This window comes from Agrobacterium larrymoorei, assembly GCF_005145045.1.
GTDB lineage: Bacteria > Pseudomonadota > Alphaproteobacteria > Rhizobiales > Rhizobiaceae > Agrobacterium > Agrobacterium larrymoorei.
This window is the reverse complement of sequence record NZ_CP039691.1, coordinates 1,536,638-1,594,167: the sequence shown is the minus strand read 5'-3', so window position 1 is coordinate 1,594,167 and position 57,530 is coordinate 1,536,638. Positions and strand designations below refer to the sequence as shown.

The window sequence follows — 57,530 nt, the reverse complement described above, 5'->3', positions numbered from 1 at the left end:
GAAAACCTGCCCGCAGACACATTGAAGGACATCGGATGGCCAACGACAGACAACAAGCGCATGCGCACTGTTCGCAAATAAGCGCTGAACTTTCAGAACAATAGTGGCTCGCGAGATATTCTCTGCGAGCCATTTTTTTGCGCTGCGGAACAAACGGGGCAGCATGCCAGTTTCAGGGGGTCACTTCCAGCACGAGGAAACCTATGGCCCAGTTTGGCTCCAGCATCCAGCCCGGCGACTTCAAGCGTTTGGGCGCCAATTTCGATGGCGAAGGCGTCAATTTCGCAATCTTCAGCGCCCATGCCGAAAGGGTTGAACTTTGCCTTTTCGATGAGACCGGCAAGACCGAAATCGAGCGCATCACCCTTCCCGAATTCACCAATGAAATCTGGCACGGCTATATTCCCGGCCTGAAGCCAGGCGCGCTATACGGCTACAGGGTCCACGGCCCATACGATCCGGAGAAGGGTCATCGCTTCAATCCAAACAAGCTTCTTGTCGATCCTTACGCTCGCGAAATCGTCGGTGACATCGAGTGGGGGCAGGAGCAGTTCGGTTACACGCTGGACGCCGAGGAAAAGGACCTGTCCTTCAATGATAGCGACAGCGCTTCCAAGATGCCGAAATGCCGGGTGATCGACCCGAAGGATTATGACTGGAGCGGAGATGCGCGCCCGAATATTCCGTGGTCCAAAACGATCTTCTACGAGACCCACGTCAAAGGTTTCACCAAGCTGCATCCTGCGCTGCCGGAAGAACTGAAGGGCACCTATGATGGCTTGGGCAACAAGGATGTCGTCGGCTACATCAAGAGCCTCGGCATTACCTCCATCGAACTGCTGCCGACACATTATTTCCCGGATGACTCGCACCTGCTGGACAAGGGCCTGAAGAATTTCTGGGGCTACAACTCGCTCGGCTTCTTTGCTCCCGCTTCACGCTATTACGGCCCCCGTGCCATGGCCGGCTTCCGCGACATGGTGCGCAGCTTCCACGACGCAGGCATCGAGGTCATTCTGGACGTGGTCTATAACCACACGGCGGAAGGCAACGAGCTTGGGCCGACCCTATCCTTCAAGGGTATCGACAACTTCTCCTATTACCGCACCCTGCCCGACCAGCCGCGTTATTACATCAACGACACCGGCACGGGTAACACGGTCAACACGTCGCATCCGCGCGTTCTCCAGATGGTGACGGATTCTCTTCGTTACTGGGCAGAGGACATGCATATCGATGGCTTCCGCTTCGATCTGGGCACGATTCTGGGCCGCGAGCCGGAAGGCTTCGACCAGCGCAGCGGCTTCTTCGATGCCGTCGGTCAGGATCCTGTGCTGTCTCGTCTGAAACTCGTCGGCGAGCCATGGGATATCGGCCCCGGCGGTTATCAGGTCGGCGGCTTCCCGCCCGGCTGGGCAGAATGGAACGACAAGTATCGTGACACGGTTCGCGAATACTGGAAGGACGAAGACGGAACTGCGGGCGATTTCGCCGCGCGCGTTCTCGGCTCCGGCGATGTCTATGATCTGCGTGGCCGCAAGACCTGGGCCAGCGTCAACTTCATCACCGCCCATGATGGCTTCACGCTGAACGACCTCGTTTCCTATAACGACAAGCACAACGAGGCCAACGGCGAAGACAACAAGGACGGCCACAGCGACAACCGCAGCTTCAACTACGGCGCCGAAGGCCCGACGGAAGATGAAGGTATCAACGCCGTTCGCGATCGTCAGAAGCGCAACTTCCTCGCTACGCTGCTGCTTTCCCACGGCACGCCGATGATCCTTGCCGGTGACGAATTTGGCCGCAGCCAGATGGGCAATAATAACGGCTATTGCCAGGACAGCGACCTAAGCTGGGTACACTGGGAAGGCCTGCCGGAGAGCGCCGAAACGCTGCGCGACTTCACCCGCCGCCTGATCGAGATTCGACAGAACCACTCGATCCTGCGTCGGGATAGCTGGCACGATGGAACGCACGTCACCTGGCTGAACCCGGGCGGCGGCGAACAGAAGCCGGAACATTGGAACGATCCCGGCAGCACGTCGCTCGGTTTGCGCCTGACCCGTGAGGGCGACGGCGCTGGTGAGGAATGGAAGGACGTCCTCATCCTGTTCAACCCGCATGAGGGTGACGTGGAGTTCAAGTTGCCGGAAGTCGAAAATGGCTGGACAACCGAGCTGACCACAGCCGACCCGACCGTCAGCGGCAACCAGATCGCCAACTCCCAGAACTACACCATGGAAGGCCGAAGCCTGATATTGCTCCGCGCCGCCTGATTGGTGAGAAGTTGATCGCATAATGAAAGCCGGAGCTGGTCTCCGGCTTTTTCTTTTGATTACGTCGCAGATGCCCCGGCAAACCGAAATCCACGGCGCTTTTTGGTAAGCTTGGCCTTCGCACAAATCGATGCACGCAGCGCGAAGAATATGTCCTCGAAGTGATAGGGTTTGCTGAAGAAACGGGAGTCCGAGGGCAAATTCAGTGTATCCGACGCGTGCCCCCCGGAGGTGACGACAAGTGCGATGTGGTGTTGGGATTTGTCCAGCATCTCGACAAGGTCGAGACCTGACAATCCGCCCGGCATATCGATGTCGGTTACCACGGCTGAGATGCCATCGTTCTTGCCGATGATACCCACCGCTTCAAGCACGTTGGACGCTTCGAGAACGTGGTACCCCTCTTCTTCCAGGGCATCCACCAAGGTCAATCGGATGATTGGTTCGTCTTCGACAACCAGCACAGTCACGCCAGCTTCATGCATACGCAATACTCCGCTCTAAAGCTTCGGTAAGAAAAGCAAACTTTGCTTATCCGATGCTGTGACACTGGATGGTGCGGCGGTGGCTTCGACGGTCCGCCGTTCCATCTTTTCAACAGAACGCGCAATTCGGCGACATTGCTGACAGGCTGCTCCGAAAAATTGAAAACAATATTAATAAAATGCAAAATATCCGATTTTGAAGGTAACGAAGCGCGTCGTTGATTTCTGTCAAGAGGCGTTCACGGATACTTTTTTTGACGGCGCAATCGCGGTGTCGTAATTTGTGAGCGAAGCGTCGCAAATGGAATATACAGACGCTTATTTCCCAGCAAGGAATTGCGTTTTCGCAATGGAGCATGGTCATCATGAGCAAAACTCCTCCCAAGAAGCGCTCAATCGTATTTTTTATGGTTCCGCAGTTCACCATGCTGCCTTTCACGGCGGCTGTGGAAACCTTGCGTATCGCCAACCGAATGCTGGGATATGATGCCTATGAATGGCGCCTGGCCTCCGCTGACGGAATGAAGGTAGCGTCTTCAGCGGGAATTGCTCTGGAGGCCAACACATCGCTTGCAGAGGAGCGCAAATTCGTCAGCGGCGAAAACCGCCCGAACATGGTTCTGGTCTGTTCCGGCATCGATATCGAGCAATATGGCAACAAGTCGGTGAACGCCTGGCTGCGTGAAGCCAATAATCGCGGCATTGCCGTGGGCAGCCTCTGTACGGGCGCACATGTGCTTGCCCAGGCAGGACTGCTGAATGGCAAGCGCTGTGCGATACACTGGGAAAACCTGCCGGGCTTTTCGGAAGCCTTTCCGCAGGTGGAAGTTTACGCGGACCTCTACGAGGTGGATGGCAATATCTACACCTGCGCCGGTGGAACCGCTTCGCTGGACATGATGCTGAACCTCATCGGTCAGGATTTCGGTGAGAACCTCGTCAACCGCGTTTGCGAACAGCAATTGACGGACCGCGTGCGCAACCCGCATGACCGCCAGCGCCTGCCGCTTCGCGCTCGCCTTGGCGTGCAGAACGACAAGGTTCTGTCCATTATCGAATTGATGGAGAGCAATCTTTCAGAGCCGCTGTCGCTGCTGGATATTGCCGAGGGCGCCGACCTTTCGCGCCGTCAGGTGGAGCGGTTGTTCCGTCAGGAAATGGGGCGCTCGCCTGCGCGTTACTATCTGGAAATCCGGCTTGATCGCGCACGTCACCTGCTGGTGCAATCGGCCATGCCCGTGGTGGAAGTTGCCGTGGCATGCGGTTTCGTTTCCGCCTCGCATTTTTCCAAGTGTTATCGCGAGATTTACAATCGCACCCCGCAACAGGAGCGCGCGGAACGCAAACTCGTCATCAGCGCCTCACGCATGTTGGCGGCAAGCCAGGGCAAGGCGGCACACTAATTATCAACTGAAATCGAATGGTCTGACCGCCGATGCCAAATCTTCTGCGGTGAGCCCTGCCCCGAGTGTCCGAGCAGTTTCCCCATGCAGCCAAACAGCCGCTGCGGCAGCCTCGAAAGCCGGGATCTGCTGCGCAAGAAAACCGCCGCAAATTCCGGCCAGTACATCGCCGGAGCCAGCGGTCGCCAATGTGGACGGAGCATTGGTATTGACGTAGGCGCGTCCATCCGGCGCGGCGATTACCGTATCGGCACCCTTGTAGATTATGACGGCGTGGGCCAAAGCCGCAGCGGCCTGCGCCTTTTCTATCTTGCTGAGACTGTTGTCCGAGTGAATATCGGGAAACAGCCGGGCGAACTCACCTTCATGCGGGGTGAGAATGCGAAACGCATCCGCCTTCGCAAAAAGCGAGAAAAGGTCTTCTGGATTTTGTTTGAAGGCACTGATGCCATCCGCATCGAGAACAAGCGACTTATCCGAAATAAGCGACACGAATTCACGCGCTTTCTCCATATCACCGAACCCCGGCCCCAGCACATAAGTCTCGTGCCGTTTGTCTTCGCGCCAGTCTGTCAGCGCATTCCGGTCATCGACAGGTGACACCATGATTGCCGTCAACGTTGCGGCCAGAACGGAAACGGCCTCCCGCGGTGCGGCGATGGAAACGATTCCTGCGCCAGTCCGCAAGCCCGCCATAGCCGTCATGCGCGCAGCGCCCGTGGCATGCGAAGGTCCGGAAAAAACGGTGAGATGCCCACGCTTGAACTTGTGTGTATCTTCATCCCGCCGACTGAAGAATTCTTTCCATAGATCAGGATGATTTTCGCGAATTGCCCCCGCGTGAGCCGCTACGATGCGCTTCGGGATACCGATGTCGAAAATCTCAAGCTCTCCGCACAGCGAGCGTCCGGGCATCAACAGATGTCCCGGCTTTTTCGCGGCGAAAGTCACGGTGCGCTCTGCCCTAAATGCGGCACCCAGCACGACGCCTCTGCGTGCACATACGCCGGACGGTAGATCGACAGCGATGACAGGAATGTCTGCCGCAGCAACTGCCTCGATGACGTCCGCCAGTGCCTCCGGCACATCGCGAGCAAGGCCAGCCCCGAAAACCGCGTCGATTACGATATCGCCTTTCTGCGGTCGGTAATGAGTTAGAGGCTGAACCTTCCGTGCCCAGCCCTCATAGGCCCACCTTGCCGCGCCGCGCAACTTCGTTACATCACCCAGAACGTAAACGGAGACCTCACCGCCCGCCTCTGAAAGCGCCCGCGCCGCCACGAAACCATCTCCGCCATTATTGCCGGTTCCGCACAAAACGATGAAGCGAAGTGCATCAGGAAAATACCTGAGAGCGCTGGCAGCCACCGCCTGCCCCGCCTGCTCCATCAACGACGTTATGGCGATACCGCTCTCTGCCGTTGCGGCATCGATTTCGGCCATGGCTTCTGGATTGATGAGATAATGCGAATTGGGCGTGCTCATATTTGCAATTTCATCGCAAAACCGGAAGAAATGCAATCGGCGCTTTTTTGAGCATATTCAGAAGATCAAATAATATGCAAAAGCACAATTATTGATCATTAAGCTCGCCGGATTTAGCTATTGCTAATCTTCTGTATTCGCTGAAGATTTTGATTAATTTTGCCACATTTTGGCAGTGCAGCATGAATTTTCATCGCGCAAACCCACGGTTTTTCGCCAATTTGTCCTCTCATCCATCAATTTCTGCAGATTTTTTATCGTAACCGGCTTCCGATCTGGCACGATACGTGCATTCTTGTGGGAGAGCGGAACAGACCGCTTTAACGGGAGAAGCGGAGAGATATTTTCTCATGAAAAAGATCGAAGCGATCATTAAGCCTTTCAAGCTCGACGAAGTGAAGGAAGCCCTTCAGGAAGTCGGACTTCAGGGAATAACGGTTACGGAAGCCAAGGGCTTTGGTCGTCAAAAAGGCCATACTGAACTCTATCGCGGGGCGGAATATGTCGTCGACTTTTTGCCGAAGGTGAAGGTCGAGGTCGTTCTCGCGGACGAAAATGCGGATGCAGTGATCGAGGCAATCCGCAACGCTGCCCAGACTGGCCGCATTGGCGACGGAAAGATTTTCGTTTCCAACGTGGAAGAGGTTATTCGTATCCGTACGGGTGAGACAGGCGTAGACGCCATCTAAAACGACCTGAGCCAATTTTCAGGCTCAGGCATCACCGCGTTGATCATTACACTCAAGGAACATTCATATGACGACTGCAAACGATATCCTTAAGCAGATCAAGGACAACGACGTAAAGTTCGTTGACCTGCGTTTCACCGATCCCAAAGGCAAGCTTCAGCACGTAACCATGGACGTGGTTTGCGTTGACGAAGACATGTTCGCCGATGGCGTCATGTTCGACGGCTCCTCGATTGGCGGCTGGAAGGCCATCAACGAGTCCGACATGGTGCTGATGCCCGATCCGGCAACCGTGCACATGGACCCGTTCTTCGCGCAGTCCACCATGGTCATCTTCTGCGACATTCTCGACCCGGTTTCCGGCGAAGCCTATAACCGTGACCCGCGCGGCACGGCCAAGAAGGCCGAAGCCTACCTCAAGGCTTCCGGTATCGGCGACACGATCTTCGTTGGTCCTGAGCCTGAATTCTTCGTCTTCGACGACGTCAAGTACAAGGCCGACCCGTATAACACGGGCTTCAAGCTCGATTCGTCCGAATTGCCATCCAACGACGACACCGATTACGAGACCGGCAACCTCGGTCACCGCCCACGCGTCAAGGGCGGCTACTTCCCCGTGCCGCCAGTCGACAGCCTTCAGGACATGCGCTCCGAAATGCTGACCGTTCTCGGCGAAATGGGCGTTGTCGTTGAAAAGCACCACCACGAAGTCGCCTCCGCTCAGCACGAGCTGGGTGTAAAGTTCGACACGATGGTATCCAGCGCCGACAAGATGCAGATCTACAAGTACGTCGTGCATCAGGTCGCAAACGCCTACGGCAAGACGGCAACTTTCATGCCGAAGCCGATCTATGGCGACAACGGCTCGGGCATGCACGTTCACCAGTCCATCTGGAAGGGCGGCAAGCCAACCTTCGCTGGCGATGAATATGCCGGTCTGTCCGAAACCTGCCTCTACTACATTGGCGGCATCATCAAGCACGCCAAGGCCATCAACGCTTTCACCAACCCGACGACCAACTCCTACAAGCGTCTGGTTCCAGGCTACGAAGCACCGGTTCTGCTGGCCTACTCCGCGCGTAACCGCTCGGCGTCCTGCCGTATTCCTTTCGGCTCCAACCCGAAGGCAAAGCGCGTCGAAGTTCGCTTCCCGGACCCCACCCAGAACCCGTATCTCGGTTTCGCAGCCATGCTGATGGCTGGTCTGGACGGCATCAAGAACAAGATCCATCCCGGCAAGCCGATGGACAAGGATCTCTACGATCTGCCGCCGAAGGAACTGAAGAAGATCCCAACGGTCTGCGGTTCGCTGCGTGAAGCGCTGGAAAGCCTCGACAAGGATCGCAAGTTCCTGACCGCTGGCGGCGTGTTCGATGACGACCAGATCGATGCCTTCATCGAATTGAAGATGCAGGAAGTCATGCGCTTCGAAATGACGCCACATCCTGTCGAATTCGACATGTATTACTCGGCATAAGACTTACGAAAGGCGCTCTTCGGGGCGCCTTTTTTCTTTGTCTCTCCGAAAAGATGGCGCCCGGTGATCGGCGCTTGAATGCCGAATAAGAAACTTTTCAAGGTCATCCGGCGTTACACTTGGCAGTCGCGATCAGGTCTTGATGAATACAGCCGCGGAAATGCTGCATCTTGATATTTCCGCATGATACCCCAAATTGTATGGGGAAAGGATGACATGCCATGAAACAACGAAACGCAAAATTCACGATCGGCGAAGTTGTTCGTCACCGGGTGTTTCCGTTCCGCGGTGTGATATTCGACGTAGACCCAGAATACGCGAATACCGAGGAATGGTGGAACGCGATTCCCGCTGAGATACGCCCTGACCGCGACCAGCCCTTTTATCATCTTCTGGCAGAAAACGAGGAGACCGAATATGTCGCCTATGTTTCTGAGCAGAACCTCATTCATGATGAAAGCGAGCAGCCGCTGCGCAACCCAAACATCACGCGCATTTTCGACACCGCTCCCAACGGTGAGTTTCGCCCGAAATCGGCCATGACGCATTAAGCCGCCCACGGAAAACCGAAACCGCGCATAAAAAAACCGGCCCTTGCAGGCCGGTTTTTTCGTCTCTCAATCGAGACCGATTAGTTGGCAGGCTTAGCCTTTGCAGCGTCCTGAGCAGCTTCGAGCTTCTTACGCGCTTCTTCAGCCTTCTTCTGCATGCCTTCCTGCAGCGAACGCTGGCTTTCAGCAAGCTGAGACTGGCTGATCGGCTGGCCGTCATAAGCGCCGGTGAAGCCCGTAAGAGCAATCTTGATCGGGTTTGGAGCGCGACGGAAGTTGATGGATGTGAAGACGACCTCGGTGCCCTTCTTCATGCTTGCGATCATGGCGTCCGTCAGCGGCACTTCAGCTGTGCACTTGTCGGGAAGGCAGACTGCGTAGTCCAGCTTCTGGCCCTTACCACCATCGATCTGCATGACGACGCCCGGAGGAAGAAGGCGAGCGGTCGGTACCGAAACCTGAAGCAGCTTGCGGTTGACCTTGCCTTCGACAGTGATCAGGCCGACAGCCGTGATCATCTGGCCGTTCTGGGCGAGTACGACGTTCTGCACCACGCAAACATCATTGTCTTCCTGCTTGCTGCAGGTCTTGAACCAGCCAAGTGGCGGTGCGCCTGCCGGAGCGGCAGCCTGCTGAGCCTGAGAAACAGCCGGTACAGACACGGCGCCCAGGGAAAGAACGAGGGCAGACAGGCCTGCGCGGGTGAATGTGTTTGCGATTTGCTTCATAAGAGTTCCGTCTCCTGAATTTTTTATGCCAAGCAGAACGACGCGCCCTGCTCAACATCACCGGTATCCGTCTGCCCGTTCCACTGTCGTTTAAATGAGGCAAATGCGTGACCCGACTGTTTCGGCAATCCTGTTACATCCCGTTCACCGGGATATCCAGCACTTCTTTTAGATTTTCCCTGCACCGATCAAGATTTCCTTCGTCGGATGCCTGCCTTATTCGCGTGTGATACATTCCCGCAGGAATCAAAACAAGTAAGGGCAGTTGAGCGCCGGAGGCCAGGAGCCTCACTCAATAGCCTGAATGCGACAGGATAGTGACATGCGAAGCCTTTTGGCGTTCATTCCAGCCCTCCTCATTTCTGGCATGGCGCTGGCGGAACCTCTGCACGGGATATCCATGCACGGCAAACCTGCCCTGCCCGCAGACTTCAAAAACCTGCCTTATGTGAACCCCGATGTGAAGAAGGGCGGTCGCGTCTCCTACGGCGTCGTCGGCACTTTCGATAGCCTCAACCCCTTCATTTTAAAAGGAATGCGCACCACCGCGCGCGGTGTCTGGGACCCGGAATTCGGTAATCTGCTTTACGAACCGCTGATGCAGCGCTCCCATGACGAGCCCTTCTCCCTTTATGGCCTTCTTGCGGAAAGCGCCGAATGGGACGATGAGCGCAGCTTCATCCAGTTCAATCTCAACCCGAAAGCGCATTGGCAGGATGGCAAGCCGGTCACGCCGGAAGATGTGATTTTCACCTTCAATCTTTTGAAGGAAAAAGGCCGCCCGCCTTTCGACAGCCGTCTAAACGGCGTGGCGAAAATGGAGAAAGTCGGCGAGCGTAGCGTGCGCTTCACCTTCAACGATAAAGCGAATCGCGAGACGCCGCTGATCCTCGCCTCCTCCACCCCCATTCTGCCTGCCCATGCCATCGACCCCAAGACATTCGATCAGGGCGGTGTCGGTCCTGTCGTGGGTTCGGGGCCATACCGAATCAAATCGCTGAGGCTAGGCGAGCAGATCGTCTGGGAACGTGACCCCAATTACTGGGGCAAGGATGTGCCGGTCAAAATCGGCTTCGATAATTACGACCAGATCAGCGTGACTTACTTCCTTCAGGTCACGACCATGTTCGAGGCCTTCAAGAAGGGAGATATCGACATCTACCCCGAAGGTGACGCGATCAACGGGACGTCCGATACCTCCCACTGGGGCCAGGCCTACAACTTCCCGGCCGTCCAGCGCGGCGATATCGCCCGCGACATTTTCGAATCACGTTTGCCGACCGGCATGTTCGGCTTGATCTTCAACACCCGCAGGCCGATTTTTGCGGATGAAAAGGTCCGTGAGGGCTTGTCCTACGCCATGGATTTCGAGTGGATGAACCGCAACATTCTGGGCGGTGCATTCAAGCGAAGCCAGAGCTTCTGGCAGAACTCGACGCTCGGCGCTTATGGCAACGCGGCAAACCAAAAGGAACTGGCTCTGCTCGGCGATGCGGCCAAGCGCCTGCCGCCGGACATTCTTGCAGGCACCTATGAGATGCCGAAAAGCGATGGCTCCGGCGCCGATCGCACAGTCTTGAAGCTGGCGGTCGATACGCTGAAGGAAGCGGGCTACACCATCAAAAAGGGCGAGATGTCCGATGCCAAAGGCAGGCCGCTTGCCTTCGAACTCATGACGCAAAACCCCGCGCAGGAGCGCATTGCGCTGGCCTACCAGCGCTCGCTGCGCCTGATCGGCGTCGATATGGCGATTCGCTCCGTGGATGACGGCCAGTATCAGTCGCGCTCCAACGGCTTCGACTACGATATGATCATCCGCTCCTACCCATCATCGCTCTCGCCGGGGGCGGAGCAGATCAACCGCTGGGGCTCCGTTTCCAAAGATGCCAATGGCAGCTTCAACTATGCCGGTGTTGCCGACACGGATATCGACCGGATGATCGAGGCGCTGTTGCAGGCGCGGGAGACTGAGGATTTCGAGGTTGCAGTGCGCGCCTATGACCGTCTTTTGACGGCGGGCCATTATGTCATTCCGCTCTACTCCATCGGCGCTCAGTGGGTCGCACGCTGGAAATATATTGCGCGGCCAGACACGACGCCGCTTACCGGCAATCAGAAACAAACATGGTGGGATACGCGCGCGCAGTAAAAACCTGCAGGCGGTTCCTTTTTGGTAACGCCTTGTGCCCTCACGGCTCACGCCCTAGATGGGGTGAACTGTGTAAAATCGAAAAGGAAAGCACCATGCAACGCATTGTCATCGACGTCGTCTCGGACATGGTCTGCCCGTGGTGCTATCTCGGCAAGGCGCGTCTGGATCTGGCTTTGGCCGAAGTGCAGGATGAAATCAGCGTCGACATCAACTGGCGCCCTTACCAGCTAAATCCGGATTACCCGCCGGAAGGCGTGGACCAGAAAGCCGAATTGGAAAAGAAGCTCGGCGGCAAGGAACGCGTGGATCAAATCCACGGCACGCTGACTGAACTCGGCAAGGAAGTCGGCATCGATTATAATTTCGATGCCATCAAGGTTGGTCCCAACACGCTGGATGCACACCGGCTTTCGCTCTGGGCTCACTCCGAAGGCCGTGAGCTTCAGGACAAAATTGTAACCGCTTTGTTCAAGGCCAACTTCGAGGAAGGTCGCAACATCGGCGACCATGCGGTGCTGATCGATATTGCCGGCGAGAACGGCATGGACCGTGAACTGGTGCGCCGTCTGCTGAGCTCGGATGCCGATAAGGACACGATCAAGGCGGAAATTGATGCGGCGCAGCAAATGGGCGTATCCGGGGTCCCCTTCTTCATTCTGGATCAGAAATACGCCGTCAGCGGTGCGCAAACGCAGGACGTTCTAATTAATGCACTGCGGGATATTGCCAAAATGAAAGCGGAAGAGCATAGGGCATTGAACTGACCTATGGTTTCGGTCGGTCCCGTTCGGGACCGGCTTTTGCTGTCGGTTACCGGTCCCATTCATTCCATCTGGTGTTCCCGTGTCAGACAGCACGTTGAAGGGCATTCTGCTCGCCTTCGCCGCATTCGCCGCCTATGCCTGGAGCGACGCAAGCGTCAAACTCATCGAAGGACAGCTTTCGCCGATCCAGTCCGCCTTCTTCGGTGCGGTCTTCGGGCTCTTTGCCCTGCCTTTCATTCGCAAGCGTAACGACAAGTGGACGGACATCGTCAAAACCACGAACCGACCGCTCTGGCTGTTGCGCTTCGTGTCTTCCGGCATAGGCGCAGTCACCAGCGTTACCGCCTTTACGCATCTCGCAATGGCCGAAGCCTTTGCGCTTATCTTCCTGCTGCCCTCCTTTGTGACCATCATGTCCGTCGTGTTCCTGAAGGAACAGGTGGGCATCAAGCGCTGGTCTGCGGTCATTATTGGATTTGCGGGCGTGCTGGTCATTCTTCGCCCCGGCTTTCGCGAACTATCGATTGGCCATGTCGCCGCAATTATCGCTGGCCTCTGCGGCGCGCTCTCCATCGTGATCTTCCGCGCCATGGGCCCGAAGGAAAAGAACATTTCGCTCTATGGCGCAGGCGTCCTCGGCTGTCTTGCCATTTGCGGCGTGCTGATGGTTCCCTCCTTCGTGCCGCCGACCGGCGAGCAATGGCTGCTGCTGGCGGGCTACGGCCTCCTCGGCGCTCTCGCCAACGTCCTCATCATGTATTCCGCCCAATATGCGCCAGCGGCGGTTATCGGGCCAACCCAATATAGCCAGATGCTCTGGGCGATTCTCTTCGGCTATCTTATTTTCGGGGATGCTATCGATAGCTGGATGCTGGTGGGCATAGCGCTGATCATCGGTTCCGGCCTGCTGACGCTGATCCGGGAAAAGCAGAGAAAAGTACCGCTGCCAACGTCAGTTGCTGCCGCCGACCAGAATGTCGCGGTTGCGATTACCCCCGAAGACCAATAGAAAAGCGCTCCCACCTTGGAATGGGAACGCTTGCATTCTCATAAGCTTTTCGACGTTCTGATTACCTGTAGCAAACCTCTACCTGATATCGTTCTCCCCAGCCATTATGACGCCATTCATAGTGGCAGCGGCGGTAGACCGGTTCGTAATAAGCGGGCGGAGGTCCGTAATAGACGGGTGGGCCATATGCCGGTGCGGCGTAGGCGGGACCGCCCATGGCGCCAGCAATGAGCGCGCCACCGAGAAGTCCGCCAGCGATACCAGCGGCAACTCCGCCTCCATGATGATAGTTGCGTGCTTCTGCCTGGCTGGTGGTGGCAATTGTGGTGCCCGCAATTGTCAAAGCAACCAGACCAGCGGTGACAAACCTGTTCATGGTAGTCAACATAGTCTTGCTCCTTGGTTTAGCGGCGGAAGAACGTATCCTTCCGCTGCATGAAGACTATGCTTTAAACGTCTACCGCATCATGTCCGTTTCATTAATTCGCGGTAAGAATCGGGCGGGCGAAACCCTTATGATTTGGCGAGTTCCGCCAGTTGCGTCATTACCATCGCTGCACCCGCGAGACGCTTCTCCGGCGTCGGCAGATCGCGTGTCAGGAACACGCTATGGTCAGGCCTGATCTTCGCCATCGAGCCCTGCTTGCCGATGTAACCGACAAGAGCTGCCGGGTTCGGGAACTGCTTGTTGCGGAACTGCACGACGACGCCCTTCGGCCCTGCATCCAGCTTCTCGACATTGGCGGTGCGGCACAGCGACTTGACGTAAACGATCTTGAGCAGGTGCTGCACTTCTTTCGGAAGCGGACCGAAGCGGTCGATCATCTCTGCTCCGAAGCCATCGATTTCGCCAAGATCGGTCAACTCGCCAAGGCGGCGATAGAGGCCCATGCGCAGATGCAGATCCGGGACATAATTTTCCGGGATCATGACAGAGGTGCCGACAGAAATCTGTGGTGACCAGCCGGTATCGATCACCTCGTCCTCACCCTTCACCTCGGCCACGGCCTCTTCCAGCATCTGCTGGTAAAGCTCGAATCCAACTTCCTTGATATGGCCGGACTGTTCTTCGCCCAGCAGGTTGCCCGCACCACGAATATCCAGATCGTGGCTGGCAAGCTGGAAGCCAGCGCCAAGCGTGTCGAGCGATTGAAGTACCTTCAGACGGCGCTCCGCCATCGTCGTCAGCACCTTGTTGACCGGCAACGTGAAGAGCGCGAAGGCGCGAACCTTGGAGCGGCCCACACGGCCACGCAGCTGGTAAAGCTGTGCGAGGCCGAACATATCGGCGCGGTGCACGATCAATGTGTTTGCGGTCGGCACATCGAGGCCGGATTCGACGATGGTGGTGGAAAGAAGCACATCATATTTGCCGTCATAGAAGGCGTTCATGATGTCTTCCAGCTCACCCGCCGCCATCTGGCCGTGGGCAACAGCCACCTTCAACTCCGGCACATCCGATTGCAGGAAGGCGTGGATATCCGCCAGATCCGCAAGACGCGGGCAGACATAGAAGCTCTGGCCGCCGCGATAATGTTCACGCATCAGGGTCTCGCGAATGACCAGCGCATCGAAAGGCGAGATGAAGGTGCGCACCGCCATGCGGTCCACCGGCGGCGTGGTGATCAGCGAAAGTTCGCGAACGCCCGTCATGGCAAGCTGAAGCGTGCGCGGAATAGGTGTCGCAGACAGTGTCAGAACGTGGATATCGCTCTTCAGCTCCTTCAGCCGCTCCTTATGCTTCACGCCGAAATGCTGCTCTTCATCGATGATGAGCAGGCCGAGATTGGCGAAGCTGATGCCCTGCCCCAGCAGCGCATGCGTGCCGACGACGATATCCGTCTTGCCATCCGCAACCTCTTTCTTGACGAGGTTCAGTTCCTTCGTGCCAACGAGGCGCGAAGCCTGCTGCACGCGAATGGGCAGACCACGGAAGCGTTCAGAGAAAGTGCGGAAATGCTGGCGCGCGAGCAGCGTCGTCGGCACGACAACTGCCACCTGCACACCGTTCATGGCCGCGAGGAAGGCGGCGCGTAGCGCCACTTCCGTCTTGCCGAAGCCGACATCACCGCAGATCAGGCGATCCATTGGACGGCCCGCGCCCAAATCCTCACGGATGGATTCGATGGCGTTCAGCTGATCTTCGGTCTCATCATAAGGGAAACGGGCGGCGAATTCGTCATAGAGCCCATCGGGCGCGGCCAGCACCGGCGCCTTGCGAACGAGGCGCGCGGCGGCAATGCGAATGAGATCGCCCGCCATATCCAGCAGGCGCTTCTTGAGCTTCGCCTTGCGCATCTGCCATGCGCCACCACCGAGCTTGTCCAACTGCGCTTCCGCAGCGTCCGAGCCGTAACGCGAAAGAAGATCGATGTTTTCGACTGGCAGGAACAGCTTGGCATCATCGGCATAATGCAGCTCAAGGCAATCACGCGGCGCGCCTGCTGCCTCGATGGTGCGAAGACCGACGAAACGGCCGATACCGTGTTCGGCATGAACAACGAGCGAGTTCTCATCCAGCCCGGCGACTTCGGAAATGAAATCGGCACCACGCTTGCGGCGCTTGGAGCGGCGCACCATGCGGTCGCCGAGAATATCCTGCTCGCCGATGACGGCCAGATTGCCCCCGTCGAAAGGCGTCTCGAAACCAGCTTCGAGGCTTAGAACAGCAGCAGCAGCCTCACCCTTGCCGAGCTTCTCTACTTCTTTCAGCGAAGCAACCGGCTTGATCTTTTCAAGACCGTGTTCGTTCAGCACCTGCAACAGGCGGTCCAGCGATCCCTCGGACCAGCCGGTAATCAGCACCTTCCAGCCCTTGGAGCGGCGCTCCGCAATGTGCTTTACGGCAAGATCGAAGACGTTGATGCGCTCTTCGCTTTCACTTTCCGTCTGCGACTTGGCCCAACGCGGGCCGACATGCGCATCCAGCGTGGCGACTGGCTTTTCTTTCGAGTCCTGCTCGTTGAACGGCGTCAGCCGCACCGCATTGATGGCATTCAGCGCCTCATCGAAGCTCTTGCCGCCGAGATATATCTGGCTTGGCGAAACCGGCTTGTACGGCGCACCCTGCGTGGCACCCTTGGTCTGGCCGGAAGCGCGGCGCGCCTCGAAATAATCATGCACCAGCTTGGAGCGCTCGACAGCGGCCTCGCGCGCGGTGTGATCGGTAACGATGCGGAAGCCCTTGAGGTAATCGAAGGCGGTTTCGAGATGCTCGTAGAAGAGCGGCAGCCAATGCTCCATGCCCGCATAACGGCGGCCTTCGGAAACGGCCTGATACAGCGCATCGTCACGCGTTGCCGCGCCGAAAAGCGACAGGTAATTCTTGCGGAAACGGCTGATCGTATCCGGCGTCAGCGTCACTTCACTCATCGGGTTGAGGTCGAGCGAGCGAGCCTGCCCGATGGTGCGTTGGCTGGCGGGATCGAAAGTGCGGATGCTTTCCAGCGTATCGCCGAAGAAATCCAGACGCACAGGCTCTTCCGTGCCGGGAACGAACACGTCCAGAATGCCGCCGCGCACGGCGAATTCACCCACTTCGCGGACGGTCGCCACGCGGTCGAAACCGTTGCGCTCCAGCCTGGCGGCAATCTCTTCCATCTTGATCTGGTTGCCGGGCTTGGCCGAGAAGGCCAGACTTTCGATGCCATCGCGCGGCGCCATCTTTTGCAGCATGGCGTTGACGGTGACGAGAACGATGGCCGGATGCGGCTTTTTCTGATGATGGATCAGTCCCGACAGCGCGGCCAATCTGCGCGCGGACGTGTCCGCACTCGGTGACACACGATCATAGGGAAGGCAGTCCCATGCCGGCAACGTCAGTACCGGGATTTCAGGCGCGACGAAGCCGAGTATCTGCTCCAGATCGGAAACGCGATGCCCATCCGACATGACATAGGCAACGGAGGTTCCTGCCCGCGCCATATCCGCCAGAAGCAGAGCTTCCATTCCAGACGGCACGTTTCCAATGGTCAGCGGCGTATCGGCCGATGCCACCAGCTTCACATCTATCCCGGCAATCATTTATCAGGCTTTCGTTGTCTCTGAAGTGACCGGATCGAAGTCCGGACGATAAGAAATGATCTTCGTAAAGAGGGGCGTCTGAAACTTTTCGGGAATGGGCGAGGCACCTGTCACCATCTTCACGAGGTCGTTGTCTTCCTCGGCCATAATGACTTCCAGCTCATCGAGTTCCGCTTCCGAAAGATCACCGATATTGTCCTCGGCAAACTGACCGAGCACCAGATCCATCTCGCGAATGCCTCGGTGCCAGCAGCGATAAAGAATCCGCCTGCGTCTCGGTTCAAGGTCGGCACTCGTGCGCACCAATCCAGTCATCGCAATTTCCTTCCGCCCGGGTTCAAGCAAAACGCGCCACTGTCATCCCCCTCTCATCCCTCATTCCTGTGCTCGTCACAGGAATCCAGTGACCTGACGTCTGTCAGGTCAAAAGACTTGTTTCAGCCCAATGACTTGGGCTGACTGGATCCCTGTAACAAGCGCAGGGATGAGGCAAAGAAGAGCGCGACAGCAAAAGCAGGCGTCGAAGTCTCGGCGTCTGCTTCCATCTCGGTTCATCTGTTGCCCCTCGTATAGAACAGGACATGAACGCTTGGGAACCGGTTTTTACGCGACACCTGCAAAAACTGCGGGTGATAAACGATCTTTCTGAAGGTCACGGTCTTGCATTGCGCGGCACCTTCCCCGATTTTGCTGCCCATGCGCCCCGCCCTTCTCGATCCGCTATTTGCCACCGTCTCCACGCTCACCGGCGTCGGGCCGAAGCTTGCCGATCTGTTGGCGAAACTGTTGGGTCGGGAGAACGCAGAAGATACCCGCGTCATCGACCTTATCTTTCACGCGCCGTCCAACATCATCGACCGGCGTAACAGGCCGGGAATTGCCTATGCCCAACAGGGGGCAATTGTCACCATTCAGGGACGCGTGGACCGGCACCAGCCAGCGCCGCCCGGCAATCGCTCCGCACCCTACCGCGTGTTTCTGCACGATGAGACGGGTGAGCTGGCGCTCACTTTCTTCCGCGCGCGCGGCGACTGGCTTTCCAAGGCGCTGCCTATCGATGAAGAGGTGATGGTCAGCGGCAAGGTGGACTGGTTCAACGGTCGCGCCTCGATGGTTCACCCGGATTTCATGGTGAAGGTGTCCGAGGCGGAAAACCTGCCTCTGGTCGAAGCCGTCTACCCAATGACGGCGGGCTTGTCGCCGAAGGTCTTGAAACGATCGATCGATACCGCACTCCAGCGCCTGCCGACTTTCCCGGAATGGATCGATGAAACGCTGGCCAGCCGCCAGAGCTTTCCGCATGTAGCAGAGGCGTTTCGCGAATTGCACGATCCACGCGATGCCGCCGATATCGATCCGCAAGCCCCTGCCCGCCGCAGGCTGGCTTATGATGAGTTTCTGGCCGGTCAACTTTCGCTGGCGCTGGTACGTCAGCGACTGCGCAAGGTGGCGGGCCAGCCGATCCGCGCCAAGGGAGACTTTGCCGCGCGCATCCTCGCCAACCTTCCCTTTTCACTGACGGGCAGCCAGAGTGCGGCAGTGAAGGACATTCTCACCGATATGGCTGACGAAGACCGTATGCTGCGGCTTCTGCAAGGCGATGTCGGCGCGGGCAAGACGCTTGTTGCGCTGATGGCCATGGCAACCGCCGTCGAGGCAGGCGGACAGGCCGTGTTGATGGCGCCAACGGAAATTCTGGCACGCCAACATTTCACGACGATCTCGAAATATGCCGCAGCTGCGGGGATTTCCTGTGAGGTACTGACAGGCCGCACCAAAGGCAAGGAACGCCGCGAAATCGAGGAACGGATCGCCTCCGGCGAGGCGCAGATCATCATCGGCACCCATGCTCTGTTTCAGGATAGCGTTTCATATCAGAACCTCGTTCTGGCTGTGGTGGATGAGCAGCACCGCTTCGGCGTGCACCAACGCCTGCGCCTCACCGCCAAGGGCATCACGCCGCATATGCTGGTGATGACGGCAACACCCATCCCGCGCACGCTGGTTTTGGCCGCATTCGGTGACATGGATGTCTCCAAGCTCACCGAAAAGCCTGCAGGCCGAAAGCCGATCCAGACCGTGACCATTCCAAACGAGCGGATCGGTGACATTGTAGACCGCCTGCGCAGTGCGCTGGCGGAAGGCAAGAAGGCCTATTGGATTTGCCCGCTGGTGGAGGAATCGGAGGAGTCCGACCTCATGTCTGCCGAGGAACGGCATGCGGTTCTGTCTCAATCGCTACGCGCCAATATCGGCCTCATCCATGGCCGGATGAGCGGGCCAGAAAAAGATGCCGCCATGCTGGCCTTCAAGAGTGGCGAAACACGGCTGCTGGTCGCGACGACCGTTGTCGAAGTAGGTGTCGACGTGCCGGATGCGACGATCATGGTCATCGAACATGCCGAACGCTTCGGCCTTGCCCAGCTTCACCAGCTGCGTGGTCGCGTCGGTCGCGGTGATGAGGCATCCACCTGTATTCTGCTTTACAAGGGTCCGCTCAGCGAAAACGGCAAGGCCCGCCTTTCCATCCTGCGTGATAGCGAAGACGGTTTTCTCATTGCGGAAGAAGACCTGAAGCTGCGTGGCGAGGGAGAGCTTCTTGGCACACGCCAATCCGGCACGCCGGGCTTCCGCATCGCAAGTCTCGAGGCTCACGCCGACCTTCTGGAAATCGCCCGCAAGGATGCGGCCTATATCATTGAACGCGACGCCGAACTCGTAAGCGAGCGCGGCCAAAATCTAAGAACCCTGCTTTATCTTCACCGCAGGGACGAAGCGATCCGCTTCCTGCATGCAGGCTGATGTTATGACCACCATACCAAACCCGCCCCCCGCCTTTCAAAAAGGCTACGCCCTGTGTTCGCCAGAGAACATCCTGCAGCCCAAGACTTTTGCGAAAAGTGAAAAGAAGGCGATAGCGAAAGGTTTTAAAAAGCCGGGCCGCAAGAAAGCCTGGGCTGAGGCGGTGGAGCAAGGCTGGAGCGTGAAGCTCGTCTATATGCGCCTGTTCGTGCCGGTGTTTCATTCCACATCCTCATCTTCCGTCGAAATCGAGGAAGACGAGGACTGATTATACGAGCTTGCGCTCGCCCGCTGCGAATTTTGCTTTCAGCAGACACTCATCATATTCCGACTGCGCGGTGGAATCGAAAACAATGCCGCCGCCGACATTGAATGTGGCACTGCCATCCGCAAACAGCGTGATGGTGCGAATGGCGACGGAAAAGCGCATGTCACCCTTCGGTGAAATGTAGCCGATGGCACCGCAATAGGCGCCACGGGGCCCGACTTCCAGATCGTGCAGAATTTCCATCGCCCGCATTTTCGGCGCTCCAGTCACCGAACCGCAGGGGAAAATCGCACTGAAAATATCGGCGATACTCATGTTCGGCAGCAATTTCGCCCGCACATGGCTAACCATCTGGTGCACTGTCGGATAGGTCTCGATCTCGAAAAGTTTCGGCACATCCAGAGAGCCGACTTCCGTTATGCGGGAAATATCGTTGCGCAGCAAATCCACGATCATGCGATTTTCGGCCAGCGTCTTTTCGTCCTGCCGCATCTCCGCGATGATTGCCCTGTCCTCATCCTCTGTCGCGCCACGCTTGACCGTGCCCTTCATCGGATGCGTTTCGATCCATCCGTCCTGATTGACCGAGAAGAAAAGCTCCGGGGAACGAGACAGGACGACAGGTCCACCGAGATCGACCAAAGCACCGTATTTTACCGGCTGACGCTCGATCAGAGACCAGAAGGCAGTCAGCGGATCACCATGCCACCGCCCCGTGATAGGCATGGTAAGGTTAGCCTGGTAACAATCTCCCTGACGCAGATGCTGATGCAGTTTGTTGAACTGCGACTCATATTCTTCGAAAGACCAGACAGGTTTCAGCTCGCTCAGAAAATCATCAGGATCCATGGATTTCAATGGTGTAGCTTCTGCAACCTCATCATGGGAGGGAGCCGCAAACACACCGAAGCAGAGGAGCGGAACCTTGCGATTGCCCTCCGCCAAGGGCGCAAGCTTAGGCTCGAAAAGGTGTCCCGCCTCGTAAGACATGTAGCCGGCTAAATACTTGCCAGCATCCCTGGCCTTCTGCATGCGAGCAAGAGCGGGCAGAAACTCATCAGCCTCATTGGCGACGATAATGTCTTGCGGCTCCGCAAACAGTGTCACGGTGCCGGTCGTATCGTCTCGGAAAAGAACGTAAGGCGCGTTCAGCACATCCAGCTACCCGATGATGAATCTCACACCGGATCGATATCGCCTTTCGCCCACATTTCAATGGTCTCCGCGTAGAAATCCGGAAAACGACCTTCTTCGATCGATTTGCGAATCCCCTGCATCAGCTCCTGATAATAGGCCAGATTGTGCCAGGACAACAACATGCCGCCCAGCGCTTCGTTGGAGCGGGCGAGATGGTGCAGGTAAGCGCGAGAGTAATCGCGCGAAGCCGGGCAGTTGGACTGCTCGTCCAGCGGGCGCATGTCTTCCGCATGGCGGGCGTTGCGAATGTTCACACGACCACGGCGGGTGAAGGCCAGACCGTGACGACCGGAACGGGTCGGCATAACGCAGTCGAACATGTCGATACCACGCGCGACGGATTTCAGAATATCGTCCGGTGTACCTACGCCCATCAGGTAGCGGGGCTTTTCTGTTGGCAGCACCGGCAGCGTCGTGTCCAGCATCGACAGCATCACATCCTGCGGCTCACCCACGGCAAGACCGCCCACGGCATAGCCCTTGAGATCGAGCTGCTTCAGCCCCTCGGCAGAGCGAATGCGCAGATCCGGCTGGTCACCGCCCTGCACGATGCCGAACATGGCCTTGCCCGGCTGCTCGCCAAAGGCAACGCGGCAGCGTTCGGCCCAACGCAGCGACATTTCCATAGCGCGCTCGATTTCCTTGCGCTCGGCAGGCAGCGCCACGCATTCATCGAGCTGCATCTGAATATCCGAATCGAGCATTCCCTGAATTTCGATGGAGCGCTCCGGCGACATATGGTGCAGCGAACCGTCGACGTGGCTCTTGAAGGTCACGCCCTTCTCGTCCAGCTTGCGCAGGCCAGAAAGCGACATCACTTGGAAACCGCCGCTATCGGTGAGGATCGGGTGCGGCCAGCGGATCAACTCATGAAGACCACCCAGACGCGCCACGCGCTCCGGGCCGGGGCGCAGCATCAGGTGATAGGTGTTGCCCAGAATGACGTCAGCGCCGAGTTCACGCACCTGATCGAGATACATGGCCTTGACGGTGCCAACCGTGCCAACCGGCATGAAGGCAGGCGTGCGGATAACACCGCGCGGCATCGCCACTTCGCCGAGGCGAGCGCCGCCGCTGGTTGCTTTGAGGGTGAAAGTGAAGTTCTCTTGCATCAGATTTTCCGAAACAGCAGGCTGGAATCGCCATAGGAATAGAAGCGGTAGCCGGTTTCGATGGCATGGGCATAGGCCGCGCGCATCGTTTCCAGTCCGCAGAAGGCCGAAACCAGCATGAACAGCGTGGATTTCGGCAGGTGAAAATTGGTCATCAGAATATCGACCGCCTTGAAACGATATCCCGGCGTGATGAAGATGCCGGTCGCACCGGACCAAGGCAAGATCTGCCCGTCATCGCCAGCCGCACTTTCGATCAGCCGCAGAGAGGTCGTGCCAACGCAGATGATGCGCCCGCCCCTCGCCTTGACGGCGTTCAGCTTCTCCGCAGTCTCTTCTGAAACATAGCCGATTTCGAGGTGCATCTTGTGGTCTGCGGTATCATCCGCCTTCACCGGCAGGAATGTGCCCGCGCCCACATGCAGCGTCACGAAGTGCCGCTCGATGCCTGCCTTATCCAGCGCTTCGAACAGCGCAGGCGTGAAATGCAGCCCGGCGGTGGGTGCAGCGACGGCACCTTTCTCGCGAGCGTAGATCGTCTGGTAATCCGTCTGGTCCTGCGCATCTTCCGGGCGTTTTGCGGCAATGTAAGGCGGCAGGGGAATATGACCGACGGAAGCGATGGCCTCATCCAGAGCAGGACCAGAGACATCGAACAGCAGCGTAATCTCGCCCTCGTCGCCCTTCTCTTCCACTGTCGCCTCAAGGAAAGCCAGACCGCAAGCGTTGTCGCGCTCATAACCAAAACGGATCCGGTCACCCTGCTTGATACGCTTGCCGGGCCGCGCAAAGGCTTTCCAGCGGCTGGCATCTGCGCGCATGTGCAGCGTGGCGGAAACGGCTGTTTCCTGCGCGCCTTCACGCAACCGGACGCCTTCCAGCTGGGCCGGGATGACGCGCGTATCATTGAACACCAGCGCATCGCCGGGCTTCAGAAATGTCGGCAGGTCGAAAACCTGATGGTCGGTCATGCGGTCCGTGTTCGGATCTACCACGAGAAGACGCGCGCTATCCCGCGGGTTCGCGGGGCGCAGGGCGATGTTCTCCTCGGGGAGATCGAAATCGAACAGGTCTACACGCATTTACTGGCTCTTAAAGTTCAAAGGCATGCTTCAAGCTCCCTCATTCCTGTGCTTGTCACAGGAATCCAGTCGACGCGCGTCTGCGCGTCGGAAGGACTCTTTCAGCCCAAGACTGGGCTGGCTGGATTCCTGTGACAAGCACAGGAATGAGGGAACTTGCAAAATATTGAAACCCGCTTTGCATCGAGATGCGGGCGGGTAATGTGAATGACAAGGTCGCTCCTTACTCAACGTCATCCTCGGGCTTGACCCGAGGATCCACGACGGCGCGGAATGGATCCTCGGGTCAAGCCCGAGGATGACGCCCGATGGGGAACGCCCCTTTCAATCAAAACCCGCCCCGCAGCAATCTACGAGGCGGGCTCATTATCTATATCTTACGCTCAGGCCGCAGAAGCAAGGCGGATGGAGACGATGGAATCGGGATCCTTGACAGGCTCACCCTTCTTGATCTTGTCGATGGCTTCCATGCCTTCGATGACCTGACCCCAGACCGTGTACTGCTTGTTCAGCCACGGAGCATCCGTGAAGCAGATGAAGAACTGCGAGTTGGCGGAGTTCGGGCTCTGCGAACGGGCCATGGAGCAGGTGCCGCGAATGTGCGGAATGGCGGAGAATTCAGCCTTCAGGTCTTCCTTTTCGGAGCCGCCCATGCCAGCGCGTGCCGGGTTGAAATCGGAAGAGCCCTTCTTGCCGAACTTGACGTCGCCCGTCTGCGCCATGAAGTCTGCAATCACGCGGTGGAAAACAACGCCGTCATAAGCCTGTTCGGAAACCAGTTCCTTGATGCGCGCAACGTGACCCGGCGCAACATCCGGCAGAAGCTGGATGACAACCTTACCAGTCGTCGTTTCCATGATGAGGGTGTTTTCCGGATCCTTGATCTCGGCCATGATATCTCTCCTTGCTATGAGCCCCGAAGGGCTATTTGGGCGAAACGCCCGATGTTATTTCTTGGTAACGGTGACCTTGACCATGCGGTCGGGGCTGGAAACTTCACCGTTGCTGCCCTCGCCCTTCTTGATCTTGTCCACGAATTCCATGCCGGACACGACCTTGCCGACGACCGTGTACTGGCCGTTCAGGAAAGCGCCCTGATCGAACATGATGAAGAACTGAGAGTTGGCGGAATTCGGGTTCTGCGAACGGGCCATGCCGACAGTGCCGCGTTCGAACGGAGTCTTGGAGAACTCGGCAGGCAGATCAGGCAGGTCCGAACCGCCGGTTCCGGCGCGGCGTGCATCGAAATCCTTGTTCATGTTGCCATATTGAACATCGCCCGTCTGGGCCATGAAGCCGGGAATGACGCGGTGGAAGGCAACGCCATCATAAGCGCCCTTCTTTGCCAGCGCTTCGATCTGCGCAACGTGCTTGGGCGCGACTTCCGGCGCCAGTTGAACAACGACCGTGCCGTCCTTCAACTGGATGTTCAGAAAATCCGCCGCAGAGGCGATGGTGCTGGCGCTCAGCGCGCTGACGAACATTGCGCCTGCAATGGCAACTTTAAGCAATTTCATTCGGATTAGCTCCACTGATATGCCGAAACTAGCGTTTCAGCTTCGTATTAAGGGCTTCGAGCACGGCTTTGGGCACAAAGGCTTCCACATTGCCGCCCATAGCCGCGATCTGGCGGACCAATGTGGCGGTAATGGGCCGCGATGCCGTTCCGGCGGGCAGAAATACGGTCTGAATGTCCGGCGCCATCTGCCTGTTCATTCCGGCCATCTGCATTTCGTAATCGAGATCGGTGCCATCCCGCAATCCGCGAACCAGAAGCGTGGCCCCATGTTCCCGCGCGGCATCCACCACCAGATTGCTGAAGGAAACGACCCGGAGGCGTTCCGCCTTGCCCGGCAGAACCTCTTCCAGCGAGTGGCGGATGAGTTCGGCGCGCTCTTCGAAGGTGAACATCGGCGCCTTGCCCGGATGAACGCCGATCGCCACGATCACTTCAGACGCCACGTTCAACGACTGGATGAGCACATCCAGATGTCCGTTCGTCATCGGATCGAAAGATCCGGGATAAAAAGCAATCGTCATACCGCTCTCGATACTTCCGTTATAGTCCGCCTTTTGTCATGTAAGTCCGCGTTTCGCAAGACTAATACCTGAAACGTCCGGGTGAATGTCGGATGAATGGGCCATTCAGCACAGCTTCAAAGCGCCCTGTTATAACCGTCAGCATCGAAAGCAAGCGGGTTGTAACCCGGTCGGAGAAGAAAATGCTGGCCTTCATGATGATCCTGACAATCGCGACATCCTTCGTCGTTGAATATGTCTTCATGGATTGACGTGAACTGCCGATTTTCTGAACGCCAGATGAACGCAGCATTCAAGCAAGCTTCAGAGGCGCGATGCTAATCGATTTTTAACAATGACGCGGAACCTCGAATCGAGGTGTGCGTTCAGGCTGCAGTTAAAGGAACGGACACATGTTTGCGAAAGAAAAACAGTCTACTTCGGCTAAAATCGGCGTGATCAGCACAGCCTGGACGATGTTGGTTATCGCCATGGTAGCAACCACGTTCAGCCTTTACGCGCAGAAGCCACAGCAGCAGGGCCCGGAATTTCCGCAGCTCACCTCCCGTTATCAGTATATGAACTACTACTGAGCTAACGGGGAACCTCAAACTTCCCGGAGTGAAATGCCATGATTACAGTTTTGACAGTGCTTTCAGCCTTGATCAGCGTAATGTTCGTGGCATCCGTAGTCTCAGTCGTTTCTGAACTGCGCAAGGAAGATGAGGATTTCAAGGAACTGATCGAGCGCAGCAAAGCGTTCTGATCGCAGATTCGCGTCAAGGTCATTGTCAGCAGAAATCAGAAGCCGCTCTGTTTATCAGGGCGGCTTTTTAGCGTCTGTGACATAAACTCGGTATGATCTTCCTCGTCTTCTCACGCTCTTGTTCACGCAGCCGTTTGCTTAACCGCCGTTTTTCAAGGGATTTGCCCTTCAATTTCCATTTTGATTCATTTAAGGAACCCCGATAGACCCGGCGTAAAACGGGCGCATATTGTGAGGTTTGCATAACGATGCTCGATTCCCTGAGAAATGCTTCTCGAACTCTGGCGGCAAAGCTGCTCCTTCTCCTCCTCGTCGTTTCCTTCGGCGTCTGGGGCGTTTCGGCATCGCTTGTCTCGAGCAACTCTCATGCCGTCATGACGGTGGGCGACCAGACCGTGACGCCGAACGAGTTTCGTTTCGCCTATCAGCGCCAGATGGCGGAGATCGGCCAGCAATTCGGCACGCGTCTGACGACGGAGCAGGCCAAGGCTTTCGGCATCGACCGTCAGGTCTTCAGCCAGCTTGCTGCCGGTGCGGCACTGGATGAGCTTGCGGACAAGATGAATCTCGGCCTTTCCGAAGATCGTCTGGCAAACCTCATCGCCGATGACCCGGCCTTCAAGTCGCCCACGGGCCAGTTCGACCGCCAGCTTTTCAGCCAGCGTCTGCGCGGCGCGGGCTTTAATGAAGACGATTACGTCAAGGAACGCAGCAAAGTTGCCGTTCGCGGTCAGATCGTGGATGCGATTTCGGACGGCTTTGCTGCTCCGCAGGTTCTTGTCGATGCGCTGAAGCAGTATCGCAACGAACAGCGCTCCATTGAATATATTCTGCTGTCCAACGCCAATATCGACCCGGTCAAGGCACCGACGGACGACGTGCTGGCCGCATGGTTCGAGAAGAACAAGGGCCAGTACCGCGCACCGGAATATCGCAAGTTCACCTACGTCAAGCTTGAGCCTTCCGATATTGCCAATCAGGACGCGATTACGGACCTACAGGTTCAGGATTATTACCAGAAGAACCCTGAGAGATTCCGGACTGCCGGTCGTCGTACCATCGAGCAGCTGGTCTTCCCGAACAAGGAAATGGCGGAAGCCGCGGCGACTCAGATTCGCGCTGGCACCACCACTTACGATCAGGTCGTGAAGGATCAGGGCAAGCAGCCAGCCGACGTGCTGCTGGGCGAATTCACCAAGGATACCGTGCCGGACGCTTCGCTTGCCGATGCCGCATTCGCGGTTCAGAAGGATGGCGGCATTTCGCAGGTTGTGGATGGCGCTTTCGGCCCCGTCATTCTGCGCGTCACCGGCATCAAGGGCGATTCCACGAAGACGCTCGATGAGGCGAAGGAAGAAATCCGCACGGAGCTGGCAACCGCCAACGCTGCCGAGGAACTGAACAACGTTCACGACCGCTACGAAGACCTGCGCGGCGGTGGTTCCTCGCTTGCCGATGCAGCCACGCAGCTGAACCTCAAGCCGGTCACGATCAACGCCATCGACACGAACGGCGAAGACGAAAAGGGCAACCCCGTCGAAGGTCTGCCGACCCCTGCCCTCCTGACCGAGGTGTTCAAGACCGAACCTGGCACGGAAGCGCCTGCCGTCAATATCGGTCGCGAAGGCTATGTGTGGTTCGATGTCGACCAGATCATCCCGCCACGCGACCGCACGCTGGACGAAGTTCGTGACCGCGTCGTTGCCGACTGGACGGCTGAGCAGCAGCGCACGGCGCTTGCCGCCAAAGCTGACGAATTGAAGGCACGCGTCGAAAAGGGCGAAACCCTTCAGACGATTGCCGGTGAAATGGGTCTGGCTGTCGAAACCAAGATGGGCCTTCGCCGCAACAGCGAAGACGCGCTTATAGGCCAGCAGGCCGTAGCGGCGGTCTTTGCCGGTGCTGAAGGTCTGGTCGGTGCGGCTGTCAACGCCGATGGCTCCGGTCGCATCCTGTTCAAGGTCACGGAAGTCAACACCGGCGCGCCCGCAGATGCACTCGACAACAACGACCAGCAGGTCACTGCCATGGCGAAGGCCGCTGGCGACGACATGCTGGATCAGATGGTCAACCGTTTGCAGAATGACTATGGTGTGACGATCAATCAGGCCGTCGCAGATCAGGCCATGACCGCATACTGATAATCCGGGGGAAGAGCCACATGGCCGATTTGAAGCCGCTGATTGCCAAGGTGGCAAATGGCGAAAGCCTGAACCGGGATGAGGCCCGACAGGCCTTCGACATTCTGATGTCTGGCGAAGCCACGCCTTCTCAGATCGGCGGCTTTCTTCTGGCCCTGCGCGTGCGCGGCGAAACGGTGGACGAGATCGTCGGTGCCGTCGCCTCCATGCGCGCGCGCATGCTTCCCGTTTCGGCCCCCGCCCATGCAGTGGATATCGTTGGAACGGGTGGCGACGGGCTCGGCACCTACAACATCTCCACCCTCGCCTCCATCATCGTTGCCGGCACGGGCCTGCCCGTTGCCAAGCACGGCAACAAGGCGCTGAGCTCCAAATCCGGCACGGCGGATGCCCTTTCCGCGCTTGGCGTGAAGCTCGATATCGGCCCCGAACTGATCAGCCGCTGCATCAACGAGGCCGGGCTCGGCTTCATGTTCGCGCAGCTCCATCACTCGGCCATGCGCCACGTCGGGCCTACCCGCGTGGAGCTTGGAACGCGCACGATTTTCAATCTGCTAGGGCCGCTTTCGAACCCCGCTGGAACCAAGCGCCAGCTTCTCGGCGTGTTTTCGCCGCGCTGGCTGAACCCTATCGCCGAGGTCTTGCGTGATCTCGGCTCCGAATCGATCTGGGTCGTCCATGGCGATGGCATGGACGAAATCACGACGACGGGCGTGACCCATGTGACCGCGCTGGAAGACGGAAAAATCCGCAGCTTCGATCTGACGCCAAAGGATTTCGGCGTTGAGCCCGCAACCATTAACGACCTGAAAGGCGGCGATGGCATTGCCAATGCCAAGGCGCTTCGCGACGTGCTTTCCGGCCACAAAAACGCCTATAGAGATGTGTCACTCTGCAATGCCGCTGCCGCACTCGTGGTTGCTGGCAAGGCGGAAACGCTGAGCGACGGAATGAGAATCGCAAGCCAGTCTCTGGATGAAGGTAAAGCCGCTGCCGCACTGGACCGGCTGGTCGCGGTTTCCAACGAATATCAGGGCGAAGAACAATGAGCGACATCCTCAAAAAGATCGAAGCCTACAAGCGCGAAGAAATTGCAGCCGCGAAGGCAAAGACCTCTCTGGCGGACCTCAAGGCGATGGCGGCGGACCAGACCGCGCCGCGCGGCTTTTACGATGCACTGAAGCGCAAGCAATCCGAAGGCGCTTTCGGCCTGATCGCGGAAATCAAGAAGGCCAGCCCATCCAAGGGTCTTATCCGCCCGGATTTCGATCCTCCGGCACTGGCAAAAGCCTACGAAGCGGGCGGTGCGGCCTGCCTGTCCGTGCTTACGGATACGCCAAGTTTTCAAGGCGCACCAGAATTCCTCACCGCCGCACGCAATGCCTGCGCCCTGCCCGCACTGCGCAAGGATTTCATGTTCGAAACCTATCAGGTTCACGAAGCGCGCGCCTGGGGTGCTGATTGCATTCTGCTGATCATGGCGTCGCTTTCCGACGACGAGGCAAAGCGTCTCGAAGATGAAGCTTTCTCGCTTGGCATGGATGTTCTGGTCGAGGTGCATGACGAGGAAGAAACGGAGCGGGCGTTGAAGCTTGCCTCGCCCCTTCTCGGCATCAACAATCGCAACCTGCGCACCTTCGACGTCAGCCTCGAAACCAGCGAGCGCCTTGCCAGAATGGTGCCATCCGACAAGCTGCTCGTCGGCGAAAGTGGTATCTTCACCCACGACGATTGCACTCGCTTGCAGAAGTGCAACATCAGCACCTTCCTTGTTGGCGAGAGCCTGATGCGCAAGGAAGATGTAACTGCCGCCACACGCGCGCTCCTCACCGGCCAGCCCGGCGTTCTGGCAGCCGAATGAGCGACGCCCCGAAACTCACCCATATCGGCGCATCCGGTGAAGCCCATATGGTCGATGTCGGAGAAAAGGCGGAGACGGTGCGCGTTGCGGTCGCCGAAGGTTTCGTCAAGATGAAGCCGGAAACGCTGACGCTGATCCGCGAAGGCAATGCCAAGAAAGGCGATGTCATCGGCACGGCGCGGCTTGCCGGCATCATGGCCGCCAAGCAGACCCCCAATCTCATCCCGCTTTGCCATCCCTTGATGCTGACGAAAGTCGCAGTCGATATTTCCGAGGATGCTGCCCTCCCCGGCCTGCGCGTGCAGGCCACCGTAAAACTCAGCGGCAAGACGGGCGTGGAAATGGAAGCACTCACCGCCGTCTCCGTGGCCTGCCTGACGATTTACGACATGGCGAAAGCTGCGGATAAAGGCATGGAAATCGGCTCGATCCGGTTGCTGGAAAAGAGCGGTGGTAAGTCTGGCGATTACCGGGCTTAGCGAAGAAAGACCATGTGTAGTCTTTGGATTCCACAGGAAGTAAAGACGCAATAAGCCTTAGTTTGGAGCGTGTTCTAAGCAGCTAGGAGCTTTTTTTATTTCCCTCATTCCTGTGCTTGTCACAGGGATCCAGCCAGCCCATGTCTATGGGCTGAGAGGAGTCTCTCGCCGCGCAGACGAGCGTCGATTGGATCCGCGTGACAAACATGGGGAAAGGGACGGCGTGTTGATGACCTTCTCACCACGAACATTCCGCAAGCATATCGTTGAGTCGGTCGTACTCCTGAAAAGAGGAACCCCATGAAGCCCCTTCTCCCCGTCGCTGAAGCACTGGACAGACTGCTGAGCGCAGCCAAGCCGGTCTCAACCACCGAAAGCATCGCCCTTTCGAACGCAGAAGGCCGGGTGCTGGCGCGACAGCTGGAAGCTCGCCTCACACAGCCACCATTCCACTCATCCGCCATGGATGGCTACGCCCTGCGCGCAGCCGACGCGAGCGATGTGGGATCGGAACTGACGGTCATCGGCACAGCCTCTGCAGGGCATGCTTTCGCGGGTAGTGTTGGGCCGGGTCAGACCGTGCGCATTTTCACTGGCGCTCCGGTGCCGGAAGGGGCGGACGCGGTGCTCATTCAGGAAGATGCCGAGGTTCTGGAGGGCGGTCGCATCCGCACAACCTTCCCCGTCACCGCCGGGAGACATATTCGCCCACGAGGCCAGGACTTCATGCTGGGCGAAGCAGTGCTGGAGGCAGGAACGCGGTTGAGCTTTGCCGATGTCACTCTTGCCGCAGCCACGAACCACGCGGAGCTTCCGGTCTATCGCAAACCAGTCGTAGCGCTGCTCGCTACCGGTGACGAACTGGTACCGCCGGGCGGCACACCAAACGAAGCGCAGATCATCGCCTCCAACACTTTCGGTGTCGCAGCACTTGCGCGCAAGGCCGGTGCGGAAATTCTCGATCTCGGCATCGTTGCGGATGACGACACATTGATCCAGGCAGCTATAGACAAGGCCATCGCCGCCAAGGCGGACGTCCTCGTCACACTCGGCGGCGCCTCCGTCGGAGACCACGATCTCGTACAAGCGGCGCTGAAGGCGCAGGGCATGGATCTCGATTTCTGGCGAATCGCCATGCGCCCGGGCAAACCTCTAATGGTGGGCACCATCGGCACCATGCAAGTTCTCGGCCTTCCCGGAAACCCGGTGGCAAGCCTCGTTTGCAGCCTCTTGTTCCTGGAACCACTGATCAACAAGCTCAGCCACCACCCCCACCGCTCGCGCGAAATCACCGTCATAACCACGACTGATTTGAAAGCCAACGACATCCGACAAGACTACCTACGCGCCCGCATCACAGGCGACGAAAACGGCACGCCCATCGCAGAGGTCTTCACCAAACAGGATTCATCCATGATGAAGATCATGACCAATTCCGACTGCCTCCTCATCCGTCCTCCGAACGCGCCCGAGTTGCCTGCGGGTGCGGAGTGTTCGGCTATACGTTTGCGGGATTGAGCCGAGGCTTCCATTGGTGCATGGAGACCGAAGTGGAGGCGCTATTCTCTACCTCATTCTCGGTCTTAGATTTCTGAGCAACTAATGCTAGAGTCTGTCAGGTTTAGTTTGACCATATCCTGCATGCCTTAGATAGTTCGCGCATTCTTGTGGTGAAAATGCCGTGAGGAGTTTTCCAATGCGCCTCCATGTTGTTTCAACAGTTCGTTCTTCGGCTTTTCTGACAAGTGCCTTGAGTTTTGCAAACATCATTTCGATAGGATTGAGATCAGGACTGTAGGGCGGCAGGAAGAAGAGGTGGGCACCGACATCGCGGATCGCATCGCGTGCTGGCTTACCTTTGTGACTGCCCAAATTGTCGAGAATGACGATATCACGAGGCTTGAGGGTAGGAACGAGGGATTGTTCGACCCAGGCAGTGAAGGCAAGGCTGTTAATGGGACCGTCAAGGACAAAAGGAGCAATAATACTATTGCGACGCAGACCAGCCAGAAAGGTCAGCGTTTTCCAGTGACCATGTGGCACTTTTGCGATGAGCGGTTCGCCGCGCTGGCTCCAGCCGTAGGTGCGGGTCATGTTGGTCTTAACCCAGGTTTCGTCAATGAAGACAAGACGATCGGGATCAAGTCGGTGCTGATGTGTCTTCCAGCGCGCTCGGAACCGGGCAACCTTCGGCCTGTCCTGTTCGCATGCCACCAGTGTTTTTTTTAAAGGTTTTGCCTTCGCTGCGCAGGAAGCGCCAAATCGTGTCGTGGGAGACACTGATCCCCGCAGCTTTCAAATCCGCAGACAGCGCACGCACTGTCCAGTCAGATTTGGCCACAAGCCGTTGACGCACCGCATCTGCTGCGTCGCCCCTCAAGATCGGCTTGACGTAGCCGCCGATCTTCGCAGGCATCAAGCCTTTGCCTGAGCGCGCTCGCTGTCCTATCCGAACTGCCGTGGCCGTCGATACTCCAAATCGCACCGCAGCAGCACGAACAGTCATACCGTCACTCAAAGCTGCTGCAATACGCATGCGCAAATCAAGAGAAAGGGGATGCACCATCACTACTGACCTCCATTCCAGCAATGACGTTGAATCACAAATTCAAATAAATGGGAATCCGAACACGATTCAATGTATCGCTGACAGACTATAAGCTAAAGAGGTGGGAAATGGCCAATCCACCCTCGACCGTCATCCTCGGCTTTGTGCCACTACTGTCCGTTTTAGATTTTCGGAGTAGCCTTAAGCCATTGGTCCTGGTCCACTTTGGAAGTTTTTCTGCGATTTTGACGTCGTTATGAGAGACGATATTTGCCGGGGGAGCGATGAGCGTCGCAAGACCCACCTTCGTCATCCTCGGGCTTGTCCCGAGGATCTGCAACCGATTGATTTTGTTCACGTTGGTAGATCCTCGGCACAAGGCCGAGGATGACGGTTGCGGGCGGATTTACCGTCTCTTATTAAGCCTCTGGCCTTGCATAAAGGGCTCAGGAATCTAAACCGGACAGTAGTGGCCTTGTGCCGAGGATCCGCCAACATCAATACAATCAATCGTTTGCAGATCATCGGGACAGCCCCGAGGATGACGAAAGTGAACTTGCCATCCTCACGCCCGCAACGCGGCGTTATCCGGATCGAATGGGCTTTCTCCCACCACCTCGGCATCGTAGTGATCTCCGAGGATCTTGATCTTCAGCTTGGTGCCAACCGCAGCGTAGTCCGGTGAAAGCATGGCAAGTGCCAGCGATTTGCCGATGCGCCAGCCGAAGCCGCCGCTGGTGGCGCGGCCGACTACGTCTCCGGCTTCGTTCAGGATTGCTTCCGATCCGCGTGCATCAACCGTCGTATTGCCGCTGACGATGAGCGTGGAGAAAATCCATGGCAGACCCTTCTCCTTGCCAGCCACGAGTGCATCGCGACCGATGAATGGCTTCTCCGGCTTGATGAAACGGTCGAGGCCGGATGAGTAAGCGTTGTATTCCACGGAGAGTTCGCGGCCCATGTTGCGGTAGGATTTTTCCAGTGACATGGACACCATGGCTCGGATACCGAAAGGCTTGATGCCGAATTCGGCACCGGCTTCCATCAGTCGGTCGAAGATGTAGTTCTGCATCTCGATCGGGTGATGCAGTTCCCAGCCCAGTTCACCGACGAAGTTGACGCGGAGCGCATGCGCTGTCGCGACGCCGACAGAAATCTGCTTGGCGGTCAGCCAGGGGAAATCCTTGTTCTCAAGGCTGGTGCGGGTCAGCTTCTTCAACAGATCGCGGGACTTTGGACCGGCCAGAACCAGAACGCCGTATTTCTGCGTGATGGGCTGGAGGATGACGGAGCCATCCGTTGGCGCCAGACGTCGCAGCGTGTCGTGGTCGACGGTCTCAAGGCCACCGGCGGAAACCAGATAGAAGCGGCCCGGCGCCCATTCATAGACGGTGAATTCCGCCTTCACGCCGCCATTCGGCGTCAACAGATGGGTTAGCGCGATGCGACCGCGCTTCTTGGGCAAGGCATTGGCCAGAATGGATTCCAGCCATGCCCGAGCCCCCGGCCCGGAAACCTCCATCTTGGCGAAAGAGGACATATCGAGCACGCCAACATTCTGGTGAACGTTTTTCACCTCGTTGCCGACATGCTCGAAATAGTTCGAGCGGCGGAAGGACCATTTCTCCACGATACGGCCATCATCAAGCGCAGGCGCATAATTATGGTTGGTGATGACATCCGCGCCGACACCGAGCTCTTCTTCTTTCAGCGCATAGCCTTCTGGTGCATACCAGTTGGCGCGCTCCCAGCCGTAAACGGAGCCGAAGACCCCACCGAGCTTCTTCAGCCGATCATAGACCGGCGTCGTCTTCAGCGGACGGGCAGCAGAGCGTTCCTCATCCGGGTAATGCATGGTGAAGACGTTGGCATAGGCTTCCTCGTTCTTGGCAATGAGGTAGCCTTCCGTCGCATAGGGGCCGAAGCGGCGCGGGTCGACGCCGGTGAGGTCGAGCGTCGGCTCGCCATCGACGATCCATTCGGCCAACTGCCAGCCCGCGCCACCGGCAGCAGTGATACCGAAGGAGTGGCCTTCGTTCAGCCAGAAATTCTTCAGGCCCGGGGCCGGTCCAACAATGGGGTTGCCATCCGGCGTATAGGCGATTGCGCCATTATAGACCTTCTTGATGCCCACTTCGCCGAAAGCGGGGACGCGAGTGATGGCCGCTTCGATATGCGGCATGAGGCGGTCCAGCTCTTCCTGGAAAAGCTCGTACTCGCTTTGGTCGGAAGGACCATCGACATAACAGACCGGCGCGCCGACTTCATAAGGCCCGAGGATAAGGCCGCCAGCCTCTTCGCGCATGTACCAGGCACTGTCCGATTCACGCAGAACGCCCATTTCCGGCAGTCCCTGCCTGCGGCGCTCCAGAATATCCGGATGCGGTTCGGTGACGATATATTGATGCTCGACCGGGATGACGGGAATGTTGATACCGACCATTTCCCCGGTTTTGCGCGCAAAATTGCCGGTACAAGAGATGACATGCTCGGCGATGATCTCGCCCTTGTCCGTCGTCACCTTCCAGTGACCGTCCTCAAGCTGCTCGATGGCGGTGACCGTGGTGTTTCTGTAGATCGTTGCGCCCTTGTCGCGCGCGCCCTTGGCAAGCGCCTGCGTCAAATCGGCGGGCTGGATATAGCCATCGTCCGGATGCTGAATTGCCCCCAGCAGGCCGTCCGTCTCGCAAAGCGGCCAGACTTCCTTCACCTGCTCTGGCGTCAGCAGCTTGTAATTCACGCCGATAGTTTCGGCGATGCCGGCATAATACATATATTCGTCCCAGCGATCCTTGGTGCGGGCGAGACGAATGTTGGAAACCTTGGCAAAGCCGACATTCATGCCGGTTTCCTGCTGCAGTTCCTCGTAGAACTTGACCGAATATTTGTGGATCTGGCCAACGGAGTAGCTCATGTTGAACAGCGGCAGAAGGCCCGCCGCATGCCATGTGGAACCGGAGGTCAGCTCCTTGCGCTCGATCAGAACGGAATCGCTCCAGCCTTTCTTGGCCAGATGATAGAGCGTCGAAACGCCGACAACGCCGCCACCGATCACCACCGCCCGCGCATGTGTCTTCATAATCATAGTTCCCCTTGAGGCGTTTTATCCGCGTCGACGCGGCTTTTCGCAAACCAGTATGGGCCAGACTATGCAATGTCGCATCGCCGCTCAAACGCCTGATTACGACATGCAAAAGGCTCGCCGCGACGGCGAGCCTTTTGACGATTTTCAAGCTGCCGAGACGATCAAACCCGGCGCTTGGCAACGGAAGCCTTCGGCTCCTCTTTTTGCTCCTCGGCAGGCTGCTCTTCCTCCTTGTCAGGCTTTGCAACCTCCTGCTTGGCAGCGCTTGCAGCGCCGGTATGCGACACCACCGCCTTTTCGCCCTCCTCTGCCAACAGGGCAGCCAGAACCTGCGGATTGGTCTCCCCTTCCACATGAATATTCAGATTGCGCTGCGGCATGGGAATGCTGATCCCCTCCTCGCGAAAGCGCTTGAGAATTTCCATGCGAAGGCCGTTCTTCACCGTTAGACCGTGGGAGAGATCGGCCAGATGGAAGCGCAGTTCGAAATCGAGCGAGAAATCACCGAAGCGCAGGAATTCCACATGGGGTTCCGGGTTGCGCAGAACAGGCGTCTGCTTCTTCACAAGCTCCAACAGAATATCCATCACCTTCTGCGGATCCGTATCGTAAGCGACCGACACCGGAATTTCGGCACGCTGAATGCGGTTTCTGTGCGTCCAGTTACCCACGGAGGAGTTGATGAACTCCGAGTTGGGAACGATGATCGACTGCCCACGGAAGGTCTCAATCTCCGTCGCGCGGACCGAAAGCCGCTTTACCGTGCCTTCCACGGCGCCTGTCACCACCCAGTCACCAACCTTGAACGGACGCTCCACCAGAAGGATGAGGCCCGAGACGAAGTTGGAAACGATGTTCTGAAGACCGAAACCGATACCGACCGAAAGCGCGGATGCCACGAGGGCAAGGCTGGACAGATCAAGCCCCGCCGACGAGATACCGAAAATGGCAGCAACGACGATGCCGAGATAGCCGATGCCGGTTCCGACCGAGTTTCGCACCCCTGCATCTACCTGGCCGCGCGCCATGACGTTGCGGTCAAGCCACCTCTGGAACCAGCGCGTGACGGCATAGCCGACCACGAAAACCATGATGCCGCTAAAGATGCTGATCAGCGAAATGGACGTGTTGCCAACGGTAAAGCCGGTCAGCAGCCGGTAAGCCCAGCTTTCGATATCGCCCGGCTGGAAGCCCCAGGAGAAGAGAATGAGCGGCACGCCGAAGGCAAGCGCGATACCGTAAATTCCGAGCCCCGCAGCAAGACCGGCCTGATCCAGCGGCACCGGCCCCAGGCCGAAGCGGCGACCGAGATAGCGGCCCACCAGCGTTTCTGCAAACACGCCCTGCTTGGAAATGGCCTTGCCGGAAAGGATGCCAATGTAGATGGTGGCAACCACAGCACCCGTCGCGACGATCTGTGTTGCGAGGAAACGGGCAAAGCCCACATATCCCGTCAAACAGGCGCCGATCAGAAGCAGTCCGCCAACGCGCAGCAGAATGGACAGCCAGCGCGGCATGCGCTTGTGGCCATTATCCACATCCTCTCCCTCGCCTATGACCGGCTTCAGGAACGACAACGCGAACAGAATCACGCCGATGGTGATCGATGCCACGAAGCTCTTTGCCACCGTCAGTATCAGCGGGGAATTGAGCGTCTCGCTTATGGTGCTGAAGAGGTAATCGAGCGCATTTACGATCGCCATGACGAGCATGGCCGAGGAAATGGTGTGAGCGCCACGGTTGGAAACATGCAGCAACCGCCATTCCGGCTGCGTCGGTGCAAATATGGCGTAGGTCAGTCGCGATACGAAATAGACGAAGGCGATGACGGACATGGCCACGAAAAAGATCGGCGCTATATCCGCACGCAGCACCCCGAAATTATCGAGGAAAAACGCCGAAGCCGTCATGAACAGGAAGACGGACATGGACTGCACGGTCGTTGACCAGAACGCGACGGACAGCCTGCGCAGGTAAGAAGGCTCGCCGGAAAAGGCCCGGCGCTCCATTCTGTGCCCCAGCACGCGATAACCACCCACAAGGAACAGCAATGCGGCCAGAACCGAGAGCGAAACCGCACCGAACATCGACAGGCGCTTGTAATTCCAGACGAACAGCGCCCAGCCTGTCAGCGAACTGCTGAGCGCGGAGATTTCACCGACGAATTCCTTGCCCGCTTCGGCCAGAACAGGAAGCGAGATTTCCGTGCGCTTGAACAGGGTCGCGGCAAACAGAGTGCGGCGAATGGAGGTGATGGTGTTGGAAAGCTGGTTGGCGCGCCCGGCAACGGCTTCGGCATCGCCCAGAACGGCATTGATCTGCGATTTTTCGGAATTCAGTCGGGTGCGTTCGTCGGTCACCACGCTTGCTTCGGGTGGCGCACCTTCCTTGGGAGGATCGCCGAGCGAAGTGATGCGACCGTTGATCTCATCGAGACGCCCGCGTAGGCTGCTGACAGTAGAGCTTGCGGTTCCCGCGAGATCATCCGCCCGACCTTTCAGATCGACAAGGCGCGCGTCATCACCCTTCGCATCGTCAACCTGCTGGTTGATTTCGGCAAGTGCTGACTTGGTTTTTTCCAGATCGGCCTTGGCCTGTTCCACCAGCGGCAGGGATGCACTGGTTGCGCCCTGATCCGTCACCTGCGCAAGCGCGAAGGATGAGAGAAGTATCCACAAAACCGGCAACAAGAGCAGCGACGGGAGCCATCTGTTCTGCCTTATCGAAAACGTCATCAACAATGCCCTTCTGCTTCTGCCGAATCATTTGGCCAAAATAATCCGCATGTATGGCGTTTCAAGAACGGCCCGCCGCAATAACCAAGGAACTTCTCTTCCGTTCGATCATTAGAATCACGAAATTTAATCGTGTCGCAAAACTGGAGGGAAGTCATGGAATCTGCTGGTATTGGTTGGATCGCCGCAATCATCATTGGTGGCATAGCCGGTTGGCTCGCTGAACAATTCATGAAGAGCAATATGGGTGTTTTCATGAACATCATTCTCGGGATCGTGGGTGCCATCGTCGCCAACGCCATCCTGGCGGTGTTCGGTATCGTCCTCACGGGCTGGATCGGCTACCTGATTGCCGGTTTCATCGGTGCATGTATCCTGATCGCCATCGGCAGAGCTTTCCGACGCGGATAGGCAAATTTTTTCTGCATGTGGAAAGGCCCGGTTTTCCGGGCCTTTTTCAATATGGCCCCAAATTTCTGTCATAAAAAATCAGAATAATTGGATTTGGCGCTAGACAAGGCAAATGATCCTCTTTATACGGCCTCTCACACCGCCAGACGGCGGGCGGCGGGTGATTAGCTCAGTTGGTAGAGCAGCTGACTCTTAATCAGCGGGTCGTAGGTTCGAGCCCTACATCACCCACCAAATCTCCTCAAAGACTATATATATCAATGAGTTGGCAGCGCCCTTAGGCGCGCGGCGGCTTGTTGGCGTTGCAGGATTACTGCACGCTATCGGACAGTTTGTTAAAAAAACCGATCTTCTTCCCAATTTCCAAAAAGACGTCTTATTCCCCGCCATAATCCGGCAGAATGAGAGTGATTACCAATATAGCTTTGTTGATAGCGGGTGTTGCAGGAAGCGGCGTGGTTTCCTTTTTCCTGACTGCCGTCATGGTCGAGACGGGCACGCTCGGCTCCTGCTTCGAGGGCGGGTGTGGTTACGCCGCCGTGTTCCTTGCCTTCCCCCTTGCCTGGTTCATCCTGTTTGCACTTTATGTCATGGCGCTTTTGATCTGGCGCAGACGCCCGTTCAGGGATCGCGAAAGCGGGGTATAACCACCCCGCGGCGGTTGACACCGCCAGCCATATGGCAGAATCTGCCTGGTGCTGGGGGATTCGTGTCCAAAGATGCCTGATGTCATGCGTGATATCGGGCGTTCGTGGTGTCTGAATTTCACGCGTGTCCTGAAAATGGGGGTCAGGATATCGCGCCAGAATGGAGTGCTGAATGCGCGCTTTGATCAATCCACCGTCGTTGAAAATCGACACAATGGATTACCAGGCCGAATGCCAATTTGCCCTTGAGCCATCTATCAGTGGCCTATTGGAAAAAGCCGAAAGCGCTGGCTGGGACCGTCAGCATGCGGTGCTCGCAATCGTAGCACTCGCAAGTGGGCAAGTCTCCGAAGCCAGTTTCGCAGAGGATCGACCTCTGTCCTGACGCTACTCAATCTGTCATCGAATAAAGGCCCGGCTCTGCCGGGCCTTTTCCTTTTCTCACCACCGATTCTCTCGTCTCTTGACATTTCTCTAAAATTAGAACATATAGAGAACAAATCAGGAGATGCAGCCATGACAGCAGCAGAGAAGGCCATTGAAAATGCGCTGACGCTCGTCGCGCAATCCAGAAGCTTGAGAGAGCGCGCGCAGGAGCGCCGCCGCGAACTCCAGAAGAAAACCGAAGTCATCACGACACGTCCGCTTTATATCCTGAAGAAAAATGGCGGACGGCAGCTTTCGCTGAGACTGGATGCCTAAAGCCTCTCGCGTTTAATTGCCCTCAATTAATCGATGACTTTCATGCGAGATATGGGAGAACGATATTTGCCGGGAGGCGATGAGGGTCGCAAGACCCGCCTCTATCATCCTCGGACTTGTCCCACTTCTGTCCGGTTTAAACTGGGTGGGTAGTTTGGGGCGAGAATAGCTCCCCAGCCGTCACCCCGCACTTGATGCGGGGTCCAGTAGACGCGCGTCTGCGCGTCGAACGAGTCTTCCAGACCAAGGACTTGGTCTGGCTGGATCCCGCATCAAGTGCGGGATGACGGTGCGGGTGGATTGACCGTCTTTTCTCAAGCCTCTGGCTTTGCATAAAGGGCTCAGGAATCCAAACCGGACTGTAGTGGGCCAAGCCCGAAGATGACGGAGAGGGAGTGGAGCCGTTGACATAATCGACTTGGGCAACTGTGCAGCGCTAGTCAACTTGACTGGACTGCAGTCGGTCGCAGAGGCGCCTGTTCTCTGCGACCCGCTTTAGCGCACAATATCTCCGTAGGTGAATTATCGGTGGAGACTCGAACAATATTCAATCACGCCGACTCCCAGCCACCAAAAATCCCGCACGATTGCTTCGCACGGGATTTTCAGTGTAACGAGTGGTGTCGGCCGTTATATTGCTATTACATGCGTTCCATCGCGCTTTGTGGCGATGCCACGACCGCCGCCGTGGCGCCTGGCAGACGATCCGTCTTTTTCAGGATCAGCGTCGGCTTTTGGGCTGGCTCGGTCGGTGGTGTGATGCTGGCTGTCTTGAATTCTCTATCGACTGGGATCGATGCATTGATCCCGGTTTTGTCGCCGCATTCTGCAAGCGCCGCACTGGCGGAAATACCTAAGGCAGCGGCGATAATGAGAACTTCCTTCATGTCATTCTCCCTTCGCTATTTATGGTTTCGAGTATAGTTGTTAATCGATTGCGTGAATAATCACTATTTGGTGCTAACCCGAATGCAGGAAGACTAATTCTTCAGTGTATTGAGCGGGTTGCGGCAGCTTCTTCGAAAGATCATAGCTACATAGGTGCCTCTCAACGGAATGATGATTGGCTTGTATGTAGTTGCAGAAGCCTTATTTGCGGCTTCAATAACTCTCCGGCTATCGGAACTGCTTTGCGACTTCATGTCACTTTCTCCTTCTTGGAAGAAAGAACGGAGAAAATTTACTTTTGTTCCTGTGGAAGGCGCTCGGACGTTAATAAGTGTGGCAAAGCCCGATCAACACTCGTTCACGAAGCCGTCAACGTGTGTCAGAGATCGAGATGACCAGAAGCGATACGGACGGCGTGACCGCCTATCCTGGCGCGGGAAATTTCGCCCTCCTTCACATCCATGTGGAGATGAATATGGGAGGGACGTCCCATCTCTACGCCCTGCTCTACCAATAACGGGTAATGCCCGTCGGCAAGGCCATCAAAGGCTTTAATGGCGCCGGATAAGGCTGCTACAGCAGCACCCGTTGCCGGATCTTCGGCAATGCCCATATCCGGCGAAAACATGCGGGCATGGAACTTCGCGCTGTGGTGCACGCCGCCGCGACAGTACACATAGGCGGAAGCGATACGCCCCTCCACCAAAGGCGCAAATTTCAGCCAAAGATTCGCGTCAAAATCCACCTCCTCCACCGCAGCGCGATTGTGCAGCGGAACAGTGAGGAATGGCACGCCTGCCGACCAGATGGACGGAACGTGATTCTCAAAGCCAAGCGCAGCCTCGCTGACACCCAGCGCATCGGCAAGCTTGCCGTGATCAACCGGAAACTGGACGCGGGCGGATTTGCGCGGCAGGTCGAACTCGGCAAAACTCGGCTCTCCCGCTCGCAGCCGGATGGCGCAGCGAACTGGACCGACCTTCTCTTCCAGAACGGAAACCATGTCCGCATCCCCTGCTCCTGATGCGCGATTTCGCTCCGCAATGGCAATCGCCGCACCAACCGTCGGGTGCCCTGCGAAGGGCAGCTCGGTGGCCGGTGTGAAGATGCGCAGGGCTGCGCCATAAGCTGGATTTGTAGACTTGTTGACGAAAACCGTTTCGGAGAGATTCATCTCCCCGGCAATGGCCTGCATGCTTTCGTCGTCCAGATCATCTGCATCGAACACCACCGCCAACGGATTTCCAGCCAGTTTCTCCCGCGTAAAAACGTCGTAGATACCGTAACTTATGGCCACAATCCGCTCCTTGCGCCGGTTCGATCTATTTGCTGAACCTGCCGCACCTCTAAAATGCGTGCAAGCATTTTTGTTCTCGACGCGCATGAAGCTGTGGAACACTGCTGCGCTGCCCGCCCTGTGACACACTCGCTTCGTTTCTCTCCGGCAAAGAGCTTGTCGCAACACTATTTCTTCATGTACCAAGAACTGATCAAACGGGGTGGCGGCATGTCGCGTTCAGTAAAAAGCATTTCCTTCGTCGCATCCTCCGCAGATCACGCGCAGGCAGCCCGCGAAGAGCTTATCAGCGAATATGGCAACGCATCCTTCGATGAGGCAGACGTCATCGTCGCATTGGGCGGTGATGGCTTCATGCTGCAGGTGCTGAATGAGACGATGAATTCCGGCAAGCGTGTCTATGGCATGAACCGTGGCTCAATCGGTTTCCTGATGAATGATTACCGGGTTTCGGGCCTTCGCGAACGCATTGCCATCGCAACCGGAAACGATTTTCACCCGCTGCGTATGACGACCGTCGACGAGAACGGAAAAGAGTTTTCCGCGCTGGCCATGAATGAGGTCAGCCTGTTTCGCCAATCGCACCAGGCGGCAAAGCTTCGCGTGGATGTGGACGGCAAGACGAGGCTGGATGAGCTGGTCTGCGATGGCATGATGGTGGCGACGCCTGCGGGCTCCACGGCCTACAACTTCTCCGCCCATGGGCCCATCCTCCCGCTCGAATCGCCGCTTCTTGCGCTGACCCCCGTCAGTGCATTTCGACCCAGACGCTGGCGCGGCGCGCTGCTTCCGAATAAGGTGACGGTGGAAATTCACGTCCATGAGAGCGAAAAGCGCCCAGTCAATGCCGTGGCAGACCATACCGAGGTCAAATCCGTTCGCAGCGTGAAAATCGCGCTGTCGCAGGATAGAACCGCAAGAATTCTATCGGACCCTGATCGCTCCTGGTCGGATCGCATTCTTGCAGAGCAATTTACGAATTGATGAAAACAGGACCCATGAAAGCTCTTCTTGCCGCAGCCATCGTCATCGGCAACATCGGTATCGCCCATGCTCAGGCGCCCGATATCGATGCCCTGCCCGTTTCCACCATCTTCGTGGCCAGCAGCGGCATGTGGGAACACGAGGCACCAGCATCCGATAATAATCAGAAAGCGGCAGGCGACCCCACGCGCGGTTACTACAAGGTCGTCGCGATGCGGCAGGCGGATGGAACCGCAAAAATCTACCTTCAGCAGATTGCCTATACTGCCAACGGCCCAAATCTGATCGAGACGCTGGAGCTGGACGAGTTCACCCAGATGAAAGCCTATGTGACGGATGTCCGCCCGGAAAGCTCCGCAGGCGCATCGAGCCAGCCTGGGCTCTTCGTTACTGTGCACCTGAAGACCGACCCGGCACAGAAGGAGCCGGATGCCTGGACGATCCTGATAGACGAGCTTGGCGATATGAAGATCGAGAAAGCTTCAAACTGATCGTGTCCTAAAGCTGAAGCTCTTCCGGCCCGCTCAGGACCGCGCGGAAGTGATGCCGCCATAGTTTTGCGCCCAGCTCTCCCGAGCGATCAAGGCTTGAGCCGACTGTGAGCCATGGAACCAGCGTCGGGTAGAGCCCGGCGTCGAAGAAAGCGAAGCCAGCGGCCAGTACGCATGTATCCGCCTGAATACCGCAAACGAGTACGCGGTCTAGTTTCAGTGACAGCAGATAATCCACTGCTTCTCTTGGCGGTGCATAGCCATATTTGATGAACACGCGATCGGCAGCGATGAGCGACTCGTCGCTCTTCCCCGGATTCCAGCCCAGTTGCAGCTCGAAAGGCGTGATGCTTTCGTCATGGCGCTCCACGCTGGCAATGCTCGGCATTTTTGCCGCCAATTCAGCAATGCCCCTTACAAGGTCAGCGGGCGGATTGAAGCTTGGTTGAACATCTACGATGTAGAGCGCCTGCTTCATTTCAATCTCCTCTCGCATAGACACCAAAAAGCAAAAACCTCCCGTAAGTGTCTCACGGGAGGTTTCATTCTTCAAAGATCACATCGAAGATCAATCGATGTCGGAAACTTCGACATTCGCGCCGCCGCTGATGCGGTGTGCGAGAGCGGCTTCCATGAACTCGTTCAGATCGCCATCGAGAACATTGCTGGGTGCTGTGCTTTCGACGCCCGTCCGCAAATCCTTGACCAGCTGGTAAGGCTGCAGAACGTAGGAACGGATCTGGTGACCCCAGCCGATATCGGTCTTGGAGGCAGCCTGCGCGTTGGCAGCAGCTTCACGCTTCATGAGCTCGGCTTCATACAGACGCGAACGCAGCATTTCCCATGCCTTGGCGCGGTTCTTGTGCTGGGAGCGCTCCTGCTGGCAGGCAACCGCGATACCGGTCGGAATATGCGTGATACGCACAGCCGAGTCGGTGGTGTTGACGTGCTGACCACCGGCGCCCGAAGAGCGGTAGGTATCGATACGGCAATCGCTTTCGTTGATGTCGATCTGGATCGAATCATCCACCACCGGATAAACCCAGATGGAGGAGAAAGACGTGTGGCGACGCGCATTGCTGTCATATGGCGAAATGCGGACCAGACGGTGTACGCCCGATTCCGTCTTCATCCATCCGAAAGCATTATGGCCCTTGACCAGAATGGTCGCGGATTTGATACCGGCTTCTTCGCCTTCGTGAACTTCCAGAACCTCGACCTTGAAGCCCTGACGTTCTGCCCAGCGCGTGTACATGCGCAGCAGAATGTTCGCCCAGTCCTGGCTTTCCGTGCCACCCGCGCCCGAGTGAACTTCCACATAAGTATCGTTGGAATCAGCCTCGCCGGAGAGCATGGCCTCCACCTGACGGCGGTTCGCCTCGCTGCGCAGCGCCTTCAAAGCGTCTTCGGCTTCCTTGACGACGTCGGCATCGCCTTCGGCTTCGCCCATCTCGATCAGCTCGATATTGTCATTGACCTGCTGTTCGAGGGATTTGACGCCGTTGATGGATTCGTCAAGCTGCTGGCGCTCGCGCATCAGCTTCTGTGCTTCGGTAGCATCGTTCCAGAGGTTCGGATCCTCTGCCTTGTTATTCAACCAGTCCAGCCGTCTTATCGCCTGGTCCCAGTCAAAGATGCCTCCTCAGCAGGCTTATGGCCTGCTTGATTTCGTCGACTACATTCACGATTTCATTGCGCATTTCGCAGATTCTTCGCCTTTTTTGAAAACTGGTGGTGTGAATAAATGCGAGGGGCGCGGATGTAAAGACCCGCGCCCCTTGGCTGTCTGTGATTTGAGTTTAGTATAGACCGCCGCCGCCGCCGGTGATGGCCTGTTGCGCCTGTGGCGATTCCCGCAAAATGTCCTCCTGAGACATATTGCCGTCCATGCCGATGACGTTGAACGTCGAGGACGGACCGGTGCCGGGCTTGAACGCCTCCATGATCGTATCCGGTTCGCCTTCCATCGCGGCCATGCCCGTCTTGCGGTTTACGGCCACGAAATTCATGCCGTTCGGGACAATGAACTTGCTCGGCTCAAGGTGCTTTGCCGCCTGCGAGATGAACTCACCGAAGATCGGCGCTGCGAGCGAACCACCAGTGCCGCCGCGACCCAGAGGTGCCGGGCTGTCGAAGCCGATATAAAGGCCAGCGACGAGGTCAGGCGTGTAGCCTACGAACCACGCGTCCTTTTCATCATTGGTCGTGCCGGTCTTGCCCGCAACAGGCAGATTGACCTTGATTTTGCCGGCGGCCGTACCGCGCTGCACGACGCCTTCCATCATGGACGTGACCTGATAGGCGGTCATCGGATCGAGAACCTGCTCACGCTTGTCCACGATGGTCGGCTCATCCTGGTTTTGCCAGACCGTGGCGTTGCAGCCATCGCACTCGCGCTCTTCGTGACGGAAAAGGGTCTTGCCGTAACGGTCCTGAATGCGGTCGATCACGGTTGGCTTGATCTGCTTGCCGCCATTGGCAATGACCGAATAGGCCGAAACCATGCGCATGACAGTCGTTTCACCGGAGCCGAGCGACATTGCAAGCAGCGGCGGCATCTTGTCATAAACGCCGAAGCGTTCCGCATATTCCGCGACAAGGTTCATGCCCATATCCTGCGCCAGACGCACGGTCATGAGGTTACGGGATTTTTCGATACCGAGGCGAAGCGTGGATGGACCAGCCACCTCCCCGCCGTAGTTCTGCGGCTTCCACACCTGGCCACCGGAAACGACTTCCAGCGGCGCATCCATGACCACGGATGCAGGCGTATAGCCGTTGTCCATTGCAGCCGCATAGATGAACGGCTTGAACGAGGAGCCCGGCTGGCGCATGGCCTGCGTGGCGCGGTTGAATTCCGACTGGCCATAGGAGAAGCCGCCGACCATGGCGAGAACGCGGCCCGTATGCGGGTCCATCACCACCATACCGCCCTGCACCTTCGGGGGCTGACGGAGGCGATAATCTTCGCCTTGGCTGGAAAGCGGCTCGACATAAACGACGTCGCCAGTCTTCAGAACGCCAGCGGGGGATTTCGCCGTGCTGCGCTGGCCCTTGGCATCGCGGTAAGCCCACTTCATGTTTTCCGGCTTAATGCGGCCATGGTTGCGCTGATCCGGGTTTTCGCTGTCGGCATCCGGGCGCAGACCGATATCTACGCCATCGGCGCCTGCTGCGAGCACAACGGCGAGCTTCCATTCCGGCACGTCGCGAAGCGGTCTGATCTTGCCCAGCGCGGCACTCCAGTCACCACTGGCATCGATCTGGTCGACAGGGCCGTGGAAACCACGACGCTCATCGTAATCCAGCAGACCGTCCTGCAAGGCCTTGCGGGCCTCCATCTGAATTTCGGGATCGAACGATGTGCGGACGGAAAGGCCACCTTCCAGAAGCGCCTTTTCACCGAACTTATCGACGATCTGGCGGCGAACTTCCTCGGCAAAGTAATCCGAGGCAGCAAGCTGCGGTCCACCACGGCGAATGTTCACGCCAAGCGGTTGCTTCTTCGCATCGGCAGCATCAGCCATCGTGATGTAGCCGTTCTCGGCCATGCGGTCGATAACCCAGTCGCGGCGCTCGAGAGCGGCCTTTTCACGGCGGAACGGATGGTAGTTGGCAGGGCCCTTCGGCAGCGATGCGAGGTAAGCCGTCTCGGCGATCGTCAGCTCGGTGACCGACTTGTTGAAATAGGTGAGTGCCGCGCCCGCAATACCGTAGGCATTCATCCCGAAGAAAATCTCGTTCAGATAAAGTTCGAGGATTTTATCCTTGGAATAGGTCTGCTCGATGCGGAAGGAGAGAATCGCTTCCTTGATCTTGCGGTCGATGGTCTGGTCGTTGGTGAGCAGGAAGTTCTTGGCAACCTGCTGCGTGATCGTGGAGGCGCCCACGGGACGGCGACCCGAGCCGAGGTTCTGCACATTGACGAGGATAGCGCGACCTAGACCCCACACGTCGATGCCGGGGTGGTTATAGAAATTCTTGTCTTCAGCCGAAAGGAATGCAGCCTTTACCCGGTCTGGAATGGCCTGAATGGGCAGGAAAAGCCGCTTTTCATGGGCATATTCCGCCATCAGCGCGCCGTTGCCAGCGTGAACGCGGGTCGTAACCGGCGGCTCGTAGCTGCTCAGCACTGCGTAATCGGGAAGGTCCTTCGAAACGGATACCAAATAGATGGCACCGGCAGCAGCAACCACAAGGAAGAGCATGCTCGCCAAGCCGAAGAAATATCCAATCAGTCTGATCATATTAGGCTACCGATACTTCGAATCGTAACTTCGCGCTCGCAGTTCAAGAGCGCATTTTTACATGTAGCGTGCGTTTTGCACACCGCTTACCCAATGACAAGCCGCCGATAAAAGCATTCCCGCATATGTTACCGAGAGATAATCGCTTCCACAAACGGAAACGAGGCCGTCTTGTCGCCGAATCCAGTCTTCGAGTAACGCGGGGAATGTGAGTAAAATAGGGCTCACCAAGACAATTGCCGTGATGAGGCGCCAACTTCCACACGCTTTTCGCCCAACGTCGCAAAAGCGACACAGGTGTCTCGTGCGGTTTCGTCTAATCAGCCGCCATTGGCCAGCGCTTGCGCGCGATATTTGGTGACGGCATTGGCCAGTCGCTCCGCCACCTTTCCGCGCCATTCCTCATCCAGCAGCAGCTTTTCATCATCCGGGTTGGACAGGAAACCGAGCTCGAGCAGCACCGATGGGACATCATGCGCGCGCAGCACCTGAAAACCGGCATAGCGATGCGGATTATTGATGAGCCCGACCTGCCCCTCGAAGGACGAGACGATATTCTCGGCAAGCGTCACAGAGAAAGCCTGGGTCTCGCGGCGGGTCAGATCGAGAAGAATATCAGCGACTTCCGGCTGCGCGTTGGCCACCTTCACACCGGCAATCTGGTCTGAAAGATTTTCGCGCTCGGCAAGATCCTGCGCCATACGGTCGGATGCGCGGTCAGAAATGGTGTAAACCGTCGCGCCACGAATGCCCTTCTGCTTCAGCGTGTCCGCATGAACGGAAATGAAGAGATTGGCGCTATGCTGGCGCGCAATCGTAACGCGCTCGGAAAGCGCCAGAAACGTATCGTCATCCCGCGTCAGAAACGCCTTTATCCCCGGCAACTGGTTCAGCCGCTCGGTTAGCTGCTTGGCAAAGGCAAGAGTGATGACCTTTTCATCCGTTCCGCTGACGCCGCCCTTGGCACCGGCATCAATGCCTCCGTGTCCGGCATCAACAGCAATCACGAAATCCGACTGGCGCGGAGACTTTTCGATGATGTCCGGCGTGACGGACGCCGTGGTCGCGGGTGCAAGCGCCTGCCAGTTCTGATTCTTCAAGAGATCGGCAAATTTCTGTTTCGTGGCGATTTCCGTATCCAGCACGAAGCGGAACATCTTGCCGCCATCCTCGGACTTGGCCTCGGCAATGGCAACCTGAACCGGCTTCTTTGCCGTCAGCACGAGCCGGGCACTGCCCTCCCCCATGCTGCCGAAGCGGATATCGCTGAAAAGGCCGGTCGGCGCGAGATCCTTTGCCGGGAAGGCAAAGCTGACCGCAGGCATATCGACCACGATGCGTGTCGGCGAATCGAGATAATGAACTTCGAATTCCGGTTCGGCATTGAAATCCAGTACGATGCGGGTGCGTGCCTCATCGCCGATGATGCGCGCCGCATTTGCCACGAGTTCCTCACCCGCCTGCGCGACATTCGCCAAAGCAAGCGAAGCGATTGCGGCCATGCCTGCGACACGCGCGGCAGCGCTGATTCGCCTCAACCAGCCCGCGCTTTTCAATGTTTTTGCAGCTAGCATCCGAATTTTCATGGTCGCCGATATCATTTTTAATTTCAGTCATTTCAGCATAAAAGCTGAGCCAGCTAAGCCCAAATCACTGCTGCGCCCCCGATGAAGATGGCCTTATTCGCGTTTGGCCGCAACATTCGCAGCCCTTGATGAAGCAATTCTTAACTGCGAAATTCCATCAATGACATGACATATTTAGCCTGCCTATTGCCATTATGACAGATAAAACATACAACACGATTGAGGGTTAAAAATGTTGACGGGATAGATGCCCGCCGGCTGCCAATCGAGAATGACTCTGGCGCTGTTAAACGGGCAATCATCTGCCGTCGCCGCATTTTTATCCTGAAACTGGATCAATCCGGCCGTGGCCGGAAACATACCCGGTGGCATGCCACCGACCGCTCTGAGGAGAGCAATTTCATCGGACCTTTAACGGGTCTATTTATTAAAGTCGTTCCGCTTGGCCAATGATGTCGTTGCAGCAGTTTTCACATGAACCGGATACAGGGAGCAGGCAAGTTGCCATGCCAGCTGTCCGGATGCTGCCAGTTTACATGCGCCGGGCTGGAAACTTCATTTCCGGCACACCCTTGGAAAGAGATGAAAGGCCTGTCCCTGTGGCAGGCCTATTCTCATATAAGACAGGGCTGGGCCGAGGAGCACAGCTTACATGGCAGACAAAATGCTTATCGACGCCTCCCACGAAGAGGAGACGCGCGTTGTAGTCGTTCGCGGAAATCGGATCGAAGAATTCGATTTCGAATCGGAACACAAGAAGCAGATACGCGGCAATATCTACCTTGCCAAAGTTACCCGCGTTGAACCCTCGCTTCAGGCTGCTTTCGTAGACTACGGCGGAAACCGCCACGGATTTCTGGCTTTCGCCGAAATCCATCCGGATTATTACCAGATCCCGCTTGCCGACCGGCAGGCACTTCTGAAGGCGGAAGCCGAAGAGCACCGTCGCGGTGATGACTTCGAGCCCGCCGATGCGCCGCATGAACCCGCTATCGATCTCTCGCAGGTCGATCAGCCGGATATCGGCATCGTTCCCGCTTCCGAGCCAAAGGCTGAAGAAACGGCGTCTACCGAGGTCGTCGCAGCTTCCGAGGAAGCCGAGACAGTGGCTGTCGAGGCCGTTGCCGACGAGCAGCCTGCGGAAGAAGAAAAGCCGAAAAAGCGCACCCGCCGCCCCCGCGCCAAGAAGAAGGTTGAAGCGGACGAGGCCTCCGCAGAAGCCGCAGCCGAAGATGCTTCCGACGAGGATGGCAGCAAGGGCGGCGAAATGGCTGCCATGGTCGATACCGATACGATTTCCGAAGAAGTCGAAGGTCTGGGCCGCAATAATGACGATGATGACGACGATGATGATGACGATCATCACGAGAAGGAAGTCATCGAATCCGTTGGCGCGGAAGATGCGATGGAAGAAGTTCCAGACCGCATTTCTCGCAAGCCACGCAAGCAGTATCGTATTCAGGAAGTCATCAAGCGCCGCCAGATTCTTCTGGTTCAGGTTGCCAAGGAAGAGCGCGGCAACAAGGGCGCAGCACTGACGACCTATCTGTCCCTCGCTGGCCGCTACTCCGTTCTCATGCCGAACACGGCGCGTGGCGGTGGCATTTCCCGCAAGATCACCCAGCCCGCCGACCGCAAGCGCCTGAAGGAGATCGCCCGCGATCTCGAAGTGCCGAACGGCATGGGCGTCATTTTGCGCACGGCCGGTGCAAACCGCACCCGCGTCGAAATCAAGCGCGACTTCGAATATCTGATGCGCCTGTGGGAAAATGTCCGCACGCTAACGCTGAATTCTACGGCCCCTTGCCTCGTTTACGAGGAAGGCTCGCTGATCAAGCGCTCGATCCGCGATCTCTACAATAAGGACATCAGCGAAATCATCGTGTCTGGCGAGGAAGGCTATCGTGAAGCGAAAGACTTCATGAAGATGCTGATGCCGAGCCACGCCAAGGTGGTTCAGCCTTACCGCGACATTCATCCGATCTTCTCGCGCTCCGGCATCGAAGCGCAGCTGGACCGCATGCTTCAGCCGCAGGTGACCCTGAAGTCCGGTGGTTATCTCATCATCAACCAGACGGAAGCTCTCGTTTCCATCGACGTCAACTCAGGTCGCTCGACGCGCGAACACTCCATCGAGGAAACCGCGCTCGCAACGAACCTCGAGGCGGCGGAAGAAGTTGCCCGCCAGCTTCGCCTGCGCGATCTGGCCGGTCTGGTCGTCATCGACTTCATCGACATGGAAGAAAAGCGCAATAACCGCTCCGTCGAGAAGAAGCTGAAGGATTGCCTGAAGAACGACCGTGCCCGCATTCAGGTTGGCCGCATCTCACATTTCGGCCTGCTGGAGATGTCGCGTCAGCGTATTCGCGCTTCGGTTCTGGAATCCACGACGCAAATCTGCTCGCATTGCGGCGGCACGGGCCATGTTCGCTCCGAATCCTCCATCGCCCTGCATGTTCTGCGCGGCGTGGAAGAATATCTGCTGCGCAACACCACGCATAATATCACGGTGCGCACGACACCTGAAACGGCGCTCTACCTGCTCAACCACAAGCGCGGCACGATTGTCGATTATGAAGGCCGCTTCGGCGTCGCCATCATCATCGCTGCCGATGCAAGCGTAGGCGCGCAGCACTTCGCCATCGACCGCGGTGAAGCCGTTGAAAACCCCGTAAGGATCGAAAGCCTTCTTCAGGCCCTTCCCGATTTCGAGGAAGAAGAGGACGATATCGTCATCGAGGCCGATGAGGAGGAGGACGAGGAAGAACTGGTTAAGGCTCAGTCCAGCGAGCCGCGCCAGCAGCAGGGCGAAAATGGCGAAGACGGCAAGCGCAAGCGCAAGCGTCGCCGCCGCCGTCGCGGCAAGGGCAACGGCCAGAACGGTGACGCTCAGGCGGATGCCAATGACGAAGACAGCGCCGAAGGCTCTGACGAAGACGGCGACGACAGCAGCGATGAGCAGGCTGAAGGCGCGGAAGTTCGCGCCGAGGGTGAAAACGGCGCTCAGGACGAAGGCAAGCGCAAGCGCCGCCGTCGTGGCAAGCGCGGTGGTCGCCGCAATCGCGACGAAAACGGCGAAACGCTGGAAGGCGAAAACGGCGATGCTGACGAAGGCATCGAAGACGGCGAAGCTGCTGCTGCAGTAGAAGGCGTCGAACCGGTAGCTGCCGTTGAGGCGGTTGAGGCCGAAGCGGCAACGCCGACTGTCGAAGAAACCGAAAAGCCGAAGAAGCCGCGCCGCACCCGCAAGGCGAAGGAAAAGGTAGAAACAGCAACCGAAGCAACGGCGGAAGTCGAAGCACCGACAGCTGAACCCGTACCCGCACCTCAGGAAGCTCCGGTCGCAGAAGCACTTGCGGCAGCAGCTCCTGCCGAGCAGGCCGCTGAAGCCCCAGCCGAAGCCGCAACGGATACAGCAGAAGACGCCACAAAGCCCGCTCGCGCCAACCGCGGCGAAAACGTCTCCTCCTCCGAACCCGTCGTTACCTCCTCCGGCGCAGGCGATACCCCGGAAGGCGAAGAACCAAAACCCCGCAAGGGTGGCTGGTGGCAGCGCAAGGGCTTTTTCTAAGCCGCGTTTGTCGACGTAGAATCAAAAGCCCCGAGGTTGGAAACAACCTCGGGGTTTTTCTTTTTCATTCGAAGTTTCTCTGCATAATACGAGCGATTACAACGCGCGTGCGGAATGAGGCCAGTTGAATGAACACCCTTCTCACGTTTCTTAATTTTCCTCCGCAATTGGCAGCAGGAGAAACCCCTCGCATCTGTGTAGTTGGTGTGGCCCATGGCAGCACCTATCAAAACAAAAATAGCAGCGGATATGAAACCGCCGCCGACCGGATTCGCGCTTCAAGTCTTGAGGACGCCGACCTCATCGAGAATTGGGACTTCGATCTCGCAGGACCACTATTCAACGGTGGAGATTTGAACTGCATCGACGGCGGCGATATTCCAACAATCATGCGTGACAATGAAGGCAATCGACAGCGAATCGAAGCCAAAGCACGCGAGATACTGGCCTCGTCAGCCATTCCGATACTTATCGGGGGTGATTGCTCCGTGACATCTCCGTTTTTAGCGGCGTTCCAGAGCGATGGTCCTATTTGGGTTTTACAGATTGATGCTCATATTGATTGGCGTGACGAAGTTCAGGGACAACGCTACGGCTATTCCAGCTCCATGCGCCGAGCCAGCGAGATGCCCCATGTCAGCGGTATCGTTCAGGTTGGTCTACGGAGCGTTGGCAGTGCGACAATTGATGACGTCGAAGCAGCGCGCCGGTATGGCAGCCGATTTGTAACCGCTCGCCAGATACACAGCGAAGGCATCCGAGCCGCCATCCGTCACATACCCAAAGGTGTTCGAGTCGTCATAACGCTGGATTGCGATTCACTTGATCCCAGCATCATGCCCGGAGTGGCGGCACGTACTCCAGGCGGCCTGACATACACTCAACTCATAGATCTTATGGCCGGTCTCTCTGGCCACGCGAAAATAGTGGGGTTCAACCTTGTCGAATATTATCCACCCAACGATATTGACGGAATGTCTGCGCTGACCGCCTCTCGTATTGTCGTGAACGCAATTGGATTAGTTATAAGGCAGAATAGATGATCATATTGAACTAAGTCATTACGGAAGCCGAGTTTTGGAGGCGGCCAAGATTGAAAGGTATTGATTTTGCAAACCTTTGGAAAATTCACTTCGTTATTTACCGCGTCTGAAGGTGACGTCCCAGCTTATCTCAAGCTTCTCGGAGCTCATGACGATGCAAGCTCAGCTATAGACCTCATCAAGACGGCTATAGAGGATAGCGGCGATGATGTAGGAAAAGAGATCGGCGATCTATTTCAGCGTCAAAACTGGCGGCCGCAACTCGTTGCCGCATCAGCAATGCTTGCTGGAAAGCTATATCGCGAACTACCGCTATTATGGGCGGCATTGGATCAGCCGTGCTGGACTTCGCCACAACTTGCCGCAGTTGCTTCTCGGTTGGACTCCTCTTTTTTGCAGCAAGCCCGCATTCGCCTGGAAGCAGAGTGTGTGATGAACATGGAGGAGGCGCTTACCATGACGCCGGTCCAACGACATTCGGCCTTAGGTCCCACGTCCTTTGATGGGCATTCTGCCAAAGTGATAGTGACATACGTCACTTTATGTTCCGAGGAAAAAGACGCTGAGACTTGGCTACCTCAGTTGGTTACGCAACCGCACATTCAACGCGCATTAGAATTAAACATAGATAAAGCGGGAGATATCGCGCTTCGTTGGCGCAACAATATGGATAAACTACTAGCGGACCGGTAGAGGCATATTTTATGTCCGCTTCGAAAAGCATTAGAGCTCAAGCGTGTCCGCTCTTCGCCCTGATCGTCTCAAGCAATATCTCAGCCCCTCGCGCACCCGGCGGAACATCCGTTTTCAACCGGTCATGCACAAGCGCAAACCCCTCCAGCATGGCGCGGCGCTGGGTTGTGTCGGAGGACAGGCGTTCGGCCCAGCGGAGCATGGATCCTGCGCGGACGACCTCGTTGAAATACTCGGGAACGACAGCGTAATCGGCAATCAGGTTGGGCAATGCGCCGGTCCAGGTTTTCACCCGCTTGCTGAGCATGGTGAAAATCCAGTCGGTTTTGTAGACGGATACGACCGGTACATTGCAGAGTGCAAGTTCCAGAATGACTGTACCGGATGCGGCGATTGCGGCATCTGCCTGCGTAAAGCAGTGCCATTTGAAATCGCTGTCAGTCCCGATTTCGGGCCGGATATCGCTTGGCCAGGACGCCGCAAGTTCACGCACCCTCGCCTCCTGCCGCGGCACTGTCGGCAGGACGAAACGTGCCGGGCCGTTGCGCTCCACGAAAGCTTTCGCCGCTTGCTCGAATGGCTCCATCAGGCGGGTTGTTTCCGTGGACCGGGAGCCCGGCAGCAGAAGAATCGTTTTTGGCTCATCGGCGCTGGGCAGAGGTCGCTGCGCTCTTTTTTCGCGAACTGCAAGGACGTTCGGATCGACACTCAGCCTATGGCCGACAAATGTGGTCGCGGGGCCGCCGAGGCGGCGCATCGCTTCCGGCTCGAAGGGTAGAAGCGCCAGTACGTGATCGACATAAGAAAGCATCGCCTGTGCGCGGTACTCTTTCCAAGCCCACACGCTTGGGCACACATAATTCACCACCGGCAGGTTTGGCAGTTCTTTCCTCACACGTTTTGCAACGCGGTGCGTGAAATCCGGACTGTCGATGATCAGCAGCGCATCGGGTCTTGCTGCAATTATCGCGTTTGCCGTTTCTTTTATGCGTGAAATGAGTTGCGGAAGTTTCTTCAGAACCTGGGTGAAGCCCATGATCGAGAGTTCCGAGTAATCGAACAGCGAGGTGAGGCCTTCCGCTGTCAGTTGCTCTCCGCCGACGCCGAAGAGTTCCACCCGTCCGCCGTACAGAACTTTCAAGGCGCGGACCAGATCCGCGCCAAGCATATCGCCGGAGACCTCTCCAGCCACGACGGCAAGTTTCAGAACCCGTTCTGTCACATCATGTCTCCCTCAAGAGCCGTATCTATGCCACAGACGAATAACCCTGCGTTGTCTGCAGCCTTCAACATTGCTTCGCGGTCCAGAATGAAGGCCCTGCCCGCTTCCACGGCTATGCCCGCAAGTCCGGCCTTTGCGGCATTGAATACGGTAGATGGACCAATGGTCGGCAGGTCTGCGCGAATATCCTGCTGCGGCTTGCAAAGCTTGACGAGCACGCCCTTGCGGCGTGAAGAAATGCGTCCAGCGGCCCGCAAAGCGGCCACCCGTTCCAGCATACCATCCGTGCCTTCGACACCTTCCATCGCAACGATGCGCCCGCCGACGGAAACCGCGCCCTGCCCGATATCGAGCGCGCCCAGCGTGAGCGCCGCCTTCGCGGCCTTCGCGATGTCCCGGCGGTCATCGTCATTGGGTTTGATGTGACCAAGCGGCCCTGTTGTTGCAAGAAGTGCCGGTGCAATCTCATGCGCGCCGATGACCCTTGCCCCCTGCGCTTCGATGAGACCGATCACCATCTGCAACACCGTATCGTCGCCGCCCGACAGAAGCGTGCGGATGATCGAGGGCATTTTAGCAATCATCTTGAGGTTGGGGCGGATTTCCCG

The 57,530-nt window shown here is 57.3% G+C and carries 51 protein-coding genes and 1 tRNA gene (2 of these 52 running past the window's edge); 29 read left to right on the top strand and 23 right to left on the bottom strand.

All coding sequences use genetic code 11. The features are described 5' to 3' along the window. Positions 1–81 carry the 3' portion of a hypothetical protein gene (locus tag CFBP5473_RS07530; protein ID WP_027673284.1) on the top strand. The gene continues 135 nt to the left of window position 1, outside the view, so 81 of the gene's 216 nt are visible here — the last part of the coding sequence; its start codon lies off the left edge, out of view; the stop codon is at positions 79–81. A gap of 122 nt (positions 82–203) precedes the next feature. Further along, positions 204–2,279 carry a glycogen debranching protein GlgX gene (glgX, locus tag CFBP5473_RS07525; RefSeq protein ID WP_027673285.1) on the top strand — a complete coding sequence of 692 codons (2,076 nt, stop codon included), beginning with the start codon at positions 204–206 and terminating at the stop codon, positions 2,277–2,279. A 59-nt stretch (positions 2,280–2,338) separates the two neighbouring features. Here the strand turns inward: glgX and CFBP5473_RS07520 are convergent, their stop codons facing one another. Then, positions 2,339–2,764, bottom strand: a complete 426-nt coding sequence (locus CFBP5473_RS07520; RefSeq protein WP_051441108.1) for a response regulator — start codon at positions 2,762–2,764, stop codon at positions 2,339–2,341. Positions 2,765–3,129: 365 nt separating this feature from the next. On the opposite strand from CFBP5473_RS07520, the gene CFBP5473_RS07515 reads away from it, so the two are divergent. Then, entirely contained in the window at positions 3,130–4,167 is a 1,038-nt protein-coding gene (locus tag CFBP5473_RS07515; protein ID WP_027673286.1) for a GlxA family transcriptional regulator, read from the top strand. Between the two features lie 3 nt (positions 4,168–4,170). On the opposite strand, the gene CFBP5473_RS07510 is transcribed toward CFBP5473_RS07515, so the two are convergent. Beyond that, positions 4,171–5,652, bottom strand: a complete 1,482-nt coding sequence (locus CFBP5473_RS07510) for a bifunctional ADP-dependent NAD(P)H-hydrate dehydratase/NAD(P)H-hydrate epimerase (protein WP_027673287.1) — start codon at positions 5,650–5,652, stop codon at positions 4,171–4,173. Between the two features lie 350 nt (positions 5,653–6,002). On the opposite strand from CFBP5473_RS07510, the gene CFBP5473_RS07505 reads away from it, so the two are divergent. From CFBP5473_RS07505 to hspQ, 3 genes are all read left to right on the top strand, one after another. After that, positions 6,003–6,341, top strand: coding sequence for a P-II family nitrogen regulator (locus CFBP5473_RS07505; RefSeq protein WP_007753933.1), 339 nt, complete (start codon positions 6,003–6,005; stop codon positions 6,339–6,341). Between the two features lie 67 nt (positions 6,342–6,408). Continuing rightward, on the top strand, positions 6,409–7,818 hold the full coding sequence (gene glnA, locus CFBP5473_RS07500) for a type I glutamate--ammonia ligase (protein ID WP_027673288.1): 1,410 nt from the start codon (positions 6,409–6,411) through the stop codon (positions 7,816–7,818). Positions 7,819–8,039: 221 nt separating this feature from the next. Further along, the gene (gene hspQ / locus CFBP5473_RS07495) at positions 8,040–8,369 is read left to right on the top strand and encodes a heat shock protein HspQ (protein ID WP_027673289.1); all 330 of its coding nucleotides are present in this window, start codon (positions 8,040–8,042) and stop codon (positions 8,367–8,369) included. An 80-nt stretch (positions 8,370–8,449) separates the two neighbouring features. On the opposite strand, the gene CFBP5473_RS07490 is transcribed toward hspQ, so the two are convergent. Next, positions 8,450–9,097, bottom strand: a complete 648-nt coding sequence (locus tag CFBP5473_RS07490; RefSeq protein WP_027673290.1) for an invasion associated locus B family protein — start codon at positions 9,095–9,097, stop codon at positions 8,450–8,452. Positions 9,098–9,419: 322 nt separating this feature from the next. Between CFBP5473_RS07490 and CFBP5473_RS07485 the strand changes: the two genes are divergently transcribed. The 3 genes from CFBP5473_RS07485 (at position 9,420) to CFBP5473_RS07475 (ending at position 13,022) form a co-directional block, all read left to right on the top strand. Next, the gene (locus tag CFBP5473_RS07485; RefSeq protein ID WP_027673291.1) at positions 9,420–11,246 is read left to right on the top strand and encodes an extracellular solute-binding protein; all 1,827 of its coding nucleotides are present in this window, start codon (positions 9,420–9,422) and stop codon (positions 11,244–11,246) included. Positions 11,247–11,341: 95 nt separating this feature from the next. Further along, on the top strand, positions 11,342–12,013 hold the full coding sequence (locus tag CFBP5473_RS07480) for a DsbA family oxidoreductase (RefSeq protein WP_027673292.1): 672 nt from the start codon (positions 11,342–11,344) through the stop codon (positions 12,011–12,013). A 79-nt stretch (positions 12,014–12,092) separates the two neighbouring features. Continuing rightward, positions 12,093–13,022: a DMT family transporter gene (locus CFBP5473_RS07475; RefSeq protein WP_027673293.1), complete on the top strand. Its 930-nt coding sequence runs from the start codon at positions 12,093–12,095 to the stop codon at positions 13,020–13,022. 61 nt (positions 13,023–13,083) lie between these two features. Here the strand turns inward: CFBP5473_RS07475 and CFBP5473_RS07470 are convergent, their stop codons facing one another. The 3 genes from CFBP5473_RS07470 to CFBP5473_RS07460 form a co-directional block, all read right to left on the bottom strand. Then, positions 13,084–13,410 carry a hypothetical protein gene (locus CFBP5473_RS07470; RefSeq protein WP_027673294.1) on the bottom strand — a complete coding sequence of 109 codons (327 nt, stop codon included), beginning with the start codon at positions 13,408–13,410 and terminating at the stop codon, positions 13,084–13,086. A 125-nt stretch (positions 13,411–13,535) separates the two neighbouring features. Continuing rightward, positions 13,536–17,045: a transcription-repair coupling factor gene (mfd, locus tag CFBP5473_RS07465; protein WP_027673295.1), complete on the bottom strand. Its 3,510-nt coding sequence runs from the start codon at positions 17,043–17,045 to the stop codon at positions 13,536–13,538. 3 nt (positions 17,046–17,048) lie between these two features. Next, positions 17,049–17,360 carry an FAD assembly factor SdhE gene (locus CFBP5473_RS07460; RefSeq protein WP_027673296.1) on the bottom strand — a complete coding sequence of 104 codons (312 nt, stop codon included), beginning with the start codon at positions 17,358–17,360 and terminating at the stop codon, positions 17,049–17,051. 381 nt (positions 17,361–17,741) lie between these two features. Between CFBP5473_RS07460 and recG the strand changes: the two genes are divergently transcribed. Further along, positions 17,742–19,847 (top strand): ATP-dependent DNA helicase RecG, encoded by a 2,106-nt coding sequence (gene recG, locus CFBP5473_RS07455; RefSeq protein ID WP_027673297.1) that lies wholly within the window; start codon positions 17,742–17,744, stop codon positions 19,845–19,847. Further along, positions 19,837–20,115, top strand: coding sequence for a hypothetical protein (locus tag CFBP5473_RS07450; protein ID WP_234881737.1), 279 nt, complete (start codon positions 19,837–19,839; stop codon positions 20,113–20,115). The genes recG and CFBP5473_RS07450 overlap by 11 nt, the downstream gene beginning before the upstream one ends. On the opposite strand, the gene CFBP5473_RS07445 is transcribed toward CFBP5473_RS07450, so the two are convergent. From CFBP5473_RS07445 to coaD, 6 genes are all read right to left on the bottom strand, one after another. Next, entirely contained in the window at positions 20,116–21,270 is a 1,155-nt protein-coding gene (locus tag CFBP5473_RS07445; protein WP_027673299.1) for an aminodeoxychorismate synthase component I, read from the bottom strand. 23 nt (positions 21,271–21,293) lie between these two features. After that, positions 21,294–22,424 carry a tRNA guanosine(34) transglycosylase Tgt gene (gene tgt / locus CFBP5473_RS07440; RefSeq protein WP_027673300.1) on the bottom strand — a complete coding sequence of 377 codons (1,131 nt, stop codon included), beginning with the start codon at positions 22,422–22,424 and terminating at the stop codon, positions 21,294–21,296. Then, on the bottom strand, positions 22,424–23,506 hold the full coding sequence (gene queA, locus CFBP5473_RS07435) for a tRNA preQ1(34) S-adenosylmethionine ribosyltransferase-isomerase QueA (RefSeq protein WP_027673301.1): 1,083 nt from the start codon (positions 23,504–23,506) through the stop codon (positions 22,424–22,426). The genes tgt and queA overlap by 1 nt, the downstream gene beginning before the upstream one ends. A 383-nt stretch (positions 23,507–23,889) precedes the next feature. Then, on the bottom strand, positions 23,890–24,399 hold the full coding sequence (locus CFBP5473_RS07430) for a peptidylprolyl isomerase (RefSeq protein WP_027673302.1): 510 nt from the start codon (positions 24,397–24,399) through the stop codon (positions 23,890–23,892). A gap of 54 nt (positions 24,400–24,453) precedes the next feature. Continuing rightward, positions 24,454–25,023 carry a peptidylprolyl isomerase gene (locus tag CFBP5473_RS07425; RefSeq protein WP_027673303.1) on the bottom strand — a complete coding sequence of 190 codons (570 nt, stop codon included), beginning with the start codon at positions 25,021–25,023 and terminating at the stop codon, positions 24,454–24,456. 28 nt (positions 25,024–25,051) lie between these two features. Then, on the bottom strand, positions 25,052–25,546 hold the full coding sequence (coaD, locus tag CFBP5473_RS07420) for a pantetheine-phosphate adenylyltransferase (RefSeq protein WP_027673304.1): 495 nt from the start codon (positions 25,544–25,546) through the stop codon (positions 25,052–25,054). Positions 25,547–25,638: 92 nt separating this feature from the next. On the opposite strand from coaD, the gene CFBP5473_RS25020 reads away from it, so the two are divergent. From CFBP5473_RS25020 to CFBP5473_RS07380, 8 genes are all read left to right on the top strand, one after another. After that, the gene (locus CFBP5473_RS25020; protein ID WP_157835778.1) at positions 25,639–25,797 is read left to right on the top strand and encodes a hypothetical protein; all 159 of its coding nucleotides are present in this window, start codon (positions 25,639–25,641) and stop codon (positions 25,795–25,797) included. Positions 25,798–25,938: 141 nt separating this feature from the next. After that, positions 25,939–26,118, top strand: a complete 180-nt coding sequence (locus CFBP5473_RS07410; protein WP_027673305.1) for a hypothetical protein — start codon at positions 25,939–25,941, stop codon at positions 26,116–26,118. A gap of 38 nt (positions 26,119–26,156) precedes the next feature. Then, positions 26,157–26,291, top strand: a complete 135-nt coding sequence (locus CFBP5473_RS25575) for a hypothetical protein (protein ID WP_268884794.1) — start codon at positions 26,157–26,159, stop codon at positions 26,289–26,291. 248 nt (positions 26,292–26,539) lie between these two features. After that, positions 26,540–28,432, top strand: a complete 1,893-nt coding sequence (locus CFBP5473_RS07405) for a peptidylprolyl isomerase (protein WP_027673306.1) — start codon at positions 26,540–26,542, stop codon at positions 28,430–28,432. 20 nt (positions 28,433–28,452) lie between these two features. Beyond that, positions 28,453–29,481 (top strand): anthranilate phosphoribosyltransferase, encoded by a 1,029-nt coding sequence (gene trpD / locus CFBP5473_RS07400; RefSeq protein WP_027673307.1) that lies wholly within the window; start codon positions 28,453–28,455, stop codon positions 29,479–29,481. Continuing rightward, positions 29,478–30,293: an indole-3-glycerol phosphate synthase TrpC gene (gene trpC / locus CFBP5473_RS07395; protein ID WP_027673308.1), complete on the top strand. Its 816-nt coding sequence runs from the start codon at positions 29,478–29,480 to the stop codon at positions 30,291–30,293. The genes trpD and trpC overlap by 4 nt, the downstream gene beginning before the upstream one ends. Next, positions 30,290–30,772: a cyclic pyranopterin monophosphate synthase MoaC gene (moaC, locus tag CFBP5473_RS07390; RefSeq protein WP_027673309.1), complete on the top strand. Its 483-nt coding sequence runs from the start codon at positions 30,290–30,292 to the stop codon at positions 30,770–30,772. Before trpC ends, moaC begins: the two co-directional genes overlap by 4 nt. A 300-nt stretch (positions 30,773–31,072) precedes the next feature. Beyond that, positions 31,073–32,290 carry a molybdopterin molybdotransferase MoeA gene (locus CFBP5473_RS07380; RefSeq protein ID WP_027673310.1) on the top strand — a complete coding sequence of 406 codons (1,218 nt, stop codon included), beginning with the start codon at positions 31,073–31,075 and terminating at the stop codon, positions 32,288–32,290. A gap of 87 nt (positions 32,291–32,377) precedes the next feature. Here the strand turns inward: CFBP5473_RS07380 and CFBP5473_RS07375 are convergent. The 3 genes from CFBP5473_RS07375 to CFBP5473_RS07365 all read right to left on the bottom strand — a co-directional run bounded on the left by CFBP5473_RS07375 (position 32,378) and on the right by CFBP5473_RS07365 (position 39,140). Next, a protein-coding gene (locus tag CFBP5473_RS07375; RefSeq protein ID WP_169696880.1) for an IS630 family transposase occupies positions 32,378–33,338 on the bottom strand; the annotation gives its coding sequence in 2 pieces (ribosomal slippage) (positions 32,378–32,998 and positions 33,000–33,338; 960 coding nt in all). Between the two features lie 547 nt (positions 33,339–33,885). Beyond that, on the bottom strand, positions 33,886–36,399 hold the full coding sequence (locus tag CFBP5473_RS07370) for a GcvT family protein (protein WP_027673313.1): 2,514 nt from the start codon (positions 36,397–36,399) through the stop codon (positions 33,886–33,888). Positions 36,400–36,566: 167 nt separating this feature from the next. Further along, a complete protein-coding gene (locus CFBP5473_RS07365) occupies positions 36,567–39,140 on the bottom strand; it encodes a mechanosensitive ion channel family protein (RefSeq protein ID WP_051441109.1) in 2,574 nt (857 codons plus the stop codon). A gap of 156 nt (positions 39,141–39,296) precedes the next feature. On the opposite strand from CFBP5473_RS07365, the gene CFBP5473_RS07360 reads away from it, so the two are divergent. The 5 genes from CFBP5473_RS07360 to CFBP5473_RS07340 all read left to right on the top strand — a co-directional run bounded on the left by CFBP5473_RS07360 (position 39,297) and on the right by CFBP5473_RS07340 (position 40,900). Beyond that, positions 39,297–39,551 (top strand): GlsB/YeaQ/YmgE family stress response membrane protein, encoded by a 255-nt coding sequence (locus tag CFBP5473_RS07360; protein ID WP_027673314.1) that lies wholly within the window; start codon positions 39,297–39,299, stop codon positions 39,549–39,551. A gap of 158 nt (positions 39,552–39,709) precedes the next feature. Then, positions 39,710–39,785: transfer RNA gene (locus tag CFBP5473_RS07355), tRNA-Lys, on the top strand. A 221-nt stretch (positions 39,786–40,006) separates the two neighbouring features. Beyond that, the gene (locus CFBP5473_RS07350) at positions 40,007–40,198 is read left to right on the top strand and encodes a hypothetical protein (RefSeq protein WP_234881736.1); all 192 of its coding nucleotides are present in this window, start codon (positions 40,007–40,009) and stop codon (positions 40,196–40,198) included. Positions 40,199–40,370: 172 nt separating this feature from the next. Then, positions 40,371–40,583 carry a hypothetical protein gene (locus CFBP5473_RS07345; protein WP_027673316.1) on the top strand — a complete coding sequence of 71 codons (213 nt, stop codon included), beginning with the start codon at positions 40,371–40,373 and terminating at the stop codon, positions 40,581–40,583. Positions 40,584–40,714: 131 nt separating this feature from the next. Further along, positions 40,715–40,900, top strand: coding sequence for a hypothetical protein (locus CFBP5473_RS07340; RefSeq protein ID WP_027673317.1), 186 nt, complete (start codon positions 40,715–40,717; stop codon positions 40,898–40,900). Positions 40,901–41,541: 641 nt separating this feature from the next. On the opposite strand, the gene CFBP5473_RS07335 is transcribed toward CFBP5473_RS07340, so the two are convergent. Further along, the gene (locus CFBP5473_RS07335; protein ID WP_027673318.1) at positions 41,542–41,787 is read right to left on the bottom strand and encodes a hypothetical protein; all 246 of its coding nucleotides are present in this window, start codon (positions 41,785–41,787) and stop codon (positions 41,542–41,544) included. Between the two features lie 380 nt (positions 41,788–42,167). Continuing rightward, positions 42,168–43,085: a PhzF family phenazine biosynthesis protein gene (locus tag CFBP5473_RS07330; protein WP_027673319.1), complete on the bottom strand. Its 918-nt coding sequence runs from the start codon at positions 43,083–43,085 to the stop codon at positions 42,168–42,170. Between the two features lie 210 nt (positions 43,086–43,295). Here CFBP5473_RS07330 and CFBP5473_RS07325 point away from each other — a divergent pair, with 210 nt between their 5' ends. Both CFBP5473_RS07325 and CFBP5473_RS07320 read left to right on the top strand, forming a co-directional pair. Further along, positions 43,296–44,069, top strand: coding sequence for an NAD kinase (locus CFBP5473_RS07325; RefSeq protein WP_027673320.1), 774 nt, complete (start codon positions 43,296–43,298; stop codon positions 44,067–44,069). A 14-nt stretch (positions 44,070–44,083) separates the two neighbouring features. Further along, positions 44,084–44,560, top strand: coding sequence for a hypothetical protein (locus CFBP5473_RS07320; protein WP_051441110.1), 477 nt, complete (start codon positions 44,084–44,086; stop codon positions 44,558–44,560). Positions 44,561–44,567: 7 nt separating this feature from the next. Here CFBP5473_RS07320 and CFBP5473_RS07315 read toward each other — a convergent pair whose 3' ends face one another. The 4 genes from CFBP5473_RS07315 to CFBP5473_RS07300 all read right to left on the bottom strand — a co-directional run bounded on the left by CFBP5473_RS07315 (position 44,568) and on the right by CFBP5473_RS07300 (position 50,381). After that, positions 44,568–45,038, bottom strand: a complete 471-nt coding sequence (locus tag CFBP5473_RS07315; RefSeq protein WP_027673322.1) for a cysteine hydrolase family protein — start codon at positions 45,036–45,038, stop codon at positions 44,568–44,570. A gap of 90 nt (positions 45,039–45,128) precedes the next feature. Then, a protein-coding gene (prfB, locus tag CFBP5473_RS07310; protein WP_169696879.1) for a peptide chain release factor 2 occupies positions 45,129–46,260 on the bottom strand; the annotation gives its coding sequence in 2 pieces (ribosomal slippage) (positions 45,129–46,190 and positions 46,192–46,260; 1,131 coding nt in all). Between the two features lie 99 nt (positions 46,261–46,359). Continuing rightward, positions 46,360–48,807 carry a penicillin-binding protein 1A gene (locus tag CFBP5473_RS07305; protein WP_027673324.1) on the bottom strand — a complete coding sequence of 816 codons (2,448 nt, stop codon included), beginning with the start codon at positions 48,805–48,807 and terminating at the stop codon, positions 46,360–46,362. Positions 48,808–49,127: 320 nt separating this feature from the next. Beyond that, a complete protein-coding gene (locus CFBP5473_RS07300) occupies positions 49,128–50,381 on the bottom strand; it encodes an N-acetylmuramoyl-L-alanine amidase (protein WP_027673325.1) in 1,254 nt (417 codons plus the stop codon). Between the two features lie 664 nt (positions 50,382–51,045). Between CFBP5473_RS07300 and CFBP5473_RS07295 the strand changes: the two genes are divergently transcribed. From CFBP5473_RS07295 to CFBP5473_RS07285, 3 genes are all read left to right on the top strand, one after another. Beyond that, positions 51,046–53,964, top strand: coding sequence for an Rne/Rng family ribonuclease (locus tag CFBP5473_RS07295; RefSeq protein WP_027673326.1), 2,919 nt, complete (start codon positions 51,046–51,048; stop codon positions 53,962–53,964). 128 nt (positions 53,965–54,092) lie between these two features. Beyond that, the gene (locus tag CFBP5473_RS07290) at positions 54,093–55,007 is read left to right on the top strand and encodes an agmatinase (protein ID WP_027673327.1); all 915 of its coding nucleotides are present in this window, start codon (positions 54,093–54,095) and stop codon (positions 55,005–55,007) included. Positions 55,008–55,067: 60 nt separating this feature from the next. Beyond that, positions 55,068–55,700, top strand: a complete 633-nt coding sequence (locus tag CFBP5473_RS07285) for a hypothetical protein (RefSeq protein WP_027673328.1) — start codon at positions 55,068–55,070, stop codon at positions 55,698–55,700. 37 nt (positions 55,701–55,737) lie between these two features. Here the strand turns inward: CFBP5473_RS07285 and CFBP5473_RS07280 are convergent, their stop codons facing one another. Together CFBP5473_RS07280 and CFBP5473_RS07275 are read right to left on the bottom strand one after the other, a co-directional pair. Further along, entirely contained in the window at positions 55,738–56,868 is a 1,131-nt protein-coding gene (locus tag CFBP5473_RS07280) for a lipid-A-disaccharide synthase (protein ID WP_051441127.1), read from the bottom strand. 50 nt (positions 56,869–56,918) lie between these two features. Continuing rightward, positions 56,919–57,530, bottom strand: the 3' portion of a protein-coding gene (locus CFBP5473_RS07275) for an LpxI family protein (protein WP_027673330.1). Its footprint extends 255 nt past the window's final position; only the last 612 of its 867 coding nucleotides appear in the window; the start codon falls outside the window, past its right edge; the stop codon is at positions 56,919–56,921.

Coding starts and splice junctions, on each gene's coding strand:
- glgX (WP_027673285.1), top strand. CDS start 204: ATGGCCCAGTTTGGCTCCAGCATCCAGCCCGGCGACTTCAAGCGTTTG.
- CFBP5473_RS07520 (WP_051441108.1), bottom strand. CDS start 2,764: ATGCATGAAGCTGGCGTGACTGTGCTGGTTGTCGAAGACGAACCAATC.
- CFBP5473_RS07515 (WP_027673286.1), top strand. CDS start 3,130: ATGAGCAAAACTCCTCCCAAGAAGCGCTCAATCGTATTTTTTATGGTT.
- CFBP5473_RS07510 (WP_027673287.1), bottom strand. CDS start 5,652: ATGAGCACGCCCAATTCGCATTATCTCATCAATCCAGAAGCCATGGCC.
- CFBP5473_RS07505 (WP_007753933.1), top strand. CDS start 6,003: ATGAAAAAGATCGAAGCGATCATTAAGCCTTTCAAGCTCGACGAAGTG.
- glnA (WP_027673288.1), top strand. CDS start 6,409: ATGACGACTGCAAACGATATCCTTAAGCAGATCAAGGACAACGACGTA.
- hspQ (WP_027673289.1), top strand. CDS start 8,040: ATGAAACAACGAAACGCAAAATTCACGATCGGCGAAGTTGTTCGTCAC.
- CFBP5473_RS07490 (WP_027673290.1), bottom strand. CDS start 9,097: ATGAAGCAAATCGCAAACACATTCACCCGCGCAGGCCTGTCTGCCCTC.
- CFBP5473_RS07485 (WP_027673291.1), top strand. CDS start 9,420: ATGCGAAGCCTTTTGGCGTTCATTCCAGCCCTCCTCATTTCTGGCATG.
- CFBP5473_RS07480 (WP_027673292.1), top strand. CDS start 11,342: ATGCAACGCATTGTCATCGACGTCGTCTCGGACATGGTCTGCCCGTGG.
- CFBP5473_RS07470 (WP_027673294.1), bottom strand. CDS start 13,410: ATGTTGACTACCATGAACAGGTTTGTCACCGCTGGTCTGGTTGCTTTG.
- mfd (WP_027673295.1), bottom strand. CDS start 17,045: ATGATTGCCGGGATAGATGTGAAGCTGGTGGCATCGGCCGATACGCCG.
- CFBP5473_RS07460 (WP_027673296.1), bottom strand. CDS start 17,360: ATGACTGGATTGGTGCGCACGAGTGCCGACCTTGAACCGAGACGCAGG.
- recG (WP_027673297.1), top strand. CDS start 17,742: ATGCGCCCCGCCCTTCTCGATCCGCTATTTGCCACCGTCTCCACGCTC.
- CFBP5473_RS07450 (WP_234881737.1), top strand. CDS start 19,837: ATGCAGGCTGATGTTATGACCACCATACCAAACCCGCCCCCCGCCTTT.
- tgt (WP_027673300.1), bottom strand. CDS start 22,424: ATGCAAGAGAACTTCACTTTCACCCTCAAAGCAACCAGCGGCGGCGCT.
- queA (WP_027673301.1), bottom strand. CDS start 23,506: ATGCGTGTAGACCTGTTCGATTTCGATCTCCCCGAGGAGAACATCGCC.
- CFBP5473_RS07430 (WP_027673302.1), bottom strand. CDS start 24,399: ATGGCCGAGATCAAGGATCCGGAAAACACCCTCATCATGGAAACGACG.
- CFBP5473_RS07425 (WP_027673303.1), bottom strand. CDS start 25,023: ATGAAATTGCTTAAAGTTGCCATTGCAGGCGCAATGTTCGTCAGCGCG.
- coaD (WP_027673304.1), bottom strand. CDS start 25,546: ATGACGATTGCTTTTTATCCCGGATCTTTCGATCCGATGACGAACGGA.
- CFBP5473_RS25020 (WP_157835778.1), top strand. CDS start 25,639: ATGAATGGGCCATTCAGCACAGCTTCAAAGCGCCCTGTTATAACCGTC.
- CFBP5473_RS07410 (WP_027673305.1), top strand. CDS start 25,939: ATGTTTGCGAAAGAAAAACAGTCTACTTCGGCTAAAATCGGCGTGATC.
- CFBP5473_RS25575 (WP_268884794.1), top strand. CDS start 26,157: ATGATTACAGTTTTGACAGTGCTTTCAGCCTTGATCAGCGTAATGTTC.
- CFBP5473_RS07405 (WP_027673306.1), top strand. CDS start 26,540: ATGCTCGATTCCCTGAGAAATGCTTCTCGAACTCTGGCGGCAAAGCTG.
- trpD (WP_027673307.1), top strand. CDS start 28,453: ATGGCCGATTTGAAGCCGCTGATTGCCAAGGTGGCAAATGGCGAAAGC.
- trpC (WP_027673308.1), top strand. CDS start 29,478: ATGAGCGACATCCTCAAAAAGATCGAAGCCTACAAGCGCGAAGAAATT.
- moaC (WP_027673309.1), top strand. CDS start 30,290: ATGAGCGACGCCCCGAAACTCACCCATATCGGCGCATCCGGTGAAGCC.
- CFBP5473_RS07380 (WP_027673310.1), top strand. CDS start 31,073: ATGAAGCCCCTTCTCCCCGTCGCTGAAGCACTGGACAGACTGCTGAGC.
- CFBP5473_RS07370 (WP_027673313.1), bottom strand. CDS start 36,399: ATGAAGACACATGCGCGGGCGGTGGTGATCGGTGGCGGCGTTGTCGGC.
- CFBP5473_RS07365 (WP_051441109.1), bottom strand. CDS start 39,140: ATGACGTTTTCGATAAGGCAGAACAGATGGCTCCCGTCGCTGCTCTTG.
- CFBP5473_RS07360 (WP_027673314.1), top strand. CDS start 39,297: ATGGAATCTGCTGGTATTGGTTGGATCGCCGCAATCATCATTGGTGGC.
- CFBP5473_RS07345 (WP_027673316.1), top strand. CDS start 40,371: ATGCGCGCTTTGATCAATCCACCGTCGTTGAAAATCGACACAATGGAT.
- CFBP5473_RS07340 (WP_027673317.1), top strand. CDS start 40,715: ATGACAGCAGCAGAGAAGGCCATTGAAAATGCGCTGACGCTCGTCGCG.
- CFBP5473_RS07335 (WP_027673318.1), bottom strand. CDS start 41,787: ATGAAGGAAGTTCTCATTATCGCCGCTGCCTTAGGTATTTCCGCCAGT.
- CFBP5473_RS07325 (WP_027673320.1), top strand. CDS start 43,296: ATGTCGCGTTCAGTAAAAAGCATTTCCTTCGTCGCATCCTCCGCAGAT.
- CFBP5473_RS07320 (WP_051441110.1), top strand. CDS start 44,084: ATGAAAGCTCTTCTTGCCGCAGCCATCGTCATCGGCAACATCGGTATC.
- CFBP5473_RS07315 (WP_027673322.1), bottom strand. CDS start 45,038: ATGAAGCAGGCGCTCTACATCGTAGATGTTCAACCAAGCTTCAATCCG.
- CFBP5473_RS07305 (WP_027673324.1), bottom strand. CDS start 48,807: ATGATCAGACTGATTGGATATTTCTTCGGCTTGGCGAGCATGCTCTTC.
- CFBP5473_RS07300 (WP_027673325.1), bottom strand. CDS start 50,381: ATGCTAGCTGCAAAAACATTGAAAAGCGCGGGCTGGTTGAGGCGAATC.
- CFBP5473_RS07295 (WP_027673326.1), top strand. CDS start 51,046: ATGGCAGACAAAATGCTTATCGACGCCTCCCACGAAGAGGAGACGCGC.
- CFBP5473_RS07290 (WP_027673327.1), top strand. CDS start 54,093: ATGAACACCCTTCTCACGTTTCTTAATTTTCCTCCGCAATTGGCAGCA.
- CFBP5473_RS07280 (WP_051441127.1), bottom strand. CDS start 56,868: ATGCTTGGCGCGGATCTGGTCCGCGCCTTGAAAGTTCTGTACGGCGGA.